Below are 57,671 nucleotides of genomic sequence, written 5' to 3' on the forward strand. Positions count from 1 at the left end.
TGCTCACTAAAAACATCCCCTAAGCGAATTGACGCTTTTCGCCTTCGCCATCAACATTACTAACACAACGACCGCAAATTTCTGGGTGAGCAGGCTCAATGCCTACATCGTCGCTGTAATGCCAACAACGTTCACATTTGGCGGCATCTGTTGCTGCAACACTAATGTACAAACCTTCAATTTCTGTTTCTTGCGTATCTGCAGGCTGGCTATCAACATGCGCTACATTAACAGCTGACGTTAGCAGTACAAAACGCAACTCATCACCCAATGCTGTTAATTTGTTTGCCAGCTCTTCGCCCGCAAATAAATTAACTGTAGCTTGAAGAGCCGCACCAATAACTTCTTCTTTACGTGCCGCTTCTAATAAACGGTTCACTTCGTCACGTACGTTTAAAATTGCTTGCCAGTCATCATTACTAAACTGGGTATTTGTTGGTGCTTGTAAACCTTCATACCATACTGATGTAAATACGTAATCGCTACGTTCTCCAGGTAAAGCTTCCCAAATTTCTTGTGCTGTAAAGCTCATAATTGGTGCCATCCAACGCGTCATTGCTTCAGCAATGTGGTAAAGCGCAGTTTGACAAGAACGTCGTGCATGGCTGTCGCTCTTAGCTGTGTACTGACGGTCTTTAATTACATCTAAGTAGAACGAACCAAGCTCACCCGTACAGAAGTTCATTAGCTTTTGCGTAACTAATAGCATTTGGTAGCTATCGTAAGCGGCTAAAATTTCGTCCTGAAGCTGTGCAGCACGGCCAACAATCCACTTATCAAGCTCAACCATATCGTCAACAGCAACCTGATCTGTTTTAGGATCAAAACCATTTAAGTTAGCTAATAAGTAACGGCTCGTATTACGAATACGGCGGTAGCGATCTGCAGAGCGTTTAAATATTTCATCCGATACAGTCATTTCAGCCGTGTAGTCGGTAGACGCGACCCATAAACGTAAAATGTCAGCACCCAACTTATTCATAACGTTTTGCGGAGAAATAACGTTACCCAATGACTTAGACATTTTTCTGCCGTTTTCATCAACGGTAAAGCCATGCGTAAGCACTTGTTTATAAGGGGCATGACCATTAATTGCAACCGATGTCATCATCGATGACATAAACCAACCACGGTGTTGATCCGACCCTTCCAGATATAAATCTGCTGGACCTACTAATTCTTCACGAGCATCAACAACACACGCATGCGACACGCCTGAGTCAAACCATACATCGAGTGTATCTTGCACTTTCATGTATTGTTTAGCGTCTTCTTCGCCTAATAGTGTTTCTGGCTCTAAGTCATACCATGCCTGTATACCTGATTTTTCTACTAATGCGGCAGCTTGCTCAATAAGCGCTTGGGTATTTGGGTGTAATGCACCGGTGTCTTTGTCAACAAATAAAGCAATGGGTACACCCCAAGTACGTTGGCGAGAAATACACCAATCTGGGCGACCTTCGACCATGTTTGCAATACGGCTTTCACCCCACTCTGGTAACCACTGCGTATTTTTAATTTCAGCAAGTGAATCTTTACGTAAGTTAGCCTGATCCATGCTAACAAACCATTGTGGCGTAGCACGGAAAATAATAGGCGTTTTGTGGCGCCAACAATGTGGGTAACTATGAGTAAGCGCATGGTGATGCACTAAAGCGCCACGCTCTTTTAATACTTCAATTACGCTCGCGTTTGCTTTAAATACGTGCTGGCCTGCAAATAATTCTGTATCAGGCAAGTACACACCGTTAGCGCCAACTGGGTTAGCAACTTCTAGGTTATAGTTTAAGCCTGCCACGAAATCTTCTTGACCATGTCCTGGCGCTGTATGCACCACGCCAGTACCTGAGTCCGTAGTTACATGCTCTGCAACAATTACCGGTACATTAAAGTCATAAAAAGGATGCGCTACTTGCAAGTTTTCAAGTGCAGCACCTTTTACGTAACCTAAAACATGGTAATGATTAAAACCAAAACGATCCATAGCATCTTTTACAAGCTCTGAACCTAAAATTAAACGCTGCTCAGCGCCTTCATCTTCAACTTGTACTAATGCATATTCTAACTCAGCATGCACGGCTACTGCACGGTTTGCTGGAAGCGTCCATGGTGTTGTAGTCCATATTACAGTACCTACACTACCTTTACCTTTATGCCCTTGTGCCATATCAAATGCATTAACTACGGCGTCCTGGTCAGCAAAAATAAAACGCACATCAATGGCTGGCGACTGTTTATCTTGATACTCAACTTCAGCCTCAGCTAATGCAGAGCCACAATCAGTACACCAGTGCACAGGCTTTGCACCTTTGTGTAGGTGACCATTTTTAATAATACGACCAAGTACACGAATTGCATTCGCTTCAAAATCAAAATTCATTGTTAGGTATGGCTTGTCCCAATCGGCAAACACACCTAAACGTTTAAAGTCTACTTTTTGACCTTCAACTTGCTTTTTAGCATAAGCGCGGCATTTTTCGCGAAACTCGCTCGCAGTTACTTTAACGCCAGGCTTACCTACTTTTTTCTCAACCATTAGCTCGATTGGTAAACCGTGACAGTCCCAACCTGGAATATATGGTGAGTCGAAATCTGATAACGTTTTAGACTTTACAATAATGTCTTTTAAAATTTTATTTACTGAGTGACCTAAGTGAATGTCGCCATTCGCATATGGAGGACCGTCATGCAAAATAAAGGTTTTTTTGCCCTTTTTAGCGCTGCGGATTTGACCGTATAGGTCGTCTTCATACCATGCTTTTAGCATTTTTGGTTCACGTTGTGCCAAATTGCCACGCATTGGAAACGGTGTTTCCGGTAAGTTCAAAGTATGTTTATAGTCGCTCATTTATCCTACATTCCGTCTCTATCGGCTACCTGATTTAAACCAAAACACTGTTTAGCGGCGGCAACGTCTGTTGCTATTTGCGCCGTTAATTGTGTTAATGTCTCGAATTTTTTCTCATCGCGGAGTTTTTGTATTAACTCAACGTGCATAAATTGTCCGTAAATGTCTTGTGCAAAGTCAAAAAGATGAACTTCCAGAAGTGCACGTGTCCCATTAAATGTGGGTTTATTGCCTATATTAGCAACCCCAAAAACCTGTTTCCCTGCAATAGTCGCTTGCACAGCAAATACCCCATTCACGGGGCAAACTTGGCGCTTTAGCGCTATATTTGCAGTTCTAAAGCCAAGTTCACGGCCTCGTTTCCAACCGTGTATAACACGCCCAGAAATCGCATAATTATGACCAAGCATCACTTTTGCATCGGCTAAGTTGCCACATGCCAATGCCTCACGTATTAACGTGCTACTTACTCTAGCATTTAACTGATGAAAACTCGCAGTGCTTTGTACATCCATGCCTGCTTGTTTACCCATATTCACAAGTAAATTAAAATTACCTTTACGTTGTTGGCCAAATCTAAAGTCGTCACCCACCGTTAACGCTTTAACACCGAGTTTTTTTATTAGTATTTCGTTTACAAACTGTTCTGCATGCATATTTGCAAACCGCTGGTTAAAGCTAATACAAATTACACGTTCAATGCCTAAATCACTTAATAAACGTAACTTGTCGCGTAAGCGAGTTAACCTTGCTGGGGCATTATTTTTTTGCAAAAAACTCTTGAGGTTGAGGCTCAAACAACAACACCGTACTGGGTAAATTGTGTGCTTTTGCGTCGGCTAACAAGCCTTTTAGTACTTGCGCATGACCTAAGTGAACGCCGTCAAAATTACCAATAGTTAACACACACCCAAAATGGTGTGGGCGAATATTGTGTATACCTCTAATTAACTCCATGCCACCTAAAGCCTTTTTTCAGCAAGTATTATCACGACTTATATCAAGGAAAAGCCACAAGGCTGCCGATTATAATCTTTTTTTTAGTTTGATTCAGTAATTGCTACACTTTTTATCGTATTTAGTCTTACACCCATTAAAAAGAGCATTGCAAAGTAGCTAACTCCTGCTAATACAACAAGGGCAATTAATAATATAACTTGCTGTGCGAAAGCCCATGATGCCCAGAAATAGTAACTACTTACATACCATGTAACACACCCCATGACTATACTTGCAACAATACACTTGATAGTGAAACGCAAACTCATAGAAGAAAACTGATAAACATTTTCTTTTTTCAGCTGCCTATAAAGTAAAAATGCATTACAACTGGCTGACATTGATGTAGCGAGTGCTAACCCTAAGTAACCTATAAAAGGGGCTAACATAATATTAAATACCATATTTAGCACAAGGGTTATAATACCAATGCGTACGGGCGTTTTAGTATCTTGACGTGAATAAAACCCAGGCGCGAGCACTTTAATCAACATAAAACTAACTAACCCTACAGAGTAAGCTACAACACCTAAACTTACCGCTTTTACATGATCAACACTGTCCTCTTTAAAGGCACCATGATCAAATAACACCGTAATTATAAGTGGGCTTATTATCATTAAGCCAACCATTGCTGGTATACCTAAAAATATTACAAAGCGAACTCCCCAATCTAACGTATGCTGAAAATCGCTCAATTTTTTACCGCTGTGCAATTTAGAGAGTGCGGGTAAAATGACAGTGGCTATACCAATCCCAAATAAACCAAGCGGAAACTCTATTAGCCTGTCTGAGTAATAAAGCCATGCTATAGAACCTGTCATCAGTAACGAGGCAATCATAGTATCTAGTAATAAATTAATTTGGCTTATCGATACGCCAAACAATGCAGGCAGCATAAGCTTACGCACTTTTTTGACGTTTTCGTCATGCCAAGCCCAACGCGGGCGAGCCAACATTTTAGCGCGGAATAAAAAAGGTAATTGAAATAACAACTGAACAATGCCACCGACAAATACACCTATAGCGAGGGCATATGCACCAACACTAAACTTATCATGTAAAAAAATTGCACAGGTGATTATTGATATATTGAGTAACACAGGGGTAAATGCCGCAACGGCAAAACGGTTGTAAACATTCATTACCGCACCGCTCAGCGCGACTAAACTTACAAACAACAAATACGGAAAGGTAAATTTTAATAACGAACTGGCCAGCTCAAACTTTTCTGCATTGGGGCCGCCTTGCCACCAATCAATAAACCAGCCGGTACCAAATAAAGCGGCGATAACCGGCGAAGCCACTACACCAAAAATAGTGACTAACAATAAAATAGTGCCCAGCGTACCTGCAGCTTGGGCAACAAAGAGCCTAACTTTATCATCACCTTGTTGCTCTTTTATTTCACTTAAAACGGGTACGAATGCCTGTGCGAAAGCGCCTTCTGCAAATAAGCGACGTAAAAAGTTAGGAATTCGGTTAGCAAATAAAAATACATCAGCCGCAGCACTTGCGCCGAGTAAATTGGCAACAACTGCATCTCTTACGAGCCCTAAAATACGCGAGATCATAGTCATACAACTAACAATCATACCGGAGCGAAATAAACCTTTTGACACCTTAAACCTACTTAAAAATCCCTAAGATACGCGATTATGCCACAGTCTTTTTTATAAATCGCTTTAAAGCACTAGGCTGGGGGTCTGTGCTTTGTTACAATAGCGTCATTAACTGCTAAAGCGGCAAATTAATGTTCGTTATAAGGAGCAGTTTTTCTTGAATAGTTAAATTTAATTGACATTCATGATAGAAACAGGCATATTCCACGGCCTTTAATTTAAGCTTTATTTTAAGATTGTTAGGAGCAAACCTTGGCTAACATCAAGTCTGCAAAAAAACGCGCTATCACTAGCGAAAAGAACCGTCAGCACAACGCAAGCCGTCGCTCAATGATGCGCACTTACTTCAAAAAAGTAGTTGTTGCTATTGAAGCTGGCGATAAAGAAGCTGCACAGCAAGCTTTTTCTGTTGCTACACCTATCCTAGACCGTTACGCAACTAAGGGTCTAATCCACAAAAACAAAGCAGCTCGTCATAAGAGCCGTTTAGCAGCTAAGATCAAAGCGCTATAATTTGTTTTGTTAGAATATAAAAACCGGACTTTTGCCGGTTTTTTTACTTAAAAGTTTTTGGACTACATAATTTCTAAATCTGGATAAAACTTTTTAAGCATGGCTGCTATTTTTTTAGGTGTAAACGGTTTTACGATAAACCCTTTAGCGCCTTTATCTATGGCATCTTTTACATTTTCAACAGCTGAATGCGCAGACACCATAATTACATTAGTTTCTGGACTCATCACGTTGATTTGTGCAATTAATTCTTTTCCGTCTCCATCCGGTAACTCAATATCCAAAAAAATCATACTGTATTTTGCTGCTTGGCATTCACTAATACACTGTGAGGCAGTAGATGCTTCCTTTACATTGTCTATCCCTAGATGCATGAGCGTTTGGCTCAAAAAACTACGCACCGTGCTAACGTCATCCACTATTAAAATTGATAGCTGCGTGTCCATCTTCATTCCTCATAGGCTATAAGCTAACTTTACGTTATTATAATAATTAGCTTAGTATATAAATTTACTATTTGAATTATAAAGACCTATGTAAAAAAGGCCAGATCTGCTTTATGTCAAAAACACCAAAAAAACAATCCTTGCTAGGTAAAACACCGGCAAGAAAAAATACAACACAAAAAAATAAAACTCGGGCAACTTCTCAAAGGCAGGCACAAACTAAACAACACACTATTGATACAGAGTTAAATAGCCAAAACCCTAAACCTAAAAAAGGGCTGTTAATAACGCTCGCTATTATTGCAGTTATCATTATAGCTTTTCCAAAACCAACTTTACTCACCTATAAAAAATTAGGGATGGTTAGCAAAAGTATTTATTGGCCTGGTGTATTTGGATACGGTGCAACGCTTGTTGACTCGCATTTACATCCTAAGTTTGACGATAAGCGTAAATCTCTCTATTTATGTAGTGATTTACAGAATCCTCAGAGCTGCCAAAAGTATCAAGTTATTGCTGACGACGGTCTCATTTCAGCGATTAAAAGCTACTTTTAGCATTAATAAAACTAATCTGAAAAATGTAAAATTACTTGGTTGAAAGGTGCGCAAAAGATCACCATAATGGCGCTCCTTTTTTCAACAACTGAACTATTGAAACGACCATGCTAAATGAGCTAGATTGGCTTTTAAACACGATACTACTTGCACTAGGTTTAGGTGCATTCTTTATTAACCACATAACATTACTGCGCGTAGCCGCCATAAGTGCATGTGGCCTGTTATTTTTATCATTTAGCTTAGATCTTATGTCGTCGAGTGTTATTTCAAATATGAGTTTAGTATTGATCAATACATTTTATCTGTTTAAGGTTTATACATTTGGGCAACTTAATGTAACTCAGAGCTAACAATTTCCCCTAGAATATTTTATAGCCCAGCATTGCTGGGCTTTTTTATTGTATAAATCAAAATGGTTGGGTAATTAGGTGAACTAAGATAATATTGACCTCGTACTACATTATTTTGAGATTTCGGTATGTCCTTATCTGATTTTGATTTGTTTTTATCTTCTATGGAAGATGTGACCCCTATTAGCAGTGATACTATTAAACCGTTATCAAGCAGCCCTCATTCTTCACTTGCGCAACAACAAAAGCGACAAGCGGCCGAAAATACTCTATCAACAGATGAAAAATACTTAAGCACAGAGTCTGTAGAGCTTGTTGAACCATTTGCTATATTAAGCTTTAAAAAAGACGGAGTACAAGGCCCTGTATTTAAAAACTTACGTTTAGCAAAGTATCAAGTTGATGCGACCTTAGACCTTCATGGCCAGCTACTTAAAAATTGCACGCAATACGCTCTTTAATTTTATTAATGACTGTCAGCAGCAAAATGTTCGCGTGGTGCTTATTAGGCATGGTGTAGGAATTAAAAATAAAACTAAACCAGGAATACTAAAAAGTTTTGTAAATAAATGGCTACCTGAATTACCGGCGGTTTTGGCATATCATACTGCACAGAGGCATCATGGAGGGAGTGGTGCGACTTATGTTTTACTCAAAAAAAGTGCCGATAAAAAACACGAAAATAGAGAAATCCACAGCAAGCGCTAAACTTGCTGTGGTGCCATTCTATAAAATAGTTGGCTGATTAAACCAAGCAGATACGCCTAATATTATTATAGAAATTATAATTAAGCTTAATCTAGCACCACCCTGATTTGTTTTCATTTCACCCTCTTTATATTTTTATTGTTGAGAACATATACAACATTAATAAAAATTACATATGTTAACAAGCTGTTTCTTTAAATTTATCAATATCCTTTCGTTCTATCTATTCGATTATTTAAAGTAATACCTTGCTGCAAGCGTTCAACGTTTTCTGCTATTTGTGCTGCAACACTGTTTATATCTGATAATGCAGCACAATGCGGTGTAAGGGTTATTTTATCATGCTGCCAATAAGGGTGTTCTTTACTAAGGGGTTCGTGTTCAAACACGTCAATGACTGCAGCCCGAAGCGAATTCTCTTCTAAGGCTTTAAGTAAATCAGTCTCTATAACATGCTCTCCTCGTGCAACATTTATAATAACAGCATGATTAGGAAGCAAACTAATTGTACTTTTATTGATAATACCTTTTGTTTTATTGGTTAATGGCAACAGGCAGACTAGATAATCAATGTTGCTAAGCATATTTTGAAGCCCTTGTTCGCCATAAAATAAATTAACTGTATTACTGGTTTTATGTGTATGAGCCCAAGCATTTACAGTAAAGTTATTAGCAATAAGTCGTTTCGCACATGCTTTACCTAGCTCCCCAAATCCTAAAATACCTACATTGTTTTGTTGATAAGCCCTTTTGGGCTTCCATTGGTGCTGCATTTGCTTAATAAAGTATTCTTTTAATCGTAATTTTTGCGCTAAAACATGGGTAAGTACATATTCGGCCATGTCTTGTGCCAATTTTTCATCAACTATACGCACTATATCTACGTCATCACCAAGCAAATTTAAATCAATACTGTCTACACCCGCACCAAATGACGATACCGCTTTAAGGTTTGGCAACTTTGCCCACATATCATGCGGTGCTTTCCATGCTAATACAAAATCAATAGCTTCTAGATTATTGCAATCTGGCCACTGCTGTATTTTTGTAGAGGGTAATCGGGCTTGTAATTGCGCTATTAACTTTGTGTTATCTCGACCTGTAATTGCTACTAATACCGACATAGTTACTTCCAAATAAGTTTTTATAAAATCCATACTGACTAATCAACACTTCGCACCCTTTACACTTTAAAAGGTCACACAACTGCAAAATAACTGTCACACCCTTTTTTTACTCTACAGATATGGCAGTCGTGCTAAATTAAAAAGAGGCTTGTATGATCAGTGTTGATAAAGTAATTGCAGCAAACTTACCACAATTAGAAAGCTCACCAAAAGTAAAAAGCCTAGTAAAAAAGGGATTAGGCTATTTACTACATGAACAAGAGTTTGTGGCGTTTGCCGACACCTACCCTCATTTACAAGGGCAAGAATTTGTTGAACAAGTTCTCGATGAGCTTAACTTTGATACACGTTACAAGCCAAAGCAAATAGAGCATATTCCTAGCGAAGGTAAATTAATTATTGTTGCAAACCACCCTATAGGCTCTTTAGATGCGCTTGCATTAATTAAAGTGATCTCAAGCGTAAGAAAAGATTTAAAGGTTGTTGCTAACCGTATGCTTATGTCGGTGACTCCAATGCACGACTTACTTTTACCTGTAAATAACTTATCTGGCACAAGTAAAAAACAAGAGCTTTATAATATTCACCAGCATTTAAAAAATGAGGGGGTATTATTGATATTTCCCGCGGGTGAAGTATCACGGCTGAGCCCTACAGGTATCAAAGATTGTAAATGGAACAGCGGTTTTTTACGCATGGCAAAAAAAGCCAATTGCCCTATATTACCTATTTATATAAAAGCTAAAAACAGCCCATTATTTTATGGAACTTCAATAATTTACAAGCCCTTAGCAAGCTTGTTACTAGTAAAAGAAATGTTTAAACAACGCCAGAAATCGTTAGAGTTTGAAATTGGTGCGTCTATTCCTCCAGCGTCATACCTCATAGAAAATTTAAAAGATAAAGAGATTGTTAATTTAATACGAAAGCAACTGTATCTTCTAACAACTAAAAAAACCTTACCACTTAAAACACAAACTCCTATTGCTGTTCCTGAGTGTAGAAAAGAGCTTAAAAAAGCAATAGATGCGTGTCAGCTTCTGGGGGAAACACAAGATGGTATGCATATTCATTTATATCAATATACGGGTAGCTCACCTATTTTTAGAGAGCTAGGTAGGTTGAGAGAAATAGCTTTTAGAGCTGTAGGTGAAGGCAGTGGAAAACGCCGTGATATTGATAAGTACGATATGGACTATCAACACTTAGTTCTTTGGGACCCAACACAATTAGAGCTGGTAGGCGCGTATAGGCTAGCTTGCGCTAAAGAAATAATTGATAAACATGGCCGTAAAGGGCTGTATACCGACAGTTTATTTACTTATAGCACTGAAATGGGCCCCTACCTAGAGCAAGGAATTGAACTTGGTCGTAGCTTTGTTCAACCAAAATATTGGGGGCGTAAAAGCCTAGATTACCTATGGTACGGCATTGGCGCTTATGTTAAAAACTACCCACAATATCGTTATTTATTTGGCGCTGTTAGCGTGTCTAATACGTTACCTGACCCGGCAAAGGCCATGCTAGTGTATTACTATCAGCATTATTATAAAACCGATGAAGTACTTGCGACTCCAAACAATGAATTCAAACTAAGCGAACATGAACTCGCGCAGTGTGACATGATTTTTTGCAAAGACGATGTTAAAGAAGACTTTGTAGAACTAAAGCATGTACTTGCTAACATGGGTGCGCAAGTTCCCACTTTATTTAAACAATATACAGAGCTATGTAAGCCTGGTGGAGTAAAATTTTTAAGTTTTAGCGTAGATCCCGACTTTAACAATTGCATTGATGGTTTAGTATTGGTTGACTTGCAAAATGTTAAAGATAACAAAGCAAAGCGATACTTAAGCTAATTGAAGCGAGGTTACCCTCGCCACTATCTGGGTTTTATTTGAGAACTAACTCACATAACATTACCGTTCTATATAAATACGTGAAAGTAAGTCATAATAAATTGCTTCAACTTTTATTAAGTCATCAATAGATACGTGCTCATTAACCTGGTGAATTGTATGGTTTCTTAGCCCACATTCAATTACTTGAGTATGGCTGTTAGCAAAAAAACGACCGTCAGATGTGCCACCACTGGTACTTAGAACTGGGTAGTTTCCAGTTTGACTATGTATGGCTTGTTCAACACAAGTAATTAAACTCCACTCGCTCTTAGGTTGGGTATAGTAAGGTTCACATGGACGCTCCCAATTAATAGTTATGTAACGTGAAAATTCATCCAACGAATTGTTCAATATCGATTTTATTTTTTCACTGCTGTACCGATGGCTATAGCGAATATTAAATGTTATCTCGCAGTGACTAGGGACTAAATTATCGACCACATTGTCAATATTTATGCCTGTAACTTGCAGTGTTGTTTTTGAGCCTGCGTCATCTAAGTGCCACGCTTGTTCACTCAGTTTATTGACTATTTTGGCACTAATATGTGCGGCGTTAATGGTATTTTGAGGATAAGCTACATGACCTGCCCTGCCCTTTACCAGAATACGTGCTGAAAGTGCACCTCGTCGACCGTTTTTAATTGTATCGCCAACATGTGTCGAACTAGTTGGCTCGCCTACAATACATCCGTCTAAAACAACCCCATTTGAAGAAAGCTTATTGGCTATTTGCGCAGAGCCAAACTCAGCCTCGCCTTCTTCATCAGAGGTAATGAGCCAATAAAAAGTCCCTGCTTTTGATGATGTGCTATTTATTAATTTTTTTGTTGCAGTCAGCATAGCTGCCACACCTCCTTTCATATCAGCAGCACCTCTTCCGTAAATTACCCCATCAATTATTCTTCCATCAAACGGAGGGGTTAGCCAGTCACCATTATCTGCGGGAACCACATCAATGTGCCCTGAAAAAGCGACACACGGTCCCTCATTGAATTTAATATGCGCAATTAAGTTAGTGACACCACTACTCGTAAACTTTTCACAGCAAAAACCTAGCTCACATAACTGCTCAACCAGCCAATCTATTGCACCGGCTTGATTCGGCGTTACTGATTTAAATTGGATAAGCGTTTGTAATTTATTTATTAATTCGGCGTTTAACCTTTGAGATGTGACTGTTTGTTGTGAAACAACTAAAGACATTTTTTAATACCTTTATTACTAAGTAAGGCATTATTAAATAGTGAGAGTATGACTAAGAGATGTCAGCTTTTATACATTCTGATGATTATTCTTTACATAGATTGTCAATCATTGCTGTTACGAAACAGCGCCAAAATTAATCTAAATCAATAAAATACTTTTCAACGTTCAATCATTTTTGAAACTTTGATCTAGAACAGGTTTTTCATATTTGTTAAGCGTAATAATGGCGTCAATCAAAAAGTAGTTCTTGGAGAACAACATGAAAACCCAAATTAGCATTGCATTATTAACCTCTTTATTAGCACTCTCTCCAGCTGCACACGCTAACTTCAGCGTAAATCTGGGCGCTATTAACGTAAACCCAGATAACAGTGGCTCTGCAATTAACGAAGCCCCCTCATTAGGTCTAAAAGGTGATTCTAATACTCAGCTAGGTATTACGGTAGACTATGCATTTAATGACAATTGGGTATTAGAATTGATTGCTGCTACGCCATTCTCTCATGATGTAAATGGAACAGGCGGTTTGGCTGGTAATAAAATTGCTAACATTAAACACTTACCACCCTCGTTAGTGGCACAGTATCACTTTTTAGATACAAGCTATCAGCTTAGACCATTCATAGGTGTTGGTGTTAATTATACAACCTTTTTTGATGAACAGCCTTCGCAAGCTCTTAAAACAACCCTTGGTACAGACGATGTTAAAGTTGAGCTAGATGACTCTGTAGGGTTTTTAGTACAAGTAGGGGCTAATTATACAATGGATGATCACTGGGGACTTCATGCAATGGTTTCTATAATGGATATTGATACAGATGCAACCGTGTACGCTAACAATGCAAAAGCATTAACATCAACAGTTGAGCTTGACCCTGTAGTGGCAATGTTTGGTGTGAAGTATAGTTTTTAAAGTCTAAGTACAGTGTTATGTGTGTAAAAAAGGCGCTAAGCGCCTTTTTTTTTGTGCAACGAAAACAATAACTCGGCCTCAGCCCTGGGTAACTCACACTCGCGAATAACTTCTTCTAAATCTGCACCTAACTCAACCATTTTCACAGCACGGGAATAAATCTTAGCATCGGGATCATCGTATTTTTGAGCCGATTGCTGCTGCAGTAAATCTTGGTTTTGTTGCTCAACCTCTAGAACTCGCTTGCCGATACTGAGTAAACCGGTTCTTAATTCAGCGGCTTCGCTTCTTAAAATATGAACTTGTTCTGCACATTCTTTAAGCTTTTGATGTACATCAGCAACATCGCTGGTGTGTTTATTTTTAAATGCAATAATAAGCGTTAACGATATAAGACCTACCGCTAACGCGCTTACAGCAATACTAAGTAACAGCATAGTTTATCTGGTAAAGCTTATAAATCGCTTAACTCATCCCATTCGTCATCACTAAGTAGCTTATTTAAATCAACTAAAATAAGAAGCTCATTATCTCGATTACAGACACCTTGGATAAACTTAGCGCTTTCTTCAGTACCCACATTTGGCGCACTGTCAATCTCAGAGCTACGCAGGTATACAACTTCAGAAACGCTATCAGCTAAAATGCCTATAACTTGTTCTTCAGCTTCAATAATTAATATACGTGAGTTATCAGTTGCATCAGCTGCTGACAAACCGAATCGAGCACGTGTATCAATAACGGTTACTACATTACCACGTAAGTTAATAATGCCTATTACATAAGAAGGCGCACCAGGGACTGGTGCAATCTCGGTGTAACGCAGTATTTCTTGAACTTGCATTACATTAACACCGTAGGTTTCCTCTTCTAGTTTAAAAGTAACCCACTGTAATATTTCATCATTATTATCTGCATTTTTATTTTCTGACAGTAATTTCTCTTGGTTCATGCTGTTACCCCATAATGGTCATTACTACTGACGGCTATCTAAGCCCTCTTCTAATAACGTATTTAAATTGTCTACATCTATTAAAGCACACATTTTTTCTTTAATAACCCCGGCAAGCCATGGGCGCTTACTTTGATCTGTACGCCATTTTACATCTTCTTTTGTCAATGTAATGTTATTTATAAGCTTCTCAGCTAATAATCCCCATTGGCTATCTCCTAAAGTTATTAAATACTGATAATCAAGTGATGCCTCTAGTTTTTCATCGAACTTCTCTGGCATAACCCAGCGTGCTGTATCTACAACATTGAGCTTTTCATCACGATTAAGCATAACGCCTTTAAACCACTTTGGTTTACCAAACAGGTGATTCACTTCACCTAATTGATGTATACCGCCAAGAGCTTTAAGCGGGACTGCTAGCGTAAGTCCTGCAACTTCAAAGAACAATGCCTGAAATTCGCCGTCAAAGTAATCTGACTCACTGTTATTTGAAAGATTTAATTGTTTCTGTTTTGCTATTTTAAGGTCTGTACTCGTTGTCTCTTTTGGCGTTTCAATGACGTTAACTTTCGGTGTTGTAGCTTCTGCTTCTTTAACTTCATGCGTATCATCTAACGAAGATGATTCATGCTCAGCCACTACTTTAACTTTAGTAACTGGCTTCTGACTTTCATGAGTGGCTTCTTCGCTTGGCAAGTCACCCGGTATATTTTCTAAAAGTTTTGCTACGGGCTCTAAGTCACTGGCAAGCTCTTCTTCGCAAAGTAAGGCACCTAAGTACTGAGTCATTACTTTTTCATTAGCAAATAATTGCTTACTCATTCATTAACCTTGTTCAATTAAATAATCTAATAATGCTTTATAAGCAAATACACCACGAGAGCGAGGACAAAACTCTATGGGTACTTTTTGTGCTAAGCTTGCATCTCTTAGTTTTGTATCTACGGGAATAACACCTGGCCAAACTTTGTTACCGTAAGTTTTTTGTAACGTTTTGTAGGCTTCGAGTGATGCCTTCGTTCTTTTATCGTACATTGTAGGTATTATAGTATATTCGTAACTTTTCGCCTGTGAGCTCTGCATTAATTCCATTGTACGCATCATTCTATCTAAGCCTTTAAGCGCTAAAAACTCAGTTTGAACAGGGACTAAAATGCGCTCACTCGCAGCCAATGCATTAACCATCAAAACCCCTAAAACAGGGGGACAATCTAAAATAGCATAATCGTAATGTTCACTTATTTTGGCAAGTGTCTTTTTTAAAATTAACCCCATGCCTGTTTTATTGCCCATGCTTCTATCTAATGTAGCAATAGCCATAGTAGCAGGTAATATATCTAAATTTTCGAGGGTGGATGGGCATAATGCTTGAAGTATCTCCTCACTTTGCATACTAGTTCCACGAGCGAAAATATCGTAAACACTGACCTCTAAATCCTCAGAATCAATACCAAAGTAATATGTTAAAGACGCATGAGGATCGGTATCTATTAGTAGTACACGCTTACCCTGCAGTGCTAAAGTACCAGCAAGACTGACCGCAGTCGTTGTTTTACCAACGCCACCTTTTTGGTTGGCTACAGTCCAAATCTTCACATCACATCCTAGTTACTGTTCATTGCGAGTTGTAATACGAATTCCACCATGTGGTAAACGAATAATTTTTATTGTGTCATCGTCTGACGGTAATTCTACTTCTGGCTCAGGCGCTACTGCCTCAACTATCGGCTCTTCTGCTGATTTATTTTTCTCTTCTGGCAACCCATATTTAGATAACGCTATTACTACTTTTCTATTTTCAGCTCGGCCCTCATCTGTGTCGTTAGGTGCAAAGGGTGAATACTGTCCATACCCTTCAATAGCCATTCGGGCCGAATTTATGCCAAGTGCTTCAAGCTCAACAAGTATTGAAGTTGCGCGAGCGACAGAAAGCTCCCAGTTAGAGCGAAATATTTCATTTTTAATTGTTTCATCATCTGTATAACCACGCACCCGTATATAGTTATCCACTGGCGCGACAATATCTTTTACAATTTTAACAACTTGTTTTGCTCTAGAATGAGCAACTGCGCTACCACTTGAAAATAACATACCTGAACTCAGTTCTATTATGAGCCAATCTTGATGCAATTCTAGATTGGCTTCACCATCACGTATTTCATCAATAAGCGCTGACTGAAGTTTCGTTAATAAGCTATCAAGTGGTTTTCCTAAATATTTTTGCTGTATATTACTTGTCTCACTTTGGCCGTCTAACAACTCTGGGCCTTGCTCTTCCTTGTTGATACTTTCGCCATACAGCAATTCATCTTCAGGAGTAACCCTATCAGTAAGTATTCCAGTACCATCTACCCCCGTACCTTGCTGAGAATAAACACGAGCCGACTTGTCGAATACTTGCTCTAGGGAATCGGATAAAATTTGGAAGTTTTCTTCTTTGTTAATCGCAATCGCATACATTACAACAAAGAAGGCAAACATAATGGTCATATAATCCGCATAAGATACTAACCAGCGCTCTGTATGCTGGTTTTTATGGGCCGAGCGACCAAATCGTCGACGCATCATTTTTATGCGTCCACTAGGCTTGGCCGTTCAACACGATAAGCTTCTAACTTTAGCTCAATGTTCATTGGGCTTTGGCCATCGCTGATTGCAATTATCCCTTCTGCAAGCATTTCGTGGTAAAGCATCTTTTCTTCTACACGTTGCTTGAGCTTATGTGCCATTGGCAAAAATAATAAATTAGCTAACCCCACCCCATAAATCGTTGCAATAAAGGCTGTTGCAACTCCAGCACCAAGCAATTGTGGATCGGTAATAAAAGACATAGCCTGAATAAGTCCAAGAACAGCTCCTAAAATACCGATAGTAGGGCTATAACCGCCCATTGCTTCGTATACACGTGCAGCTTCAAGCAAACGCTCACGCTCCAACATTAAATCTATTTCAAGCGTATCACGTAGCCTCTGCTCTGAACCGCCATCAACAAGTAAACTCAGCCCTTTTGCTGCATATACATCTGAGTGAGTTAGGGCCTCATCCTCTAATGCCAAATATCCTTCTTGTCTCGCTTTATGAGACCAACGTTTAACTTGCTCAATTGCATCATCAATATTGTAACTGGGAGTCACAAATACCCAGTGACTCATTCTAAGCATTTTTTTAAAGGTACTAGTAGACGTTTGCAGCATTACAGCGCCTACTGTCCCACCTAGTACTATAATGAGCGCAGGGCCATTAAAAAGGGCGGCAATAACACCACCTTCTAAATGATAGCCAATTGCTATAGCACTTAGTGCAACAATTAAACCAAGTACAGAAAGCTTATCCACAACCAGTTTCGCTTTTTATCCGCGTTGCAATATCGTCAAGCGCTAAACTCTCACTTGAAAGCCCCGCATTAGCAACAGCTTGTGGCATACCATAAACAACACAGCTTTTTTCATCTTGTGCCCAAATAGTGGCGCCAGTTTGTTTTAACATTCTTGCGCCATCTCTACCATCAGCCCCCATGCCGGTTAAAATAATAGCTAAAACATCTCCCTGATAAGCTTTTGCAATACTTGCAAATGTAACGTCAACACTGGGCTTATAAGTGATTCGCTCGCTATTGTCTTCAAAAACGCGCAATGTTTTAGAACCACCTCGACCTTCAACCATCATTTGTTGCCCGCCAGGAGCCAAATAGGCAGTTCCAGGGTCAAGACGATCACCTTGCTGTGCTTCTTTTACTTTTATTTTGCACAATCCATTTAAACGAGCTGCAAATGCCGGTGTAAAAGCAGCAGGCATATGCTGGATAAGTAAAATGGGATGCGGAAAATTAGCGGGTAATTGCGTAAGCACATTTTGTAAAGCAACAGGACCACCAGTAGATGTACCGATAGCCACAAGCTTGTATTGCTTGCCACTTGCACGAGTTGGTACGTTGTTTTGTGTTTTTGTTAATGTCGATGCGGTTGTTGAACGCTGAAAACTTCTATCTGGTTGCCTGATTGAAGACCCAGTATTACTGGTTTTATCAGGCACAGAGCGTGCCGCTGGTTTCTGGTGTGTTATTGGCCTAAAGGCTCTAGGAATGCGCTTATTACCAATTTCTTTGACTTTAGCTTGAAGGAGCTTTATCGCATCTTCATTATTACGTGCAATATCTTCAAACTTTTTAGGTAAAAAATCCATCGCTCCAGCATCAAGCGCATCAAGTGTTGCTGTTGCGCCAGCACGGGTTAAAGAGGAAAACATTAATATTGGCGTGGGGTTACTTGCCATTATCTCTTTAACAGCACTGATACCATCAAGCACAGGCATTTCTACATCCATCGTGATCATATCAGGACGAAGCTGAGCCGTTTTTTCTACAGCCTCTCTGCCATTAATGGCAAAACCTATAACTTGTATGTCGCTGTCTTGTTCAAGGATTTCGCTTACTCTACGACGAAAAAAGCTCGAATCATCAACAACTAAAACTTTTACGGCCATTTAGCTCTCTTATTAAATTTATACGTAGGTACACATCTTGTGTGTACCTACTTTATGATTTAGCCAGCGTAGTGTTTTAACATATTTGGAACATCTAAAATTAGTGCAATTCCACCATCTGATGTAATAGTTGCGCCTGCCATACCTGGAGTACCTTGCAAAAGAGCATCAAGAGGTTTAATTACAACTTCTTCTTGACCTATTAAAGAATCAACTACAAAACCAACCTGCTGAGTACCTATTTGAACAATAACAACATGACCTTGCGCTTTGCGCTGAGTGCGATCTGCTCCTTTAACTAACCAATGCTCAAGATAAAATAGCGGTATCGCTTTCTTACGTACAATAATGGTTAATTGACCATCAACAACATTTGTTTTGGTTAGATCTAAATGGAATATTTCGCTTACACCTGCTAATGGTAATGCAAATGTTTGTTCGCCAACTACAACCATCAAGGTTGGTAATATCGCAAGTGTTAACGGTACTTTTATTTCTAAAATTGTACCAACACCTAGCTCTGACTGAATACTCACTGAGCCATTAAGTTGAGTGATTTTAGTTTTTACAACATCCATTCCCACACCACGGCCTGAGATGTCAGAGATCTCTTCTTTGGTCGAAAATCCTGGTGCAAATATTAAGTTGTAGGCTTCAGTATCCGATAAACGACTTGCTTGATCGTGATCTATTACCCCTTTACCAATCGCTATCTTTTTGAGCTTTTCTGCGTCCATACCCGCACCATCATCTTTGATGGTAAGCAAAATATGGTCTCCCTCTTGAGACGCTGAAAGTGTAACATTACCCGTCCGAGGTTTGCCTGCTGCTTCACGGTCAGCTGGCATTTCTATACCGTGATCCACTGAATTTCTAACTAAGTGAACTAGTGGGTCTGCAAGTGCCTCAACTAAGTTTTTGTCTAAATCGGTTTCTTCACCAACAAGCTGTAAACTAATATCTTTATTTAAGCTTCGTGCTAAGTCACGAACAACGCGAGGGAAGCGGCCAAATACCTTTTTAATTGGCTGCATTCGCGTTTGCATTACTGCGCCTTGGATATCAGCCGTCACAACATCTAAGTTAGAAATGGCTTTGCCCATTGCTTCACTTTCTGAGTTAGTGGCTAAACTTACCAATCTGTTACGAACAAGTACAAGCTCACCCACCATATTCATTATTTGGTCTAGGCGTTTTGTGTCAACTCGGACTGTTGTTTCTGCTTGCGGAGGAGCTGGCTTTTTCACAGCTGCAGGCGCTGGAGCTGCTTTTTCTGCAGGCTTTTGCACTGGTTTTGGCGCAGCGGCTTTTACAGGTTCAGGCTTTTTAACAGGCTCACTTACCTTAGCCACAGGTTTAGCAGCGGGCTTCGGCTCTGAAGCTGCAGGGCTCTCTATTGATTTAGGGGCACCTGATCCATGAAGTTCGTCAAGCAATGCTTCAAACTCATCATCGCTAATTTCATCATCGCTAGAATCACTTGCAGGTGAACGTGTTGAAGGCGTTGCAGAACTTTCTGCAGAATTATTAGTTGCTGTTTGCTCTTTTACAGGCTCACTGGCCGCAACAGCACCAAAGCTTCCAACGCCATGAAGTTCATCAAGTAAGTTGTCAAACTCATCATCTGTAATGTCTCCACTGACATCACTACTACTGGACGCGCTTTCAGCTACTGGGCTTTGACCTTTTCCATGTAATTCGTCTAGTAAGTTTTCAAATTCATCTTCTGTTATTTCGTCAATCTGAGTTTCATCATCGCTTTGTTCAACTGTTCCACCGCTAAATAGCTCGTCAAATGCAAACGGATCTTCTTCATCAGTTCCTGAGGCTTCCTCGGCAACTGGGGCATCAATAACCTCGGCTTGAGGTTCTTCAGTTGAATCAACGGGTGAGTCACCAGCAAGCTCTTCTTCTGTTGGAGGTAAACCTAGTTTATGAAGGGTTTCAAGAAGTTCGGGATCGGCGGGTTCTGGTTTGTCACGATTTTGAATGGTGGCAAACATCTCGTTAATCGTATCGAGAGCTTGTAAAATTACGTCCATCAATTCCGAATTAACCGTTCGTACGCCTTGTCTAAGCAGGTCGAAGACATTCTCTGCGCCATGACATGCGTCAACGAGCTCGGTCATAGCTAAAAACCCAGCACCACCTTTTACAGTGTGAAACCCTCTAAATATGGCATTGAGTAATTCGGTGTCCTCTGGATTGTTTTCCAGCTCAACTAACTGTTCAGATAAAAGCTCTAGGATTTCTCCTGCCTCTACAAGAAAGTCTTGTAAAATATCTTCATCGACTTCAAACATGCAGTTACTCTCCTCTTAGAAGCCCAAACTTGATAAAAGATCATCGACTTCATCTTGATCAGATACAACATCATTACGTGATTCTTTATCAATAATAGGGCCTTCTGGACCTGCTAAAGTTTGTTCGTCTAATGGTTCATTTGTTTTTTGTTGTTCTATTTTTTCGGCTTTGCTTTCGCTTTGATCAGCGAAGGCTGTCAAAAGATGAATTAAGCTTTCTTCAACTTCTCTAACAAGCTCAATAACTCGGCGAATAACTTGGCCGGTTAAATCTTGATAGTCTTGTGCCATAAGTACATTAGTCATCAAACTTTGCAGCTCATCGGTTTTATGATGAGAATTGTTCATAAACTTATCAATGCTGTGGCATAACGATTTAAACTCCCCTAACTCAATCTCTCGATTCATTAGGCGATCCCATGTCGGTTTGATATGAGATATTTCGTCTGCCAACTGTTGAGCAATTGGTAGGCTAGCCTCAACAGCATCCATTGTTTTATTCGCGGCATTTTCTGTCATTTCTATAACATAATTGAGCCGTTTTTTTGCATCTGGAATAGCATCGGTAGTTAAGTCAGATAAGCGAGTGTCTAGCTCAAAGCTTTTTAAAGCTTCATGCAATTGACGGGTTAACTTTCCAACCTCAGCAAATATTTCAGATTGCTCCTTAGAAGCGGTATCTAAAATTAACTGATTGGCTTTGTCTTGCTCACCGTTTTCTAGAAAAACAACGAGCTGACGAGCTTGTTCTAAAGTTATTTGAGGCGCAGCAAGTGCTGACATAAGCCTCTCCCCCTATCATTAGCCTAAACGTTCAAATACTTTTTCTAATTTAGTTTTGAGTGTTCCAGCAGTAAATGGCTTAACGATATAACCATTCACACCTGCCTGAGCTGCCGCTATAATTTGTTCTTTTTTAGCTTCAGCCGTTACCATCAATACTGGAATGTGTTTAAGCTTATCATCCGCACGTATTGCTCTAAGTAGGTCTATACCCTGCATTCCTGGCATATTCCAATCGGTAACAACAAAATCAAATACTTGATTTTGTAGCATTGGCAAAGCGGTTGACCCATCGTCTGCTTCTTGAACATTAGTGAAACCTAAGTCACGCAACAGATTTTTAATAATACGTCTCATTGTTGAAAAATCGTCAACAACCAGAATTTTCATGTTTTTATCCAAAACATCCCCCAGTGAGGTCTTAACCTTGTTTACTTACTACTAATTTATCCAGTCATTGATTTTAGCTTTAAGCTTAATCATCGCCTGACCATGTATTTGACTTACACGCGATTCACTTACATCGAGTATATGCCCTATTTCTTTTAAATTCATTTCATCGTTATAGTACAAAGACAGCACCATTGCATCACGTTCTGGTAAAGATTTTATTGCACCTAATAAAGACTCGTTAAACCGCTCATTTTTAACATTATTAAACGGTTTGTCTAGCGCTAAATCTTGGCCCACTGGACTGATGGCATCTTCATCAACACCAAGGTCTTCAATACCGAGTACTTTACTTGCATTTACATCGTTTAAGATATGATGGTACTCATTTAACGAAATTTCAAGTTTTTCAGCAACTTCTATATCTGTCGGCTCACGGTTTAAGCTTTTTTCTAAAAATGCAATTGTTTCGGCCACCAAACGGCTTTTACGATGCACTGAACGGGGTGCCCAATCGCCACGTCGCATCTCGTCAAGCATTGCCCCACGAATACGAATCCCCGCAAAAGTTTCAAAGCTAGCCCCTTTGGTTGCATCAAAACTTTTAGATGCTTCAATCAGACCTATCATTCCTGATTGTATTAAATCGTCCAGCTGCACGCTGGCTGGTAAACGCGCTATAAGATGACATGCCACTTTTTTGACAAGTGATGCATGTTTTTCAACAATCACATTTAAATTTTGTGCTGATTGATATCCCATAACTTTATTCACCAATGTTGTCATAATTAGCCGTTTACTAGTTTCTCTATGAAAAACTCCAGATGACCTGATGGTTGATTAGGTATTGGCCATTTAACTGCTTTTGTTGCTAACGCTTGAAACGCAAGTGCCGCCGGCGAATTAGGAAAAAGCTCTACAATAACTTTTTGGCGACGCGTTGCTTTGCGCATATTTTCGTCGTAGGGAACCGTTGCGACCAGGTCCATTGATACATCTAAAAAACGATCGGTCACTTTGGAAAGTTTAGCAAATAACTCTTGCCCTTCACGCATACTACGGACCATATTTGCAACAATTTTAAATTTGTATACACCATGCTCGCGACTCAACACTTTAATGAGCGCATAAGCATCTGTAATCGATGTGGGCTCGTCGCATACAACAACCATGACGTCTTGTGCCGCGCGAGAAAAACTCAGCACCATGTCTGAAATACCTGCGGCTGTATCGACAATTAAAATATCAAATTCTGTATTTAATTCACTAAAAGCCCGTATAAGTCCCGCGTGCTCTGAAGGCGACAATTCAACCATACTTTGAGAGCCTGACGTTGCGGGTACAATCTTTATACCTGCGGGGCCTTCAACTAAAATTTCATCAAGTTCACATTCACCAGATAAAACATGTGATAAGTTACGTTCAACACGTAGTCCTAGCATAACGTCACAGTTTGCTAAGCCTAAATCGGCATCAAGAACCAACACTCTGTTACCTTGCTGGCCTAATGCAATTGCAGTATTCAGAGAAACATTTGTTTTTCCTACTCCACCTTTACCGCCAGTGACAGCGATAACTTTTACGCCGTTGTTATTGTTTTGACTCATTTTGCGCAGGCCACTTGCTTGATCTAATACTGTGTTAATCATACATCCCTACTGTGCTTGGCGCCACTGCTTGGTGCCTTGAATGTTGTGCTTTTGCTCTTTTTAAATAGAGTTGCTCAGCCTTTTTAACTAGTTTTTCAGCATTTGCAACTCGAATATCTTCTGGTACTCGTTGACCGTTAGTAAGATACCCTATTGGAAGGCGATTTTGAATCGCTATACTAATAATCTCACCTAAACTTAAAGATTCATCTAATTTGGTGAATATACAACCACTTAACTGCACTTTTTTAAAGTGCCTAACGGTTTCTTGCAACACATGTATTTGCGATGTTGCGCTGAGCACTAAATAACTGCGAATATCAACACGCTGATTACGCATTAGCGTATTAAGTTGCTCTGTTAAGCGCAAGTCGCGTTGGCTCATACCCGCAGTATCAATTAATACTAGTCGTTTATTTCGTAAATGATATAAAACTTCAGCTAATTCATTAGCATCTTTAACTTGCTTTACACCACAACCTATAATTCGGCCATAAGTGGCGAGTTGCTCATAAGCACCAATTCTGTATGTGTCTGTTGTGATTAAAGCAACTTTGTCTGCACCGTATTTTTGTGCGCCAAGCGCAGCTAATTTAGCAACGGTTGTTGTTTTGCCAACACCCGTTGGGCCGACTAAGGCGTATACACCGCCTTGACGTAAAATCTCGTTGTTGGTTGTCTGCATCTGATCTTCAACCATTGTTAAAAGTGCTTTCCAACCTTGCTGGCGAGATACATCGTCAGGTACGAAGCACGCCATTTGCTCAGCAACATCTTTATCTATTCCCATACCGACTAAGCGATCAATCATGCATGCACGAGTAGGATCGCGTCTTGCCATGTCTTGTTGCATAAGCCCTGACACTTGATGTTCTAACAATTGACGAATGGCATTCATTTCGTCACGCATTGACGAAATTTGCTCACTTTCAGTATGCTTAGTTTCTTGGCGAGGTGTCACTGGACTGTCAAGATCATCAAAACCACTTTCTAAATCATCAAATCCAAGGCTGTCTGCTTGTGTTTGCGGACGCGCTGAAGCTTGACGTTCATTAGTGAACATAGGACGAGGACGCTGCTCTTGAACTGGCTCTTGGTAGTTGTCTGTAGTATCAATACCTGATTGAGAAAACATAGAAGCCAATTCTGCAGAACGAGGGCGTGGGGCTTGACGCTCTAATAATGCCTGAAGACTATCGGCTACTTTCGCTTGTGGCTCTGGTTTAGCGCGAAGAGGCTCTGGTTTTACAAAATTATGCACTGGCTGTGTTTTTGTTGAGCTTTGTGCTGGAGCGCTAACTGCCTGCTCTTTTTTAGGGGCTGCTTTGTCATAATCTACTGCTGCTACAATTTCTACACCGTTAGCTAGCTTTTTATTTGACATAATAACCGCATCAACACCTAATTCGTCTTTAACTTCTTTAAGTACTGTGCGCATATCTTTAGCAAAAAAACGTTTAATTTTCATGATTCAACCCCTTTAAAATCTTATTGTTGGCCAACAGAGCTGACTATCTTGATCTGTCTCTCATCTGGTACCTCTTGATAAGACATCACCCTTAAACCTGGGATGGTGTACTTAACAAAACGAGATAACACAGTGCGTAACATTCCCGACGTTAGCAATATTGAAGGTTCACCGGACATTTCTTGATTTTGATGCGCTTCATTTAGTGACACTTGAAGTCGCTCTGCAAGTCCTGGTTCTATACCGGCACCTTCGTCGCCTGCATTTTGTAGTGACTGATGCAACATCTGTTCCAACTCAGGCGCCAAGGTTATGACAGGGATTTCTGAAGACATGCCTACAGCGTCTTGAACGATTAATCGACGTAATGAAATACGTACTGCAGCCGTTAGCACATCAGGGTCTTGACTACGTGGCCCATACTCAACAAGGGTTTGTACAATTGAGCGCATGTCACGAATTGCAACGCCCTCATTAAGTAGATTTTGTAGTACTTTTACTATCACAGTTAACGGTAATACGTCAGGGACTAAACCTTCAACTAAGCGAGGGTGGCTTTTACCTAACATATCTAATAAGTTCTGTACTTCCTCGTGACCTAAAAGCAGTGCTGCGCTGTTAGTAAGCAACTGGCTAATGTGTGTAGCCACAACCGTCGCTGAATCTACCACGGTATAGCCTAGCGATTGCGCTTCGTCTTTTTGATCTGGTTTTATCCATACCGCATCAAGCCCAAAAGCAGGGTCTTTAGTTTCAACCCCTTTAATTGGCCCAAATACTTGACCTGGATTTATTGCCAACTCATCACCATGCTTGAGTTCACCTTCACCGGTAGATACCCCCATAAGCGTAATTCTGTATGCATTAGGGTCAAGCTCTAAGTTATCGCGAATATGTACGGGTGGAACTAAAAAACCCAGCTCTTGAGAAAGCTTTTTACGTACTCCCTTAATACGATTTAGTAGCTCTCCGCCTTGAGACTGGTCAACCAAAGGAATTAATCTATAGCCCACTTCTAAGCCAATTACATCTACTTGCTGAACGTCGTCCCAGCCTAGTTCTTTTTGCTCTTGCTTGTTGGCAACACCCGTACCAGCAGTTCCATTTGCAGCAGCCTCGGCTTCTGCTGCAGCCACTTTTAATTTACTTTGTTGAGTGTAATAAGCTAAATAACCTAATAATGCACCTAGGCTTAAAAATGCTAAATGAGGCATGCCAGGCACTAAGCCCATGGTAATTAATATGCCAGAGGCTATAAATAAAGATTTTTCGTTGCCAAGTTGTTTCTTAAACTGGTCGCCCATATTGAGAGACTCGTTTTGGCGTGTTACTACAATTGCGGTACCAATTGATAGTAGTAATGAGGGGAGCTGAGCCACTAAGCCATCACCAATCGTAAGGAGTGTGTAAACTTCCATAGCTTGGCCAAAGCTTAAGTCATGCTGGATCATGCCAACAAATAGACCACCAACAATGTTGATAATTAAAATGACGATACCCGCAATAGCATCACCTTTTACAAACTTACTTGCACCATCCATTGAGCCATAAAAATCGGCCTCGCGGGTTACTTCTTCTCGGCGATCGCGCGCTTGCTCGGCACTAATAAACCCTGCGTTTAAATCAGCGTCAATTGCCATTTGCTTACCAGGCATTGCATCAAGTGTAAAACGTGCAGATACCTCAGAAATACGCCCTGCACCTTTAGTGATTACTACAAAGTTAATAATAATCAGAATTAAAAATACCACTAAACCAACAGCATAATTGCCGCCAATCACAACTGAGCCAAAGGCTTCTATTACCTTCCCCGCAGCATCTCCTCCATTATGTCCCTCTAACAATACAACACGTGTACTGGCTACGTTAAGTGCTAAACGCATAATTGTGGCGATAAGCAACACGGCCGGAAACATACCAAACTCAACGGGTTTCATGGTGTAAACCGTGACGAGTAGAACCACCAACGCTAACGCAATATTGAATGAAAAAAGGATATCAAGTAAAAATGGCGGTAACGGTAAAATGACCATTCCCAAAGCTGCAAGCACAAGCAAAGGCGTCCCTACGCCTTTTGCATATTCTTTTTTATCTGCATTAAGTTGTTGTAATACCGCTTTAAAACTCATAATTCTACAATTTCAAAAAATTGACACTACGTAGAATTAGCAATAACTATTCCAAGTTAATAAATGAGTAATATTAATACCTGTAGGCATCAGGAATGGGGAGCTTTTTATTAAGCTTAGTCGGGCGTTTTCCGCGACCTTTATTGAAGCGTTTTAGCTGAAAAACATAAGCTAGCACCTGTGCAACGGCAGTAAACAGTTGATCAGGTATTTGTTCTCCTACTTCTGCGGTATGATAAAGCGCTCGAGTAAGCATTGGCGACTCAACAATGGGTACATCATTACCGCTTGCCACTTTTCGAATTTGCATAGCCAGTTCATCCACGCCTTTAGCAAGCACTATAGGTGCTCCGGCTCGCTCAGTGTCGTATTTAAGAGCAACAGAATAATGCGTTGGGTTGGTAACAACTACATCGGCATCGGGCACGTCTTGCATCATTCTTTTTTGAGACATTTGTCTCTGAGTTTGCCTAATACGCGCTTTTATTTGAGGGTCACCTTCAGAGTTTTTGTACTCATCTTTTACTTCTTGCAGTGTCATTTTTAACTGCTTATGGTGAGTATGACTTTGATACGGGGCATCGATTGCTGCAATAATTACCAATGTGCACGACAATGCCAAAAACATCCACGAGAGGATTTCGAGCGCATGGATAATATTATTAGGTGCAGACTCAATACTTAAGTAGAGTATTTCGTCAAAAAAAGTATTAATTAAAAAAAAGGCAAAACTTGCGACCACTAAAAACTTTAAAATAGCTTTAGTAAGCTCTACCGCAGCTTGAGGGCCAAACATGCGTTTAAAGCCTTTAAATGGAGACATTTTACTTGCTTTAGGAGCGGCTGCTTGCCAACTAAAATTAAAGCCACCCAGTAAAGTATTACCTATAATGCCCGCAAATAAAATAATGAATACAAACATAGCCATAGGAAAAATAAGCGCGTCGGCAACACTGGACCAAACCGCAAACATTTTAGTGGTGTCGTAGGTTTCATTTCGATTAAGACTGAGCATTCTGCCCATAATATTGTATAACCCCTTACCAATTTCAGGGCCGTACATTAACAATGAAATAGCTGAAAATATAAGAACAAACATGGTGCCTAATTCTTTTGAACGAGCAACCTGCCCTTTCTTTTTAGACTCTTCTATTTTTTTCCCTGTGGGTTCTTCTGTTTTTTCTTGACCTGAATCTTCAGCCATAACAAACTCCTAAGGTGAACAACCAACTAAGGTACACATTAGTTCGATCATTTTAAGCCACTGAAATTCAAATTGCAGGATGAAGTTGCCCAGTGTTGCCCAAATAATGACAAGCCCTGCTACAAGAGTGAATGGAAAACCAATAGCAAAAATATTTAACTGAGGCGCCGCACGGGTCATAATACCAAATGAAATATTAATAACTAGCATTGCTGTCAATGGTGCAAGTGAGAGCACTAAAGCCGTTGTAAACATCCAACCGCCCCACGTTACAATATCCCAGTAATGATCTACTGACCACCAATTACCATCAATTGGCAGTACCTCAAAGCTATGTACAACCATCTGTATCATCATTAAATGGCCGTTGAATACAAAAAATAATAGTGTTGCTAAAATAAGAAAAAACTGACCAACAGCCGGAACGCTGGCTCCATTTGAGGGGTCAATGACAGAAGCAAAACCTAAACCGGTTTGCATAGCAAGTATCTGACCTGCCAATACGAAGGTATTGAGTAACAAGGTAGAAGCAAAGCCAATCGCTATTCCAATAAGCATTTGCTGTATGACCACTAAAATCATTTCAAACGAAAACAAGTTAGTAAATGTAGCTGGAGGAAGAACAGGCACAACCAACAGAGTCACGACCACTGATAAACCCAGCTTTATACGTGTTGGCACATTTTTAGCGCCTAACCCCGCCATTATCATAATCATGGAACTAATACGTACCAAAGGTAGTAAAAAGTCGCTCAACCATTGAATGACAACTGAAAACGGGTACTCCACTTGCTAACCTGCAATTTCGGGAATGAGCAACACCAACCGGGTAAAAAAGTCCATAAGTTCTTGTGTAAACCAGTGACCACCAACAATTAATGCACTTATAGTAATTACCAAACGCGGTAAAAAACTCAACGTTTGTTCATTGATAGACGTAGCCGCTTGAAACACCGCCACCACTAGGCCAATAATTAAACCTGGAACAACAATAGCCGATACTAATTTAATAACTAAAAACAGTGCATCGCTAAGAATATCAACAAAAATTTCTGGTTCCATGCTGTAATCCTATCTTTTAGTTACATTCAAAAAATACATACTATGTGCCTAAACCAAAGCTTTTGGCGAGGGTTCCCATCACTAAGCTCCAGCCATCAACAAGTACAAACAGCATTATTTTAAAGGGTAAGGAAACAATCATGGGGGAGAGCATCATCATACCCATAGCCATGAGTACAGACGCAACAACTAAGTCGACGATTAAAAAAGGTATAAAAAACATAAATCCTATAATGAACGCGGTTTGCAGTTCGCTTGTTACAAATGCGGGTATAAGAACTATGAGCGGAGTTTCTTCAGGTGACTCTAGCTTGTCGTAGCCTGCTATTTTGGCAAATGTTTCTAAGTCTTTTAAACGAACCTGCGAGAGCATAAATGCTTTCATTGGCTCTTTTGCAAGCTCCAATGCTTGTACCGACGTAACTTGCTCATTTAAATAAGGCTCTATGGCTACGTCATTAACCTTTTGATAAATAGGCGCCATGATAAAAATACTTAAAAATAAAGACATGCCCAACAGTACTTGATTAGAGGGCGTTTGCTGCAAACCAATTGCTTGGCGTAAAATTGCGAGTACAACAATGATACGTGTAAAAGACGTCATCATGATTATGGCTGCCGGTATAAAACTCAGCGCCGTCATAATGGCTAAAACTTGCAATGTCACCGAGTAATCTTGTGTGCCATCTGCGTTTGTTGTGATAGTAAGCGCATCAATACCTTCAGCGCTTACGCTTGGAACAAACACAATGGCAAAAATAATTAGCAGCCACTTAGTCATAGGTTTAGTTCTTTTTATTTTGTTTCGATTTGGGGTTTAACAGTTTACTAAATTGCTTAGCAAGTTCTGGGATTTCTTTTTCACTCAGTGGTGATTCTAATTTATGAAGGTAATTAATACTGTGCGGCGTGACGCCTAATAAATGCTGCGCATTATCAATTTCTACCACCATTAAGCGTTCGCGTGAGCTTAAGGGAAGACTTCGAACCACTTTAAATTCATCACTGTTTGCCAAATTAGGATTAAGTTTTTTTACAAAAATAGCCAGAACAACAATGAGCACTAGCACCACAATAAGCGAAAGCACCATAGAAATTAAATCGCCCGTAGGCGTAACTGACTCTGTTTTTGTAAATACAGATGCTGTTAGCGCAAAAAAGGCACTCATCGTAACTTTTTGATCCGCTCTACTTGGCTGATAACATCCGTTAGGCGAATACCAAACTTATCATTTACCACCACCACTTCACCGTGAGCAATTAAGGTACCATTAACCAATACATCTAATGGCTCACCAGCAACACGATCAAGCTCAACTACAGAGCCTTGGTTAAGTTGTAGCAAATTACGAATATTAATTTTTGAGCGTCCAACTTCCATCGATATGGTCACTGGGATGTCTAAAATTGTATCGAGCTTGCGCTTTTCTTCGCCTGTTATTTCGCTTTTTTCATCACTTAATTCATCAAGTTCGGCAACTTGCGCTTCGCCAGCATCATCACCACCTTCAGCCTCAGCAAGTGCGGCTGCCCATTCGTCCATTGTGTCTTGATCATCGCTCATACGTTTAACCTTTTAATCAATTACCAGTCTAAGTCTACACCGTCTGAAAGGTGTAAATCTTCTTCTAATTCTGCTAACTCTGCATCTGAGTCAATTTTCTTGCCGCCTTTGGTAAATACATGCAGCTCAGATTTAACTGAATCAGGACGTTTAATTTTTTCGCTAATTTGCAACGCAACATTATCACGAGAGCGGCCCATTTTAGCTCTAAACGTGGGTAGCTCTTCTACAAATACAGTTATATGCTCTGGCATTTCAACAGGAATAATATCACCTGCTTTAAGCTCCATTATTTGTTGAAGTGTTAAGTCAACTTCTAAAAGCTGAGTTGACATGTCAACCTCAACATCCATTATTTCATCTCGTAATGCCTTACTCCAACGCAAGTCGGTATCTTCAGTATCTGACTGAACACCCGCATCCAAAAGTTCCCTTATTGGTTCGAGCATTGAATATGGCAAGGCAATATGAAAATCACCGCCGCCACCATCGAGTTCAATATGAAAAGAGCTAATAACCACAACTTCAGTCGGGCTAACAATATTAGCCATTGCTGGGTTTACCTCTGAATCGAGGTACTCAAACGACACGTCCATTACCGGTGCCCATGCCTCTTTATAATCTTCAAAGATTATTTTTAGCAACATTTGCACGATTCGGCGCTCTGTAGGGGTAAATTCACGGCCTTCAATTTTTGCGTGGTAACGACCATCACCGCCAAAAAAGTTATCCACCAAAATGAATACTAACCGTGCTTCCATGGTGATCAGGCCGGTACCCTTTAAAGGTCTGAAACGCACCATATTCAAGCTTGTCGGTACAAATAATGTATGAACATACTCACCAAACTTTATCATTTGAACGCCATTAATAGACACTTCCGCTGTGCGGCGCATCATATTAAATAGGCTAATTCGCATATGGCGAGCAAAACGCTCATTAACAATTTCCAGCGTCGGCATGCGACCACGTACGATACGATCTTGCGAAGAGAAGTCATATTGAAGTGTACTTCCATCACCTTCGTCACCGTCGTGTATATCTTCCTCTTCGACCTCATCAACACCATGTAATAGCGCATCAATTTCGTCTTGGGATAATAAGTCGCTCACGCTAACCCCTTATTGCATTACAAAGCCGGTAAATAATACCCGCTCAATTACTTTGCTGCCTTCAACGTCATTTAAGGCAGTTTGCACTGTCTCTAGCGCAGTAAAACGCAGAGTTTCTTTACCTGCACTGGTACTAAGCTCGTCAGCAGTAGTGGTCGAAAATACACTGAGTAACTTACCTTCAATCAGCGGAATATGCTTTTTAGCTGTTTCTTCATTTACCTCACCACGTACCAAAAGTTGCACTTTAATTTGTACAATTCTATCTCGGCTCGAGCCCGGAACGTTAAAAACAAAAGGTCTTGGCATCGCAACATAAAGCGCACTGCCTATTTCTGCGGATGACCCAGAAGCTTCTGGCGCTTCCTCTGAAAGGGTCGTTTCTTCATCTAATGTTTCAACAGGCTCATCCGAGCCCGACATTAAAAAGAAACCCGCAGCACCACCTACAACGAGCAGTACTGCTGCAATAATAATTATCAGCTTTTTTTTACTTTTTGGCGCTTCTTCTATTTCTAAACTTGTTTCTTCAGCCATCATGATTCCTTATATCGCAAAGGTATTTGCTTGTTTTAGTTATTATAATAGCAGTAGTTAGGCATAGTAATCTATTGATGATGATGTTTGTTGCTCAGAAGTTTGTTCTGGGCTATTTGATGGCTCATCACTTTCACTATTTGCCGCTCCATTTTTGGCCAATTGCTCACCCGCCCCCGATTCATTTTGCTCTGCGTTTTCACCACCTGACTGGCCATATGAAATAGTACTTTCACCAAGCTCCAACCCCTGTTGTGCTAACATTTCGCGTAAGCGAGGCATAGATTGTTCGAGTGCTTCTTTGGCCTGTTGGTTTTGTACCACAAAGTTAATTTGTGCTTGTTCTGCATCGCTACGAACTCGTATTTGCATGCTGCCCATCTCAGGTGGATCCAGACGAATTTCAGCCTCTTTGTTATTAATGCTTAGCATTGAACTAACGCGCTCTTGCAGTAACTTGGCCGCGTCACTTTTAACTATGTTAATCGCCTGCATCATACCAGGATCAATACTTACCTGCTTTGTCTGTGCTGTACTTTGTAACTGCTGATTTTGAATAGCTTGTTGATCCAACAAGCCCATTTCATAATCAAGCGAATCATAATAGCTTTGGGCACTGGTTTGGGTTGTATTTAAAGCATTAGTTATATGGTTAAACACCTGCATAACTTTAGCGGGTGACTGCTCAGCCGTGGTATTTTTTAGTCCCCTCTTTTTGTCAATTGCTCAAGCGCTTTTGTAAGATCTTCATCACCAGTAGGCTGTGCTGCTAATTTAGTTGGATCAGCGCTATTTTCAGAGCCTGATTTCACACTCACTTTTTGTGGTCTGTTTACCGTATTTGGTGTTTGTGAAGCTACAAAAGTAACTGGTTTTGTTATCTCTTCACCTTTTACCGGTAAGGTAACCACTTTGTCTATTTGCGATTCATTTGTTTGCGGCAAGTTTTGTGAGTCATTTACAGCTTTTTGCGATACCGTAAATTTAGTGTCTGATGATTGATTCGCATTTTCCGCAACCAACACTTTTAGCTCACCAATCGCTTGCTTAATAGTCGCTAACTGTTCACCTTTTGGTTGCTCGGCTTTAATAAAGGCATTTAATTGAGTCAGTAATGCCTGCTTTTCAGTCCCTGAAAGCGTATTAAACTGCTCGCTGGGTGACGACTTAACGTCAGTGCTTTGTGTCTGTTTATTATCTGTTATGAATTGGGTAAGCATTTGCTTTAAAACCGTCAATTTTTCAGCTTTGCTTGATGCGTCAAGCATTACTGGTTTAATTTCAGTCTGTAATTTTGTTAGCTGCTCAGGCGTTAGGCTTGCTAATACTTTATCTGTTTTAAATGCATTTACATCTTTAGCAATGAGTGTATTTATCGCGTTTTCAGTTTCAGTTATGTTTGAGTTGGGTGAAGTTGCTGTGAGCGTATTTTCTGTTAGTTCCGCAACTGTATTTTTAGCTATGGTATTTTGAGCTAAAGTATTGGCGTTAACTTTACCGCTATTCTCTACTGTGCTTTGAGTAGTAACTATTTTATCAACATCCGTTTTTAAAATAGTCTGATCAGAATTGACACTCACGTCAGAGAACACTGAACTTTGTGAAGCTGTTATTTTATCCGTAAAAATGCCTTTGTTAGTATCTGCTCCATTATCTTTTGTATCAAAGCCCTGAGTTATACTTTGCGCTTCTGCAGGGTGTTTAACTTTATCCGATTTTATATTTAGTTCTGCTTCAACAGCCTGAGCAAGAGACGTTTTATTTTGTCTTTGTGAATTTGACGAGTCATTAATATCTTCATCATTTACTAAACTTGCCACACCGCTTGTGTTGTTATCAGTAAGTGTTGCATGTGGTCTTATTATTTTACCTACTTCATCTTTAACAGGTAAATCTTTTGCTGGCACAGCAACATAGCCTTTAACCGGCAGTTTCTCTTTTAAATCAGCAATAACAAGCGGTGTTTTATTTGTTGATGTATCTGCAAGGTTTATATCTTTTGCTTTTTCACTTGGCTTTGTAACCTCAGTGTTCATTAGTTGAGATGAATTGATCTGCTCCAGAATATCGCTTCCAGACAAATTTATTTGGGCAATGTCTTCATCATCTGAATCACTGTTTAATTTTTCATTAGTAACTGATGAGGAATCTGCTGAGGCGGCAGATAAAGTATCTGTTTCAGGCTTATTAATCTCTTTTTTTATTGGCTCAAATGTAGTGTGAGCATCTTGCAACTGAGTAAAAAATTCAGTACCTGATTCATCGGCAGAATCAGCTAAGCTACTGTCTTTAAATGCTAAAAAAGACTCTTTATCAGCCGAAATTGAAACAGAAATATCATTCATCGCCATAAGTCACCTAATACGGTTACGGCAACATGTCACCGCACATTGCCCAAAATTAAATACCACCCATTAATAAAGCAATAAACGTGCCTAACTTAAGAAAGCTTGCGACGCTGAAAAAATTGATTAGATGTGAACTCATCCAGCATTTTTTGCTCGCTTTTAGCTACCACAGCTGCTGCTTTTATTTTTTGATTTTCAATCAATTTAGCCACCGCTTTAGCCTTTATTTGCTGTTTTAACCACAACGTTTTTCGCTGTGAAACAACTTGCTTTGCCGTATTTACAGTACTTGCTTGTTGCCGAATAGCCTCTTCAATTTTTGCTATAAACGCATGATACTGCCCAAAACCAGCGCTTGATAAACCTGATTGACCTTTTAAATGTAACTGTTGAGAGTATTCAAGCCTAAAGTCATTTAAGCCTTGAAGTTTTTGCTGGTTTGCTTGCAGGTTTTGATTAGCTTGCAAATAACTCATACGTAAACTTTCTTCTTTGTCGCTTTCAAGTTTTAGCAGCAAGTCAAATTTGTTTTTAGCCATTACCCTTGACCTAATAATTGGGCTAGCCCTTGCAGCCCATCGTCATAACTTATCACATCACGCATACCTTGCTGTAAAAACCCGTTTACTCTTGGCATCATATTTATTGCTTGGTCGAGCATGGGATCAGTGCCCTTTTGATAGGCGCCTAATGTGATCATGTCTTTATTTTGTTGGTACATTGAATACACTTGTTTAAGTACTCGCGCTTGTTGCATATGAGGCTCTGAAACCACTTGGGGCATAACACGTGATATAGATTTTTCGATATCTATTGCTGGATAATGGCCGCTGTCGGCTAACTCACGAGAAAGTACAATATGGCCGTCTAGTATGGCGCGTGCAGCGTCTGCAATTGGGTCTTGCATATCATCGCCTTCACTTAAAACGGTGAAAAAGGCTGTTATAGCACCTTGCCCTTCCCCCCCATTACCTGCTCGTTCAACTAAGGCTGGTAGTTTTGCAAAAACCGATGGTGGGTATCCTTTTGTTGCCGGTGGTTCTCCAACTGCTAAAGCAATTTCACGCTGAGCCATTGCGTAGCGAGTTACTGAATCGAGTAGCAGTAACACATTTAAACCTTGGTCTCTAAAATATTCGGCAATGGTCACTGCACTTTCACAACCTTTTAAACGCATTAATGGCGATGAATCGGCGGGTGCTGCAACAACAACAGAACGTTTACGCCCTTCTTCTCCAAGAATTTCTTCAATAAACTCTTTGACCTCACGACCACGTTCACCAACCAAACCAACTACAATGACATCGGCTTCGCTGCCCCTAGTCATCATTCCTAGCAGTACAGACTTACCTACACCAGAGCCTGCAAATAAGCCCATACGCTGACCTTGCCCTACGGTGATCACTGAATTAATAGCCCGCACCCCAACGTCCATTGGCTGGCTGATCGGACGTCTGGCTAAAGGGTTAATCGTATTTTGAGCAAACTTTAAATAATGTTCAGCGTTTATTTTACCAAGTCCGTCGAGTGGACGGCCTAAGCCATCAACCACACGCCCTAGTAGGCTCATCCCTACAGGTAATCCCAAATTATTTACTTGGGGTATTACTCGAGCACCTGGCAGTACGCCGGAAATATGATCATTAGGCATTAAGTATAAGGTTTGGTCGTTAAAACCAACAATTTCTGCGTCAACAAAACCATTCATGGTTTCAATTTTACATTGACTACCAACAGGCGCCCGCAGACCTTTTGCCTCTAAGGTAAGGCCAACAACACGCGTTAAAATACCCGCCACTGCAGGTGTGTAGGGCTTAATGTTTTGTTGATATTGCGACAAGCGTTCGCTCAAAGAAGCAATTTGCACAGACATAGTACGCCTAAAAAATATTTAGATATTACTATTATGCAAAAAGCTATCCAACGTTTCTTTGACGCGTGTTTTTAAAGTCATATCGAGCGAGGATTGCGCGGTTTTTACCTCACATCCACCTCTTTCAAGCGTGGGTTCGGGAACTAATTGCCAGTTATTGTCTGCTATAGTTTGCTCGCCATAGCTATCTTTTATAACCTCTAGATCGGTTGGGTTTAGATGCACTTTTACTTTTTCTTGTTGCGCATTTAACGAATCAATACTGTGTTTTAATGTATGTAAAATAACATCTGGCGATGTTTGTACTTCTTGGTATATAACTGCTTCAGCCAACATGCTAGCTAATTGAATAAGTTGCAACTCGGCTTGTTCATCCACTTTTTTTAGCGGTGAATTAAGTGCTTCTAAAATACCTTTAAGACTAATTAGTTGCTCTTCAATAATCGGTTTTATATCTTCTTGGCCTTGAGTTTTACCGAGCTCTAGCCCCTCTTTATAACCAGCTTCTTTTCCCTCACTAACGCCTTTTTCAAAGCCGTCAATGTAGCCTTGTTCATGACCTTGTTTAAGGCCTTCTTCATAAGCATCTTGTCTAATGCGTTCAAGCTCAACCATAGTAAGCTTTGGCAGCTCGGGTTCTTCGGGTTCATCAGCGGGCATTTCTTCGGCAAGCTCTTTTTTATAAAGCTCACTAAGGGGCGTACCATAGGCTGTTGAGCGGTTACCAAAGCTTTTTTCGTTAGGTGCTACATCGGGAATAGCCCAATGTTTTAATAATTCATCTGCTTCTTCAGCTCGAAGTGGACGCCCTTTGAGTTTGCTCATGGCTTACAAGAACTCCTCACCACCACCACCGCCTAACTGAATTTCACCCGAATCAGATAAACGACGTGCCGTTGATAGAATTTCTTTTTGGGCAGCTTCAACTTCACTAATACGTACAGGCGCCATTGCTTCTAAATCATCAGCCAGCATATCGGCAGCACGCTTAGACATATTGCCCAGTATTTTGTCTTTCAGACCGTCGTCTGCACCTTTGATTGCTTTCATTAATACATCTTGTTGTACTTCTCGTAGAATGGCTTGAATACCCCGGTCATCCACATCCATTAAGTTTTCAAATACAAACATAAGATCCTGAATTTGCTGAGACATCTCTTCGTCATGTTCACGAATAGAATCCATTAACTGCCCTTCTACGTTTGTATCTAGGTAGTTCATAATGTCTGCCGCGGCTTTTAAGCCACCCATTTTCGCAGCTTGTGCCCCTGCTTGTCCGGCAAATTGTTTTTCCATAATTTCGTTAAGTTCTTGCAGTGCAGCTGGTTGCACTTCTTCAAGGTTAGCGATTCGCATGGTTAAATCAAGACGAACTTTCTCTGGGAACTGCGCAATAATTTCTGCAGACTGCTCAGGCTCTAAGTAAGACAATACAATCGTTTGTATTTGGGGGTGTTCATTACGAATAATATTCGCCACCTGCTTAGAATCCATCCATTTGAGAGAATCAAGGCCTTTAGCCCCAGACCCCATAACAATTTGGTCAATAAGGCTGGCCGCTTTATCTTCACCCAATGCAGCAGTAAGCGCCTTTTTAATAAAGTCTTCTGACTGAAACCCTATAGTACTGAAGCTTTGAATTTGCTCAATAAATAAGTTGTGAACCGCACTTATTTTAGCCTGTGACAGGTCGTCTAACGCAGCCATTGCCATCCCAACTTTTTGAACTTGTTTAGGCTCCAAGTGCTTAAGTATTTGGGCTGCATCTTCCTCTGATAAGCTCAGTAATAAAATAGCGGCTTTATCTACACCGTCTAGCTTATCAACATCAAACGCTGCTGGGAGTTGTTTTTGTTCTTGATCTTGATCAGTCATCTTCTGTTAACCACGCTTTCACTACTTGTGATGATAGTTCTGGTTCATTGGCTACAAGGGCACGAATTGCTTTAAGTAAGTCTTCGTCGCCATGTAAATCTGGTAATTGCAGTGTACCATCGCTTGAGAAACCAATTGAAGCAGAATCAAAGTCTTTGTTTAGCATATCCAACGTGCTATCGCCAATGTCTACGCCTGCACTTAACGCATCTTCGTCATACTCTTCAAGTGTATCGTCTGGGTAAATTAAACGTTTAAGCATCGGTTTAACTACCGCCATTATGAGTACAATAATAACTAATGCACCCAGTACCAAGCGGATTATTTTCATAAACCAATCCTGCTCCCAAAGCGGCACGCTAATGTCAAAATCAGTTGCTTCGCGAACAAACGGAACCGTTACCACTTCAAGTGCATCACCACGCTGCATGTCAAAACCAACGCCACCTTGTAATAAACGACGAATATTTGACAGTTCTTCCACTGAACGCGGTGTCATTGTGGTTTCACCGTTTTCACCTACTTTTGGAATGTAGTCAACGGCCACCGACACGCTTATTCTGCGTATCACACCTGTTTGCTGGCGCTTATGTGAGATAGTTGTATCTAACTCATAGTTACGCGTCGCTTCTTTATGCGTTCTTGATGGTGAAGTTGCACTACCTGCGCCACCTTGTCCTGCTACTTCAGGGATATTAGAGTTTACTGGAGGCTGATTCGTCAGTGCACCAGGTATACCTACCGCTAAACCACCTATATTATTTTCTTCGAATGTTGTTTCGCTTCTTACTGCTGGTAAATCTGGGTTGTAGCGTTTTTGCGTCTCCTCAACAGCACTAAAGTCCATACTTAAATCAACTTGTGCAGTGTAGTTTGCAAGCCCTACAACAGGTATTAAAATACTGTCTATTTTTTCAAGATATTCTTGTTCACGTTTACGCTCTATGTCGTACTCTTTACGTGAACGTGCAGCAAGCGATGTTTGCGAGCCTGAATTTAGTAAGCGACCATTTTGATCCGTTACTGTTACACGAGCCGGCTCTAAACCTTGTACAGCTGATGCAACCATATCAACCACTGAGTCGACCTCTTCGCTATCTAGCGAACGCCCACGCTTAAGAGTAAGTACAACAGTTGCTGAAGGCTTTTTCTCTCTGCGCGCAAATACATTTTCTTTTGGAATGGCAAGCAATACACGTGCACGCGTAATATTATTGAGCTCTTCAATTGTGCGCGCTAACTGTTGTTCTCGGCCATGCTTTAAGCGTTCACGCTCTAAACGCTGACTTACACCAAACCCCATGTCTTGCATAATAATATCTGAACCCGATGTAGGGCCTTGCTCTAGCCCTTCACGAGTCATTAAAAGTTTAATATTTTGATACTCAGTTTCAGGGACGAGCACTACATTTCCATCTACTTGGTATTCAATTTTTTGTGCGTCTAAAAAGTCGAGCGTTTCAATAAGCTCTTCTGTCTGCATTTTACCAAGTGGGCGCATATCTGGCTGACGTGCCCAAATAATAATAAATATAGCAATCGCTAAACAAATGCCTAAAGCAATAACTAAAGTTACTTGGCGCAATAAATCAACGCCATTTAGCGAACTTAAGTAGCCTGATTTCTGTTCTTGTTGATCGTCGCTATCGCTTTGGTCCATTTCACCAGTAGCAAGAGCCAGATCGGTTGATTGATTAGATTGCGCCACAATAATTCTCCACTACCTAGTTAAACAGGCATGTTCATGATTTCTTTGTAAGCTTCGACAAGTTTATTACGAACCTGCACTGTCGCTTCAAATGCAACTGACGACTTTTGAGAAGCAATCATTGCTTCAGCCAAAGACACGCTCCTGTCGCCTGTTTCTACCGCCACTACTTTTTGTTTAGCATCTTGCTGCAAACCGTGCACAGTATTAATTGCATCCGATAGCATATCGCCAAATTGAGCGGTTGATGAGGCTTGTGTTTTTACTGGCAGCCTTTCGATTTGATTATTACGGCCAGCTTCTAAAGCCATTGATTGCATTTCTTGAAATACAGCGCTGTTTTGAATTTTCATAATTTGTCTCTGGCAATGCAGTTAACTCTTAACATGAATAAAGCACAAAGCATGCCAAAAAATTAAATTAATATTTTCAATGAGTTGCAAGGAATTTGACAAGTCAGAGTTTTGACAGCCCTAAATTCAAAGGGTAAATTTAGGGCTAAAAATGATGTTATGCGGGGAGTGAAATACCTAAATCGCGCATCTGCGCTAGTTTGTAACGTAAAGTCCGAGGGCTTATACCTAGCGTTTCAGCAACATCTTTTCGCTTACCTTGGCATCTTGCTAACGTTTCTAAAATAATGCGATGCTCTTTATCTTTTAGCTCATCCTTATAACTTCCCGTATCAACAGCCAATAAGTCTTGTTTTGTTGGCTCGGCTGGAGATGACTGTTCGTCATAATACGCTGAACTCATAGCGCCTTGGTCAATATCTCTATTAGTAGCACTTACTTGCTGCTGACTAGTATTTTGCGCACTTACAGATGCAGGCTCCATTACAAAATCTGTCGCCGCTGTATTTTCAATGAAAATAGCATGCTCGTTTAGAGTATCCCCAGTCCTAAGTATTAACGCACGTTGTATTACGTTATCAAGCTCACGCACATTACCAGGCCATGAATGAGCAAGTAATTTTTTCTCTGCGGCACTATCAAGATAAGCCATAGGCTCTTTACTTTTGTTTAAGTGGCGCTCAATTAAATGCTTAGCCAATACAAGGATATCTCCAGGTCGCTGACAAAGTGGTCGCCACATCAAAGGAAACACATTAAGCCTGTAATATAAATCTTCTCTAAATTGGTTTTCGGTAACCGCTTCTTTCAAATCTCGGTTACTTGTTGCAAGTATCCGTACATCTAACTGGATTGTTTTTCTTCCACCTAAGCGCTCTACTTCGCGCTCTTGCAACACACGAAGTAGTTTAGCTTGCAGCCCTAAATCCATTTCTGTTATTTCGTCGAGCAATATAGTACCGCCTTGCGCTTGCTCAAACTTACCAGGACACGCTTGAATTGCGCCTGTAAACGCACCCTTTTCATAACCAAATAAGGTTGCTTCAAGCATATTTTCAGGAATTGCTGCACAGTTAATCGCAACAAACGGCGCATCGCATCGGTTCGATTTATCATGAATATACCGTGCAAGCACTTCCTTACCTGAACCACTTGGGCCTAGCACCATAACGCTCGCATCAGAGCGTGCAACTTTACTTGCTAACTCTAAAAGTTGAATACTGCTGGGATCGGCAACAATGGGTCCGTCTGTCTCCTTTGCTTTTTCAGGTAAGTATCGACTTACCATATTAAGTAAAACCTCAGGTGCAAACGGCTTTGCCATGTAATCAATAGCGCCCAAGCGCATCGCTTCAACAGCATCGTCAATGGTAGCGTACGCCGTCATCATTAAAACAGGTAATTCAGGGTGGTTAAGCTTAATACTGCGTAGTAAATCAAGCCCACTCATAGTGCCCATTTGTACATCGCTCACCACCAGCGAAAATTGCTCTTTTTTCAGCAATAACATGGCTTGCTCTGCACAATTAGCCGCAATACATTCAATCCCCGACATTTCGAGTGTGTCAATTAAGGCTTCGCGAAGCCCTGCATCATCTTCGACAACTAAAATAGTGTTACTCATAATGATTCCTCTAATTTAGATGCGGTGCGAATAGGTAAAAGCAAACTAAAGCATGCTCCACCGCCTTTATTATTAGTCACGTCAACACGCCCCTGATGAGCGTTTGCAACCGAACTCACAACAGCAAGCCCTAACCCTGTGCCTTGGCTTTTAGTGGTATAAAAGGGTTCAAATATTTTTTCTGCTTGAGTTAAATCAATACCCGGACCGTTATCAGATACACTGATACGAACAAAATCTGGATTTTCCTCGTCAGTCGCAGCACTTAATTTTACCTCAGCGCCAGTACCAATGACTTGGATACTGTTATGGATTAAATTTTGAATTGCGCTGGCTATGGCTGATTTATTGCCTGTTATTTGAATATCTGGCTCTGGGAGGTTAACAGCTAAATGACTGTCATTTAGTGTCACCATAGCATCAGCACCCGCTTTTACCTCACTGAGTAACTGCTGCATAGACACTTGCTCAACAACTTGCTGATCGCCACTTTTGGCAAAAAGTAGCATATCGTTTACTTGAGTTTCTAAATCTTTTAAGCGTGACATTAACTTGCTTTGAAAATTATCGCGAGATGCCTCGGGTAAACGCTTAGAGCCCAAATTAGCAGCATAAAGCATGGCCGCTGAAAGTGGGGTTCGAACCTGGTGTGCAAGCGACGCCACCATTTTACCCAAAGCACTTAGGCGCTGCATATGAGCAACTCGCTTTTGTAAACGGCGTGTTTCACTCAAGTCGGTCATTAAAATTAGCTGGCCCGGCTCGGGCGCTAACGCTGTTATATCAAGCTTAATTAAACGGCCATCTTTCAGTGATACTTCGTGACCATCGTCTTGATGCGGTCTAAAAGAGCGTTGAATAACGCTAAACCACTTTTCACCTTCTAAAGGTTCGCCTAACATATCAATGGCTATTTGGTTGGCCTTTGCAATCATTCCTTTACCATCAAGCACAACCACACCTGCGGGCATGGTATCAACTAAATGTGAAAGCCAACTTGCTTGCTGACGCAGATCGCTTAACTCACCTATGTACTCCTCTTGAAGTAAACATGGGTTATACTGATTTGCAGAAATAAACTGTGGTTTAAGCACGCTCGCAAGGGCCATAATCAACTCTCGAATTTGTATAGATACAGAGCTTAATGCACAATGTGTACCAAAATTTATTTACATTATTTTCATTGACTTACAATAATAATAGCGTGACATAAAAATGACGCGCATAAAAAGGAATATGTATGAGTGAGCAAAAAAAATGCCGATGTGCTTGGTTAGACGCCACCAAGCCCGATTACGTTTTATATCACGATTTAGAATGGGGCGTCCCTGTTTACGATGACCAAACACTGTTTGAATTTATAACGCTAGAGTCGGCTCAGGCAGGCTTAAGTTGGTATACCATTTTAAAAAAACGACAAGGATATAAAAATGCATTTGCTAATTTTAATGTAGATAAAGTCGCGTTGTTTACCCAAGACGATGTTGAGCGTTTAATGCTTGATGAAAATATCGTACGAAACCGTTTAAAAATTAACGCCACAATAAATAATGCCAAGCAATTTATAAACATTCAAAAAGAATTTGGCAGTTTTAGTGCGTATCAATGGCAGTTTGTTGATAACAAACCGATCGTAAGCAATTTAAATTATACCGAAGAGACGCCTGCAATCACCAAAGAATCAACAGCCTTCGCAAAGGATTTAAAAAAGCGCGGCTTTAAATTTTTAGGCCCTACCACGGTATACGCTCATATGCAGGCCTGCGGTATGGTTAACGATCATAGTAATGACTGCTTTAGAAAAGAAGAAATTATTGAGGCTTTTTGTGGTGAGTAAGCAGCTAAACAGGTAGGTGTGTAATTAAAAGCTTTGCTTTTCACGCGAGCAAGCCCGGCGTCTACCGCCATGGTTTAAGTTTGTGTTTATCTTGTAGACGCCAAGCTTGCGTGACGGGCAAAGCCCGTAAAGTGATTGATCATAAATGATTAAAATAACGAAGAGTATTTCACTACTTTCGTACTGCTAATCTCTTGAAAGGTTGTACTTTTTCATTTTTTCGACCAGTGTTGTTCTTCTTACGCCCAGTATTTCAGCTGCCCGAGCCACAACGTAATCATATCGTTCTAAAGCTTGGGTAATTAAGCTGATTTCAAGCTCAGCTAAATACTCTTTAAGCTCAATGCCATCTTCGGGTAATACGCCTGAGCCAGCTTGGTTAAATTCAGGCTCTGGCTCATTGTCATAATCACTAAACCCTGTGCTGAATATATCGTTAAAGGCATCTTTTTCCATAAGTTCTTCAGGATATTCAGGCTCATAAGCATCTACCTCAATGTAACGATATTTATTGGGTAGATCAGGGATGTCCACTACCTTTTCAGGGAACATTATAACCATGCGCTCAACCAAATTCGCAAGCTCACGGATATTACCCGGCCATGCATGCTCTTTTAAACTTTCGATCGCTCGCTCAGTAAATTTAGCTGTCGTGCCCGTTTGCTCGTTTACGCGACGCATTAACTCCTTAAGTAGTAACGGAATGTCATCAGCACGCTCACTTAACGACGGGTTCTCTATAGGGAATACATTTAACCGGTAATATAAATCTTCACGAAAGCTGCCTGCTTCAATCATGGTTTCGAGATTGCGGTGTGTTGCAGCAATAACACGTACATCGGCTTGAATCGCCTTAGTGCCACCTACACGCTCATAGCTTCGTTCTTGTAATACGCGTAAAAGTTTAACCTGCATTTGTAGCGGCATATCACCAATTTCATCTAAAAACAGCGTACCGCCTTGCGCCAACTCAAAACGGCCTTTACGCGCAGAAATAGCCCCTGTAAACGCCCCTTTTTCGTGGCCAAAAAGTTCACTTTCTAATAGTTCTGCAGGTATAGCTCCACAGTTTACAGGCACAAATGGCCCTGTACTTCGTTTAGATAGCAAGTGAACGTTACGTGCAACCACTTCTTTACCAGTACCTGACTCACCTAAAATTAAAACGTTTGCATCTGTTTTTGCTACTTGTTCAATTAAAAAACGGACCTCTTTTACGGCTTGTGTTTCACCTACAAGGCCATCAAAAGATTTATGTGACTGAGTATTTTTGTGCTCCCCCGGCAACATACGATGATATTGCTGGCAATCATGAAGCAATTGTGTGGTCACTTCATGATTAAATGGCTCACAAATAAGTCCAACTACATTAGCAATGCTAAGTAATGGTCTTAACGTTTCACCTATTAATAAAAATGGAAGTGTTGGGTAGCGCTTAATTAAGTTTTCGTGATCGAGAGACTGTAAAGCCCCTAAAATGACCATGCACTCATGCTGCTGATATTTTGCACACTCTTGTTCAAAGTTGTCTTCATCTAAACGATGAGTAACCTCACCGATAAAACCAAGTGATGCGTTTAACCCAATAGAGCGATTGTTATTATTATCTAAAATCAGGATCATAGTTAGCGAGCCGTGCTTCACTCTTTAATGTAATTAACTAAATTGTAAGCCAGTTAAGCACGGATGCAAGTGATAGCGGCAGTTTTTTGACATAAACGCCAAAAAACAGACGCACTCGTTAATTCAATCATACTTAAGAATTAACTATTAAGTATTAATATTTAAAGTAAGCCTAAAATAGACTCTGCAGATTGGTTAGCCTGGCCACGAAGAGCAACTGATGATTGCGCTAAAATATCATTAGACACTTGTTGAGAAATTGCTAGGGCGTAATCGGTATCTTGAATGCGGCTTTGACTGGCTGCAATATTTTCTTGCTGCGTCCCTAACCCTTTAATTGTGCTTGCCAAGGTATTTTGAAATGCACCTAACTCAGCTCGTTGTGCATTAATTTCATCATTTGCTTGCTTACTGATGTCAATAGCCGCTTGAGCACCGGCTTGGCTTGAAATATCAATGGTTGATAACGCAGAGGCAAAACTACCATCTGTAGAGTTTACCGTTTGGTTTGTATTCGCATCAGCACCAACTTGAAACGTGACAGCTTGACCATCAAATAAAGGCTTTCCTGCAAAACTCGCATTTTCGAACGTTTCAGATATTTGGCTTTGCAATTGCACGACTTCTTCTTGCAACGCAGCACGATCATTGTCAGTCAATGCACCGTTACCCGCTTGAATTGATAACTCTTGAATACGCGAAACGGCATCATTCACACCACTCAAGTTAGCTTCGCTTACTTGAGTATATGAAATCCCGTCATACGCATTACTTACAGCTTGGCTAAAACCATTTTGCTGTGAAGTAAGCCTATCAATAATTTGCAAAGCCGCTGCATCATCTGCTGCGGTATTTACTTTTTTACCTGTTGCAAGTTGCTCTGCAAGTTTGTTATTTGTTTGCTGAGTTTGGTTTAAAAAGTTAGCTGATGCTGATTGAATTTTCATAACGGCCTCCGTGGTGCTGACTGATTAAATTATAGCTTAATTTGCGAAATTTTGCCCTTTGTACCATTGTTAGACTAAATTAACTTGGCACTTTGCTTGCTTAGTGGTTAAAGTATTGAGATGTGTATTAAAAAATCACGTTTGCGTGTCATATAACGCCAATAATAAATAATTTGGGTAGCACTATGTTCGATAACAAAACAATTTTAATCACCGGTGGTACCGGTTCATTCGGGAAAAAATACGTCAAGACACTACTTGAGCGTTACAATCCAAAAAAAATCATTATTTTTTCACGCGATGAACTTAAGCAATTTGAAATGCAACAAGAGTTTGACCAACCTTGTATGCGTTATTTTATTGGCGATGTAAGAGATAAAGACAGATTAATACGTGCCATGCGCGGTGTAAACTACGTTATTCATGCAGCTGCTTTGAAGCAGGTTCCGGCCGCTGAATACAACCCAATGGAATGTATCAAAACAAATATTAATGGGGCCGAAAACGTAATTGATGCAGCCCTTGATAACGATGTTGAAAAAGTAATCGCTTTGTCTACTGATAAGGCTGCAAACCCAATTAATTTGTATGGCGCCACAAAACTGGCATCAGACAAACTTTTTGTAGCCGCTAATAATATTGCAGGTGGCAACCGCACTACCTTTTCTGTTGTTCGCTACGGCAATGTGGTGTGCTCTCGCGGCTCTGTTGTGCCAGTTTTCCAAAAGTTTATTGATGAAGGGCGCGATCACATCCCAATCACACACGATGAAATGACTCGCTTTTGGATAAACCTTCAACAAGGCGTCGATTTTGTACTTACTAATTTTGAACGCATGTTAGGCGGTGAAATTTTCGTTCCTAAAATCCCTTCAATTCGTATTACCGATCTTGCAAAAGCAATGGCACCTGACTTACCACTAAAAATAATTGGTATTCGCCCTGGTGAAAAACTTCATGAGGTTATGTGCCCCGCTGATTTATGTTTTGAAACCTACGAGTACAACGACCACTTTGTTATTGCCCCAGGTATTAAATTTAGTAGCCGTAGTAATGACTTTACCGTGAACGCAATTGGCGAGACTGGCAAGAAGGTAGACCAAGGATTTGAATATAACTCTCTTCATAATTCGCATTACATGACGATTGATGAGATTAGAGAATTTAACACCCAGGCATTAAGTTAAAGCTGAATAAAATAAATGATTCCATACGGTAAACAACTAATAAGCCAAGCAGATATTGATAGTGTTGTAGCTGTTTTACAGTCTGACTGGCTGACTCAAGGGCCAAAAGTACCGGCTTTTGAAGCTGCTATTTCAAACTATTGTAATGCTCAATATGGTATTGCTGTTAATAGCGCGACTTCGGCACTACATATTGCATGCTTAGCATTAAATGTAAGCGAAGGTGACACTGTTTGGACCTCGCCAATTTCTTTTGTGGCCTCTGCCAATTGTGCGCTTTACTGTGGTGCTAAAGTAGACTTTGTAGATATAGACTTGGCAACTGGCAATATGTCTGTATCAGCCCTTACTGATAAGCTGATTAGCGCAAAACAAAATAATTGTTTACCTAAAGTCGTTATCCCTGTGCACTTGGCAGGCCAATCTTGTGATATGAAAGCCATTTATGATTTATCAAAGCAGTATGGTTTTAAAATCATTGAAGATGCATCACACGCTATTGGCGCGCAATATAATGGCAATAAAGTAGGTTGCTGTGAATTTTCAGATATAACCGTATTTAGTTTTCATCCAGTAAAAATAATTACCTCTGCTGAAGGCGGTATGGCGGTTACTAATAATCAACAGCTTGCAAAAAAACTACAGCGTTTAAGAAGTCATGGGATCACCAATGACTCTAACGAAATGACCGAGCCAAGCCATGGCCCTTGGTATTACCAGCAAATAGAGCTTGGCTTTAATTACCGAATGACAGAGCTACAAGCTGCACTTGGCCTCAGCCAACTTGATAAACTTGATGAATTTGTTACTACCAGAAACGCATTCGCTATTTCATATTCTAATGCGTTTGAAACTATGCCTCTTTCGCATTTAAAACAACTAACGCAGTGCTATTCAAGCTACCATTTATACGTAGTTAAACTTGCTGACGAACATAGTCACCTTCACAGGCATATTATTGAGCAATTGAGAAGTAAAGGCATTGTTAGTCACCTTCATTATATCCCAATACACACTCAACCTTTTTATAAAGCAATGGGGTTTAAAGACAGCGACTACCCCAATGCGATGAAATATTATAAAACAGCATTCACAATACCTTTGCATCCTCAACTAACAGAGCAAGAACAAAGCTATATTATTAATGAGGTTGGTAAGTTACTGTGAAGCTAGCACTTGGTACTGTTCAATTTGGTGTTGACTACGGAATAAGTAACACACTAGGCAAAACACACCGCAAAGAAATAAAAAAATACTCAACCTCGCTAAAAGCGAAAATATAACGACCATTGATACTGCATCAGCCTATGGTAATGCTGAAGCCGAACTAGGCCAGTGCTCACTAAGTCCATTCGATATAGTTAGTAAAATTCCACCTATACCTAACTTAACCAATGTTGATGATTTTATAACAAAAACTGTTAAACAGTCTCTTTGTGACTTAAATTGTGACGCTTTATATGGATTACTACTTCATCGCTTTGTAGACTTTAAGCAATTCCCTGTTGCGCTTGATTGCTTAAAGCAATTAAAGGCAGATAACAAAGTAAAAAAGGTGGGTGTATCTTTATATTCACCACATCAGCTTAGCGATGATGTATTAACATTTGCAGATCTAATTCAGTTACCACTAAATATTCTTGATCAGCGCTTTGTTCTATCAAATTCATTAAAACAGCTAAAAGCTGCGAATGTAGAGATTCATACTCGTTCAGCCTTTCTGCAGGGGTTATTGCTGATGCATAGTGGCACGCATCCAGATTACTTTAAACCTATTGCACCTTTATTGGAAAAGCTCACCAAGCTGAGTAACCACTTAAATATCTCTAAGTTATCGCTAGCATTAAACTATGTGGTTAGTATTAATGAAGTAGATAAAGTGGTTTTAGGCGTCAACAGCGAACAACAGCTTAACGAAATTTTAAGCAGCCTAACAACAAGCGTATCACACATAGATTTCTCTGAGTTTAGCCTAGTTGATGAGCAATTTATTAATCCAGCACGTTGGCAATTAAACTGATAACGATTGGTAGTGAGTATGTGTGCCTGTATATGTGTTAATTAATTTAACCGTTTCAACGGGCCCAACGTTAAATAAGCAATCGATTATACTAAGATGAGAAATAAATTCCCCCTTAACTTGTGGGTATTTTGGATGGGTAAAGTTTTGATAAAAAACTTCAATATCATTTTTAACTAATGCCCCGCCTGGGGACTCTTTTTCAATGTAAGCTTGCGCGCCCACTGGTGACAAATAATTATTACATTCTAACTCATTACAAATAGATACTAGCCGAGCATCTTTAACACCAGACACGCCTTCAAGCTCTGAAGCAATAAATGTCGAAGTCGTTATATTCATATAGTCCATTAATGCTCTTATAATTTTAATATTCATTTGAGCCAAAAAAGTAATGCTTTCGTCTTTATAAATAGAATCTAAAAGTGGAAATAACGAACTATAAAACGGTGCTTTTGCGTAGCTTTCAGCAATGCTTTTAAGATGCTTTCTTCGCCAAGGATTTGCACTAACAAATTGAGTATTTTCAATTGTTGCTGTCATCCTTCCTTTTGGGGTACTTACCGGACAAGTCAGCATAAGTTCTTGTCTGCCTGATTTAATTTTATTTCTAACGTGCCAATCACTTTTTTCAAGCTTTACATTGTCTAAAAATACAAATTTATCGGCGCTATTAATTAAGCCAAAATAACCTAACCAGGGTAAGTAAGTAGGCTGCATTATGCTCAATAACATGTTGTTTCGCTCTTACTTAATTGCATTGTAAACTCATAAGGGTAACCACCTGGCTTAGTAACGTAATCATGCTTTAGGGAGACAAAAGGTGTCATTGTTGTTTTGCATAATTCGAATAGCTCTAAGGGTGAGACATAAAAAAGAGCTTCATTTTTAAATTCTACGAATGTCGATAACGCATTAAAAACAACCGACTTCTCACACTGCCTAATACTTTTTTGCAGGGTTAGCGTTAAAAAGCCCATATTATCAGTCATTTTATTATTAAACACGCCACTAATAAGCACATGGTCATAGCCTTGTGCTATCTCATCTTTATATATATCAAACACTTCAAACTGAGCTTTTGCATCAGAGCTAAATTTGGCACTGGCAACATCTATAAATTCTGGCACAAAGTCGTAACCTAAATACTCACCGGTAAAGCCGTTTTTTCTTAGATACAAAAGCATATCACCCAAGCCACAGCCTAAATCAATAACTCGACTACTTGATGAAATCATATCCAGAAATATCGCAAACCTTACGTTTTGTGATTCTTTAGATACATGCTGTACTGATTTGTGGCTATCACCATACTCTTTATACAGAGACTGATAATATGACTTTAGAATATTACTTGTCTTGGTAGTCATTTATAAACATTACCATATTGGTTAATTGCTCTTGAGGTGTTTCTGGACGAACAAATAAATTTATAATTTGCTCATCAATTAATGACGCATTTGGATAATGCCCATTGGTTTGTAATTCACCTAACGATTTATAATGCTTAGTAAAAGTTATACCATTCTGTTTTGCTTTAGCTAAAAAGTGAGCTCTATTTTTTATGAGTAAAGGGTAGCGCCAATACGTTACGTCAGCATCAAAACTTGCTTTTACAAAAAGCGAATTAATGATGTGTTTTTGCAGATAATCTACATTTTTTTTTCGAACTTGCATTTGCTTATTTAAATTTAAAAAGCGGTCATTTAATATTTCAAATTGTTTTGAGCCACTAAATTGAGCCATTTTATTATCATTTAAAAACCCCTTAGCACATTCGAATAAACGCTCAGAGTTAGTCAAAACAGCTCCGCCATATTGATTATCAATAGGTTTATCATAACCAAAACTCAAAATAGAAAGGTCGCCAAAGCTGCCTAATGGTTTGCCTTTATATGTACTACCATACGCTAAACACGCATCTTCTATTAATGTAATGTTGTTCTGTTTTGCAAAATTTGCTATTTCATCAATTTTACAATAATGCCCGTAACCATGAACGGCCACTATTACTGATACAGAATCATTAAAAACGGCCTCTATATTATTGACTTCCATAGATAAAGAGCACAATGAAACATCAGCCAGAATAACGTTGTACCCTGCCATTTGAATAGCAAACAAAACAATCGGGCAACAGCTTGCCGGCATTATTACTGAGCTACCCTTTGGAGCCTGTGAGGCATTTAGCGCAGCTATAAGCGCAAAGCTGCCAGAGCTAGTCAATAATGCATGCCGACGGTCAAATTTAGTAGCAATAAAGCTCTGTAATTGAGTTAAACCCATAACCTCAAATCCTTGCGATAACGAGATAAAGGAAAGCTCTCTGGCTGAGTAAGTATTTCTACTTTTTTGACACAGTGCTGTAAATCAGTTTCTAGTTGCTCAAAAGAAAAAAAGCGCCATAGAGAATAACGATGTATTAATGGAATCGTTTTTTCATATTCCAGATCACTTGAACTTTTTATATCATGCTCAAAGTGTTTATCTAGTATATCGCCAATCAAAATTACGCCACCGGGCCTGCATACTCGTATCATTTCTTTAATCACATCAAGTGCATATTGATAGCTTGGGAAATAATGAAAAATACTGTAACTCAGCACTCTTTCAAACTCATTGTCTGCAAACTGAAGATCACTGGCTTGTGATTGATAAAAGACGCCTTGAGGAAGCAATTTTTTTGCTTCATCGATCATTGCTTGAGAATAGTCAACACCTGCATATTGTGAGCATTTTTGTAATTTTGATAGTAGTAATCCGTTGCCACAGCCTACATCTAAAATACTATTCCCCTGCGCTGAGAGCATCAGTTTTTGCTCAACATCATCGCAAAGAGCCTGCCAAAGTGTATCGTCAAAGGGGCGCCCGACCTGTGCTTTAAAATCACTGTTTATACGAGCAATTTCATCCCACTCTGCTTGTTTAGAATTAAACTCACTCATTTGATACCTTTATGATTTCTTGTGCGAATTGCTCGGTTGAATCGAGAAAATATGATTTGAGCATTGTAGCTCTTTGCAATTTAATATCTGAATGTAAAAATCGCTCAATGTTTAATGTTAAGCTTTCAACCGTTGCATCTTCAGCAAGACCTAAGTCAAAGGTTAAATGTGCGCTGGCAAGTTCCAAAGTGTCTTTATGTTGTGCATTCGTTTGCGAGATAGCACAATTAGGTATAAGGCAAAAACCGGCTTCATATTTTGTAAGTCCCCCGCCATTAATAATCAAATCAGTTTGCTTGTAAACAGCAGACATATCATCAACAAATCCTAAAGCTTGGTAAGTATTATTTTTTAAACTAATAGAAGGCATTTTTTGATCTAGTAGAATAATTTCTTTATTTACAAACAACTTATCTAAGGCGTAAACAACATGGGTAGCCACATCAAATCGATCATTACCGCCAATAAAAACCAAAATACTCTCAATACTATTTTTAAAATGAACTTGAGAGCGACTTTGCCTTAATGATAATAACTCTTGAGCAAATGAAAAGTAACGAACTCCTAACCTATGTTTAGCAGTTGCGCGACAAAACGCTTCAGCGTTAAATCTAAAATTCACAATAAGATCTATAAAGTCGTAATTGTATTGATCAAAGTCGTCAATGATACATAACTTCAATCCTATTTTTTTTAATTCAAATAATTGCTCAAAAGTAAACTGATAGCTATCAGCAAGTACCGTCATATGTGGTTCAAAAATAAAGCCACTATCCGCTACAGTGAAACCAAAATTCTTTATACGCTGGGTAGAAAACTGATCAAAATCGCCAAAAAAAATAATATTACTACAAGGCTGCAATGCAAAGGTCGCTCTAGCAACATTCAGACACCTTGATAGATGCCCAAAGCCTGTTTTTACAGTCCCACTACAATAAAAAATAAAATCAGCCAACAGTGCAATACTCTTTTAATTCTTTATGAGCAAGAGCAAGTACGTCAGATAACAACCAACAACGACCGCTAAACCTACCCGACACAATAATATTTTTAAATGAGTTCGTTAATGTTTCATAATTTAGCTGCGTTGTATTACAAAACTCATGCGTAGGTACAGGAAAAGTATTATCTATTTTTTGTACGCACCCACTTTTCATTTTTGTATCAGGCGATATCACCCCCATATTTTTAAGATCAATAATACCCTGCTCTAATGTGTATGTAGGATCTGCTTTATACCTTAAAACCTCTGCCGATACTTGATACTTGTCACTTTGTCTTAAATTATTGTACAGCGTAACCCTGAAAATATCCGAACATGGGTCCCAATTCCAAAGATAATGCGATTCTCGATTTAAAGGCTGCTTATCAAAGGTAAAATGCAAGATATTTGCAGTCCTAAATATAGGTTTATAATTTGCGATCGATAAATTAGCGGCCTTTAGTGCAAATACAGGCGGCGCGCTCCAAAATAATAAATCACATTTAATACGTGAGCCATCGCTAAGGCTAAACGCGGTGACTAAATCATCTTGATATTCAATGTCTAAAACTTGGCTATTACAGCGAATTTCAACTCCCAAAGACTCTGCTTTTGCCTGCAATTGGTCAATCCAAACTTGCGCGCCTTTGGGATTGTTTGGGTAGTAATAATTTGGAAGGTTAGTACCTTGCGCTACAAGTAACGCTTCAAATTCAGCAGCGCTATGATAACCCAGCTTTTTATCAAACTCAGGATGTTGTTTTAACACGCGTGACAAAGATGCATTAAATGCTTTTATTCTTGTAGCACCAAAATAATTTATGCTGGTATTTTTAGCTAAATCAGTAAATGATACATCGCTGCCATAAAGCTTATTTATAACTGGTTTTGCAAGATATTGATAAAACACTACACCTAAAGTTTCGCATAAATATTGCTCAATGTTATCGGCCTCAGACTCCGATGTGAGCGACATAAACTCACCGATGCCTTGTTTGTAAAGTGCTGAATCTAACTTTCTTGCATCAATAGTTTGCGTTTCTAAATCCCACTCACCTGCAAAATAATTACCTGTTTTGAGCTGTGTAAATGTATGCCAATTTTTAGAAAACTGAGGAAGATTGAATAATATCTCGTCTATTTCAGCAACACCCGTGCTAGCTGGAATATGTGTGCCTTGATCGTAATAATTACCAGCATCGTCAGCGACCGAGTTAAGCAAGCCACCTAATGATTCAGACTGCTCAATTAATACAACGCGATCGTAATGTTTGCGCAATAAAATACTTGCCGTTATGCCGCAAATTCCACCACCGACCACTGCACATGTTCTCATAACTAGCCTCTTGACTCGTTTGTTAATGCAAAGCTAACCCTATCACCTAACTCTACATCACTTGTTAAACTTAACCCTAGTACATCGTCAAAATGCTTAGTATGTAAGCCAAAGCCAGGCCTAACAGATTTAATATCGTGTTTTGTAATAACGTGGCCTTTTTTTAAGTCTTTAGCAAAATAAAGTGAGCGCCTCGCTAACATATTCTTTTTAGCTGAATCAGTTATGTCATAGGTCACACCGCCTACTGCCTTTTCTGCGTCTCTTACTGACTTAACGAGTAATGAAAATTCGTCTTTATCTAATGAGAAAAAGGCATCAACCGAGTCGTCAGATTTATCAATAATAAAGTGCTTTTCAATTATTTTGGCACCCAGCGTCACACTCACAATGGGTGAAATAATACCTTGAGTATGATCCGACAAACCAGCAATACAATTAAATCGTTTAGCTATATCTGCAATAGTTGCTAAGTTGCATTCTTCTAATGGGGTTGGATAGGCTGTCGTACACTTTAATATTGCAATGCTGTCACAGCCATTATTACGCAATGTAGAAACCGCTAGTTCAATATCAGCTAACTCAGCAATTCCTGTAGAAAGAATTACAGGTTTGCCTGTTGCCGCAACATATTTCAAAAGAGGAATATCTGTTATTTCCGGCGAAGCTATTTTATATACCGGCGTATTTAATGATTCGAGTAAATCAACGGAAGATTCATCAAATGGAGAAGAGAATATATCAATTTCGCAACGTTTGGCTTCTTCAAACAACGCTTGATGCCATTCCCAAGGTGTAAACGCTTTTTGATAAAGTGAGTGCAAAGACACGTGTTCTTGCCAAGGATTGTCGCTAGGCAAACAAAAATCTGGCTTTGAACAATTTAGTGTAATTGTATCTGCCGTGTACGTTTGTAGCTTTACGGCATCTGCCCCAGCCAACTTAGCTTCAGCGATTAATTTTTTCGCTTTATCAATGTCTCCACCATGATTAGCAGACATTTCAGCTATGATGTAACACGGACTATTTTCATCGATTATTTTATTGTTAATTTTCATAATAAGTCCAAAGCCAATTAATGTTGCTCATTTTGTAATGAAATAGCTAACCCTTCGTTACGAATAACTTGGCTATTAATCTGTTTAATGAGTGGATGAGCATCGAGTATGTTTTTTATACTTTGATAGTTAATGTTAACCGTATCGTTAGTAAAACGTGCTAATTCTTTAATAACCTGCCAATCTTCAGGTGTATCTAATGTAAACCGATAGCAGCTGTCATCTGTCGTGCTTTGCATTTCATAGGTAGAAAATTGATTTAGTTTATTTTCGTAAAAATGTAACGTCACGTGTTCACGTTCAGACTCCCTGAGTTCGGCCGTGTTTAATGATGATAGCGAGCTCTTTGTGAAAACCTCACAATCAACGCCCTCAGCAAAATGCTCACTCAAATAAGCATAATCAACCTGTTTTTCAAAGTATGTCTGCAATAATAAATCACAAACGCCAGCATCAACAAAAGGTGAATCGCCTGTTATTCTTACAATATGCTCAGAGGGATACTTCTTGCTTGCTTGTTGAAAGCGCTCTAAAACATTTTCTTCTGAACCTCTAAACACGTCGATTTTATGGCGTTTAGCTAACTCAACTAATTCATCATTTTCTTTGTTAAAAGAAGTCAGAAGAACAATATTATCAATGTATCTTGATTGCTTTAAACGCATAACAATGTGCAAGATAACGGGGATCCCGTTTATTTCTTTTAACACCTTTCCTGGTAATCTTGACGATCCCATTCTTGCTTGAATAAAGGCAGTAACAGACTTCATTAATTTAACCTTTGAAAGCCACTGTGGCATACCGGACCGTTAATTAGGCTTTCTATATCGACATTGCTGTCTAATGACTCCTGAAGAAAATAAAAAACCTCTCTCATTGCATCAATATATTTATCGCAAAGCTCATCAGTATGGGCTATCGAAAGGTAAATCACATTACTCGCTAAAAACCCTCTTCTAAGCATTTCTTGAGTAAATAGTGTTTTTAACGCCAATGCATGATCACCTGGAAATATAAATATAGGAACACTATCAATACCTATAATTTTTAGGTTAAAACCTGTTTGCCTGACCACTTCTTCAATGCGCGATTTTAGTCTTGCACCAGTTTCATTTAAGCGTTTA

56 protein-coding genes and 3 pseudogenes (2 of these 59 cut by a window edge) are annotated in these 57,671 nt (G+C 39.7%); 10 read left to right on the plus strand and 49 right to left on the minus strand.

Features of this window, described 5'->3' with window-relative positions:
• The 4 genes and pseudogenes from lspA to murJ form a co-directional block, all read right to left on the minus strand.
• A protein-coding gene (lspA, locus tag P20480_RS01980) for a signal peptidase II (protein ID WP_010555931.1) crosses the window boundary here: on the minus strand, window positions 1-7 show its beginning. It extends 494 nt beyond the left edge of the window; 7 of the gene's 501 nt are visible here — the first part of the coding sequence; it begins with the start codon at window positions 5-7; its stop codon lies beyond the left edge, outside the window.
• A 12-nt stretch (window positions 8-19) separates the two neighbouring features.
• On the minus strand, window positions 20-2,848 hold the full coding sequence (gene ileS, locus P20480_RS01975; protein ID WP_033025856.1) for an isoleucine--tRNA ligase: 2,829 nt from the start codon (window positions 2,846-2,848) through the stop codon (window positions 20-22).
• A 5-nt stretch (window positions 2,849-2,853) separates the two neighbouring features.
• A pseudogene (gene ribF / locus P20480_RS01970) lies at window positions 2,854-3,805 on the minus strand (bifunctional riboflavin kinase/FAD synthetase).
• A gap of 83 nt (window positions 3,806-3,888) precedes the next feature.
• Window positions 3,889-5,427 carry a murein biosynthesis integral membrane protein MurJ gene (gene murJ, locus P20480_RS01965; RefSeq protein ID WP_033025869.1) on the minus strand — a complete coding sequence of 513 codons (1,539 nt, stop codon included), beginning with the start codon at window positions 5,425-5,427 and terminating at the stop codon, window positions 3,889-3,891.
• Window positions 5,428-5,721: 294 nt separating this feature from the next.
• Here murJ and rpsT point away from each other — a divergent pair, with 294 nt between their 5' ends.
• On the plus strand, window positions 5,722-5,982 hold the full coding sequence (gene rpsT / locus P20480_RS01960; RefSeq protein ID WP_006792774.1) for a 30S ribosomal protein S20: 261 nt from the start codon (window positions 5,722-5,724) through the stop codon (window positions 5,980-5,982).
• A gap of 62 nt (window positions 5,983-6,044) precedes the next feature.
• Here rpsT and P20480_RS18770 read toward each other — a convergent pair whose 3' ends face one another.
• Window positions 6,045-6,428 carry a response regulator gene (locus P20480_RS18770; protein WP_033025859.1) on the minus strand — a complete coding sequence of 128 codons (384 nt, stop codon included), beginning with the start codon at window positions 6,426-6,428 and terminating at the stop codon, window positions 6,045-6,047.
• A 113-nt stretch (window positions 6,429-6,541) separates the two neighbouring features.
• On the opposite strand from P20480_RS18770, the gene P20480_RS01955 reads away from it, so the two are divergent.
• The 3 genes and pseudogenes from P20480_RS01955 to smrA all read left to right on the plus strand — a co-directional run bounded on the left by P20480_RS01955 (window position 6,542) and on the right by smrA (window position 8,046).
• The gene (locus P20480_RS01955) at window positions 6,542-6,985 is read left to right on the plus strand and encodes a hypothetical protein (protein ID WP_006792772.1); all 444 of its coding nucleotides are present in this window, start codon (window positions 6,542-6,544) and stop codon (window positions 6,983-6,985) included.
• A gap of 107 nt (window positions 6,986-7,092) precedes the next feature.
• Window positions 7,093-7,338 carry a hypothetical protein gene (locus P20480_RS01950; RefSeq protein ID WP_006792771.1) on the plus strand — a complete coding sequence of 82 codons (246 nt, stop codon included), beginning with the start codon at window positions 7,093-7,095 and terminating at the stop codon, window positions 7,336-7,338.
• 128 nt (window positions 7,339-7,466) lie between these two features.
• Window positions 7,467-8,046: pseudogene (gene smrA / locus P20480_RS18775) on the plus strand (DNA endonuclease SmrA).
• Window positions 8,047-8,249: 203 nt separating this feature from the next.
• On the opposite strand, the gene P20480_RS01945 reads toward smrA, so the two are convergent.
• Window positions 8,250-9,170: a 2-hydroxyacid dehydrogenase gene (locus P20480_RS01945; RefSeq protein ID WP_008132577.1), complete on the minus strand. Its 921-nt coding sequence runs from the start codon at window positions 9,168-9,170 to the stop codon at window positions 8,250-8,252.
• 155 nt (window positions 9,171-9,325) lie between these two features.
• Between P20480_RS01945 and olsF the strand changes: the two genes are divergently transcribed.
• Window positions 9,326-11,032: a bifunctional ornithine lipid synthase OlsF gene (gene olsF, locus P20480_RS01940; protein WP_008132578.1), complete on the plus strand. Its 1,707-nt coding sequence runs from the start codon at window positions 9,326-9,328 to the stop codon at window positions 11,030-11,032.
• A 60-nt stretch (window positions 11,033-11,092) separates the two neighbouring features.
• Here olsF and dapE read toward each other — a convergent pair whose 3' ends face one another.
• Window positions 11,093-12,277 (minus strand): succinyl-diaminopimelate desuccinylase, encoded by a 1,185-nt coding sequence (gene dapE, locus P20480_RS01935; RefSeq protein ID WP_008132579.1) that lies wholly within the window; start codon window positions 12,275-12,277, stop codon window positions 11,093-11,095.
• 262 nt (window positions 12,278-12,539) lie between these two features.
• Here dapE and P20480_RS01930 point away from each other — a divergent pair, with 262 nt between their 5' ends.
• Complete coding sequence (locus P20480_RS01930; protein ID WP_008132583.1) at window positions 12,540-13,193, plus strand: OmpW/AlkL family protein; 654 nt, start codon at window positions 12,540-12,542, stop codon at window positions 13,191-13,193.
• 35 nt (window positions 13,194-13,228) lie between these two features.
• On the opposite strand, the gene P20480_RS01925 is transcribed toward P20480_RS01930, so the two are convergent.
• From P20480_RS01925 to P20480_RS01780, 31 genes and pseudogenes are all read right to left on the minus strand, one after another.
• Complete coding sequence (locus tag P20480_RS01925; protein ID WP_008132584.1) at window positions 13,229-13,630, minus strand: DUF2802 domain-containing protein; 402 nt, start codon at window positions 13,628-13,630, stop codon at window positions 13,229-13,231.
• Between the two features lie 17 nt (window positions 13,631-13,647).
• Entirely contained in the window at window positions 13,648-14,145 is a 498-nt protein-coding gene (locus tag P20480_RS01920) for a chemotaxis protein CheW (protein WP_006792763.1), read from the minus strand.
• Between the two features lie 24 nt (window positions 14,146-14,169).
• Window positions 14,170-14,970 carry a chemotaxis protein CheW gene (locus P20480_RS01915; protein ID WP_008132585.1) on the minus strand — a complete coding sequence of 267 codons (801 nt, stop codon included), beginning with the start codon at window positions 14,968-14,970 and terminating at the stop codon, window positions 14,170-14,172.
• Between the two features lie 3 nt (window positions 14,971-14,973).
• Window positions 14,974-15,744 carry a ParA family protein gene (locus P20480_RS01910; RefSeq protein WP_008132586.1) on the minus strand — a complete coding sequence of 257 codons (771 nt, stop codon included), beginning with the start codon at window positions 15,742-15,744 and terminating at the stop codon, window positions 14,974-14,976.
• A gap of 12 nt (window positions 15,745-15,756) precedes the next feature.
• A complete protein-coding gene (locus P20480_RS01905; RefSeq protein WP_008132588.1) occupies window positions 15,757-16,716 on the minus strand; it encodes a flagellar motor protein MotB in 960 nt (319 codons plus the stop codon).
• 2 nt (window positions 16,717-16,718) lie between these two features.
• Window positions 16,719-17,483: a flagellar motor protein gene (locus P20480_RS01900; RefSeq protein ID WP_006792759.1), complete on the minus strand. Its 765-nt coding sequence runs from the start codon at window positions 17,481-17,483 to the stop codon at window positions 16,719-16,721.
• A complete protein-coding gene (locus tag P20480_RS01895; RefSeq protein WP_008132590.1) occupies window positions 17,476-18,630 on the minus strand; it encodes a protein-glutamate methylesterase/protein-glutamine glutaminase in 1,155 nt (384 codons plus the stop codon). Before P20480_RS01895 ends, P20480_RS01900 begins: the two co-directional genes overlap by 8 nt.
• A gap of 59 nt (window positions 18,631-18,689) precedes the next feature.
• Window positions 18,690-20,933 (minus strand): chemotaxis protein CheA, encoded by a 2,244-nt coding sequence (locus P20480_RS01890; protein WP_008132594.1) that lies wholly within the window; start codon window positions 20,931-20,933, stop codon window positions 18,690-18,692.
• 15 nt (window positions 20,934-20,948) lie between these two features.
• Window positions 20,949-21,716 carry a protein phosphatase CheZ gene (locus P20480_RS01885; protein WP_006792756.1) on the minus strand — a complete coding sequence of 256 codons (768 nt, stop codon included), beginning with the start codon at window positions 21,714-21,716 and terminating at the stop codon, window positions 20,949-20,951.
• 18 nt (window positions 21,717-21,734) lie between these two features.
• Window positions 21,735-22,118 (minus strand): chemotaxis response regulator CheY, encoded by a 384-nt coding sequence (cheY, locus tag P20480_RS01880; RefSeq protein WP_008132609.1) that lies wholly within the window; start codon window positions 22,116-22,118, stop codon window positions 21,735-21,737.
• Window positions 22,119-22,157: 39 nt separating this feature from the next.
• Window positions 22,158-22,868 carry an RNA polymerase sigma factor FliA gene (locus P20480_RS01875; protein WP_008132612.1) on the minus strand — a complete coding sequence of 237 codons (711 nt, stop codon included), beginning with the start codon at window positions 22,866-22,868 and terminating at the stop codon, window positions 22,158-22,160.
• A gap of 26 nt (window positions 22,869-22,894) precedes the next feature.
• A complete protein-coding gene (locus P20480_RS01870) occupies window positions 22,895-23,755 on the minus strand; it encodes a MinD/ParA family ATP-binding protein (protein ID WP_006792753.1) in 861 nt (286 codons plus the stop codon).
• A complete protein-coding gene (gene flhF / locus P20480_RS01865; RefSeq protein WP_008132615.1) occupies window positions 23,748-25,223 on the minus strand; it encodes a flagellar biosynthesis GTPase FlhF in 1,476 nt (491 codons plus the stop codon). The genes P20480_RS01870 and flhF overlap by 8 nt, the downstream gene beginning before the upstream one ends.
• A gap of 20 nt (window positions 25,224-25,243) precedes the next feature.
• On the minus strand, window positions 25,244-27,352 hold the full coding sequence (gene flhA / locus P20480_RS01860; RefSeq protein WP_006792751.1) for a flagellar biosynthesis protein FlhA: 2,109 nt from the start codon (window positions 27,350-27,352) through the stop codon (window positions 25,244-25,246).
• A gap of 73 nt (window positions 27,353-27,425) precedes the next feature.
• Entirely contained in the window at window positions 27,426-28,556 is a 1,131-nt protein-coding gene (flhB, locus tag P20480_RS01855; protein ID WP_008132618.1) for a flagellar biosynthesis protein FlhB, read from the minus strand.
• A 9-nt stretch (window positions 28,557-28,565) separates the two neighbouring features.
• Window positions 28,566-29,345, minus strand: coding sequence for a flagellar biosynthetic protein FliR (fliR, locus tag P20480_RS01850; RefSeq protein WP_006792749.1), 780 nt, complete (start codon window positions 29,343-29,345; stop codon window positions 28,566-28,568).
• A gap of 3 nt (window positions 29,346-29,348) precedes the next feature.
• Window positions 29,349-29,618, minus strand: coding sequence for a flagellar biosynthesis protein FliQ (fliQ, locus tag P20480_RS01845; RefSeq protein ID WP_008132620.1), 270 nt, complete (start codon window positions 29,616-29,618; stop codon window positions 29,349-29,351).
• A gap of 40 nt (window positions 29,619-29,658) precedes the next feature.
• Complete coding sequence (gene fliP / locus P20480_RS01840) at window positions 29,659-30,399, minus strand: flagellar type III secretion system pore protein FliP (RefSeq protein ID WP_006792747.1); 741 nt, start codon at window positions 30,397-30,399, stop codon at window positions 29,659-29,661.
• 4 nt (window positions 30,400-30,403) lie between these two features.
• Window positions 30,404-30,787 carry a flagellar biosynthetic protein FliO gene (gene fliO / locus P20480_RS01835; RefSeq protein WP_008132624.1) on the minus strand — a complete coding sequence of 128 codons (384 nt, stop codon included), beginning with the start codon at window positions 30,785-30,787 and terminating at the stop codon, window positions 30,404-30,406.
• Window positions 30,784-31,182 (minus strand): flagellar motor switch protein FliN, encoded by a 399-nt coding sequence (gene fliN, locus P20480_RS01830; protein ID WP_006792745.1) that lies wholly within the window; start codon window positions 31,180-31,182, stop codon window positions 30,784-30,786. The genes fliO and fliN overlap by 4 nt, the downstream gene beginning before the upstream one ends.
• Window positions 31,183-31,202: 20 nt before the next feature.
• Window positions 31,203-32,294: a flagellar motor switch protein FliM gene (gene fliM, locus P20480_RS01825; RefSeq protein WP_008132625.1), complete on the minus strand. Its 1,092-nt coding sequence runs from the start codon at window positions 32,292-32,294 to the stop codon at window positions 31,203-31,205.
• Between the two features lie 9 nt (window positions 32,295-32,303).
• Window positions 32,304-32,831 carry a flagellar basal body-associated protein FliL gene (gene fliL / locus P20480_RS01820; RefSeq protein ID WP_008132626.1) on the minus strand — a complete coding sequence of 176 codons (528 nt, stop codon included), beginning with the start codon at window positions 32,829-32,831 and terminating at the stop codon, window positions 32,304-32,306.
• A gap of 57 nt (window positions 32,832-32,888) precedes the next feature.
• A pseudogene (locus P20480_RS18785) lies at window positions 32,889-35,176 on the minus strand (flagellar hook-length control protein FliK).
• A 95-nt stretch (window positions 35,177-35,271) separates the two neighbouring features.
• The gene (fliJ, locus tag P20480_RS01815; RefSeq protein ID WP_008132630.1) at window positions 35,272-35,718 is read right to left on the minus strand and encodes a flagellar export protein FliJ; all 447 of its coding nucleotides are present in this window, start codon (window positions 35,716-35,718) and stop codon (window positions 35,272-35,274) included.
• The gene (gene fliI / locus P20480_RS01810; protein WP_006792739.1) at window positions 35,718-37,052 is read right to left on the minus strand and encodes a flagellar protein export ATPase FliI; all 1,335 of its coding nucleotides are present in this window, start codon (window positions 37,050-37,052) and stop codon (window positions 35,718-35,720) included. The genes fliJ and fliI overlap by 1 nt, the downstream gene beginning before the upstream one ends.
• Before the next feature lie 18 nt (window positions 37,053-37,070).
• The gene (fliH, locus tag P20480_RS01805) at window positions 37,071-37,877 is read right to left on the minus strand and encodes a flagellar assembly protein FliH (protein WP_008132631.1); all 807 of its coding nucleotides are present in this window, start codon (window positions 37,875-37,877) and stop codon (window positions 37,071-37,073) included.
• A gap of 3 nt (window positions 37,878-37,880) precedes the next feature.
• Window positions 37,881-38,927 (minus strand): flagellar motor switch protein FliG, encoded by a 1,047-nt coding sequence (gene fliG, locus P20480_RS01800; protein WP_006792737.1) that lies wholly within the window; start codon window positions 38,925-38,927, stop codon window positions 37,881-37,883.
• Window positions 38,920-40,635, minus strand: a complete 1,716-nt coding sequence (fliF, locus tag P20480_RS01795) for a flagellar basal-body MS-ring/collar protein FliF (protein WP_008132632.1) — start codon at window positions 40,633-40,635, stop codon at window positions 38,920-38,922. The genes fliG and fliF overlap by 8 nt, the downstream gene beginning before the upstream one ends.
• A 20-nt stretch (window positions 40,636-40,655) precedes the next feature.
• Window positions 40,656-40,988, minus strand: coding sequence for a flagellar hook-basal body complex protein FliE (gene fliE / locus P20480_RS01790; protein ID WP_008132633.1), 333 nt, complete (start codon window positions 40,986-40,988; stop codon window positions 40,656-40,658).
• Between the two features lie 157 nt (window positions 40,989-41,145).
• On the minus strand, window positions 41,146-42,612 hold the full coding sequence (locus P20480_RS01785; protein WP_008132634.1) for a sigma-54-dependent transcriptional regulator: 1,467 nt from the start codon (window positions 42,610-42,612) through the stop codon (window positions 41,146-41,148).
• Window positions 42,609-43,721, minus strand: a complete 1,113-nt coding sequence (locus tag P20480_RS01780) for a sensor histidine kinase (RefSeq protein WP_008132635.1) — start codon at window positions 43,719-43,721, stop codon at window positions 42,609-42,611. Before P20480_RS01780 ends, P20480_RS01785 begins: the two co-directional genes overlap by 4 nt.
• Before the next feature lie 131 nt (window positions 43,722-43,852).
• Between P20480_RS01780 and P20480_RS01775 the strand changes: the two genes are divergently transcribed.
• Window positions 43,853-44,449: a DNA-3-methyladenine glycosylase I gene (locus P20480_RS01775; protein ID WP_008132636.1), complete on the plus strand. Its 597-nt coding sequence runs from the start codon at window positions 43,853-43,855 to the stop codon at window positions 44,447-44,449.
• Window positions 44,450-44,635: 186 nt separating this feature from the next.
• Here the strand turns inward: P20480_RS01775 and P20480_RS01770 are convergent, their stop codons facing one another.
• Together P20480_RS01770 and P20480_RS01765 are read right to left on the minus strand one after the other, a co-directional pair.
• The gene (locus tag P20480_RS01770; protein ID WP_008132644.1) at window positions 44,636-46,072 is read right to left on the minus strand and encodes a sigma-54 dependent transcriptional regulator; all 1,437 of its coding nucleotides are present in this window, start codon (window positions 46,070-46,072) and stop codon (window positions 44,636-44,638) included.
• Between the two features lie 161 nt (window positions 46,073-46,233).
• The gene (locus tag P20480_RS01765; protein WP_008132646.1) at window positions 46,234-47,019 is read right to left on the minus strand and encodes a flagellin N-terminal helical domain-containing protein; all 786 of its coding nucleotides are present in this window, start codon (window positions 47,017-47,019) and stop codon (window positions 46,234-46,236) included.
• A 185-nt stretch (window positions 47,020-47,204) separates the two neighbouring features.
• Here P20480_RS01765 and pseB point away from each other — a divergent pair, with 185 nt between their 5' ends.
• The 3 genes from pseB to P20480_RS18790 all read left to right on the plus strand — a co-directional run bounded on the left by pseB (window position 47,205) and on the right by P20480_RS18790 (window position 50,226).
• Entirely contained in the window at window positions 47,205-48,206 is a 1,002-nt protein-coding gene (gene pseB / locus P20480_RS01760; RefSeq protein WP_006792729.1) for a UDP-N-acetylglucosamine 4,6-dehydratase (inverting), read from the plus strand.
• Window positions 48,207-48,221: 15 nt separating this feature from the next.
• Window positions 48,222-49,373: a UDP-4-amino-4,6-dideoxy-N-acetyl-beta-L-altrosamine transaminase gene (pseC, locus tag P20480_RS01755; protein ID WP_008132648.1), complete on the plus strand. Its 1,152-nt coding sequence runs from the start codon at window positions 48,222-48,224 to the stop codon at window positions 49,371-49,373.
• Between the two features lie 112 nt (window positions 49,374-49,485).
• The gene (locus tag P20480_RS18790; protein ID WP_238530328.1) at window positions 49,486-50,226 is read left to right on the plus strand and encodes an aldo/keto reductase; all 741 of its coding nucleotides are present in this window, start codon (window positions 49,486-49,488) and stop codon (window positions 50,224-50,226) included.
• Here the strand turns inward: P20480_RS18790 and P20480_RS01750 are convergent.
• The 9 genes in view from P20480_RS01750 to P20480_RS01710 are tightly spaced (at most 17 nt apart) and all read right to left on the minus strand, a layout consistent with a single transcriptional unit that may run on beyond the window.
• Window positions 50,218-50,961, minus strand: a complete 744-nt coding sequence (locus P20480_RS01750; protein ID WP_008132652.1) for a WbqC family protein — start codon at window positions 50,959-50,961, stop codon at window positions 50,218-50,220. The two genes, P20480_RS18790 and P20480_RS01750, sit on opposite strands and share 9 nt — an antisense overlap.
• Window positions 50,952-51,596 carry a class I SAM-dependent methyltransferase gene (locus P20480_RS01745; RefSeq protein ID WP_010555901.1) on the minus strand — a complete coding sequence of 215 codons (645 nt, stop codon included), beginning with the start codon at window positions 51,594-51,596 and terminating at the stop codon, window positions 50,952-50,954. The genes P20480_RS01750 and P20480_RS01745 overlap by 10 nt, the downstream gene beginning before the upstream one ends.
• Window positions 51,577-52,512: a DegT/DnrJ/EryC1/StrS family aminotransferase gene (locus P20480_RS01740; protein WP_008132654.1), complete on the minus strand. Its 936-nt coding sequence runs from the start codon at window positions 52,510-52,512 to the stop codon at window positions 51,577-51,579. Before P20480_RS01740 ends, P20480_RS01745 begins: the two co-directional genes overlap by 20 nt.
• Window positions 52,503-53,171, minus strand: coding sequence for a class I SAM-dependent methyltransferase (locus P20480_RS01735; protein WP_008132655.1), 669 nt, complete (start codon window positions 53,169-53,171; stop codon window positions 52,503-52,505). The genes P20480_RS01740 and P20480_RS01735 overlap by 10 nt, the downstream gene beginning before the upstream one ends.
• On the minus strand, window positions 53,164-54,126 hold the full coding sequence (locus tag P20480_RS01730; protein ID WP_193371874.1) for a glycosyl transferase: 963 nt from the start codon (window positions 54,124-54,126) through the stop codon (window positions 53,164-53,166). The genes P20480_RS01735 and P20480_RS01730 overlap by 8 nt, the downstream gene beginning before the upstream one ends.
• Window positions 54,119-55,489 (minus strand): FAD-dependent oxidoreductase, encoded by a 1,371-nt coding sequence (locus P20480_RS01725; RefSeq protein ID WP_008132656.1) that lies wholly within the window; start codon window positions 55,487-55,489, stop codon window positions 54,119-54,121. The genes P20480_RS01730 and P20480_RS01725 overlap by 8 nt, the downstream gene beginning before the upstream one ends.
• 2 nt (window positions 55,490-55,491) lie before the next feature.
• Entirely contained in the window at window positions 55,492-56,547 is a 1,056-nt protein-coding gene (gene pseI, locus P20480_RS01720) for a pseudaminic acid synthase (protein WP_008132657.1), read from the minus strand.
• A gap of 17 nt (window positions 56,548-56,564) precedes the next feature.
• On the minus strand, window positions 56,565-57,317 hold the full coding sequence (locus P20480_RS01715) for a cytidylyltransferase domain-containing protein (RefSeq protein ID WP_008132658.1): 753 nt from the start codon (window positions 57,315-57,317) through the stop codon (window positions 56,565-56,567).
• Window positions 57,317-57,671, minus strand: partial view of an aminotransferase class III-fold pyridoxal phosphate-dependent enzyme gene (locus P20480_RS01710; protein ID WP_008132659.1) — the end only. It continues 971 nt past the right edge of the window; the window shows 355 of its 1,326 coding nt (coding positions 972-1,326); its start codon lies beyond the right edge, outside the window; it ends in the stop codon at window positions 57,317-57,319. The genes P20480_RS01715 and P20480_RS01710 overlap by 1 nt, the downstream gene beginning before the upstream one ends.

It is taken from the genome of Pseudoalteromonas sp. BSi20480, assembly GCF_000241365.1.
Classification (GTDB): domain Bacteria; phylum Pseudomonadota; class Gammaproteobacteria; order Enterobacterales; family Alteromonadaceae; genus Pseudoalteromonas; species Pseudoalteromonas marina.

Coding starts and splice junctions, on each gene's coding strand:
- P20480_RS01870 (WP_006792753.1), bottom strand. CDS start 23,755: ATGATTAACACAGTATTAGATCAAGCAAGTGGCCTGCGCAAAATGAGT.
- P20480_RS01775 (WP_008132636.1), top strand. CDS start 43,853: ATGAGTGAGCAAAAAAAATGCCGATGTGCTTGGTTAGACGCCACCAAG.
- P20480_RS01920 (WP_006792763.1), bottom strand. CDS start 14,145: ATGAACCAAGAGAAATTACTGTCAGAAAATAAAAATGCAGATAATAAT.
- fliI (WP_006792739.1), bottom strand. CDS start 37,052: ATGTCTGTGCAAATTGCTTCTTTGAGCGAACGCTTGTCGCAATATCAA.
- fliE (WP_008132633.1), bottom strand. CDS start 40,988: ATGAAAATTCAAAACAGCGCTGTATTTCAAGAAATGCAATCAATGGCT.
- P20480_RS01770 (WP_008132644.1), bottom strand. CDS start 46,072: ATGATCCTGATTTTAGATAATAATAACAATCGCTCTATTGGGTTAAAC.
- P20480_RS01930 (WP_008132583.1), top strand. CDS start 12,540: ATGAAAACCCAAATTAGCATTGCATTATTAACCTCTTTATTAGCACTC.
- P20480_RS01895 (WP_008132590.1), bottom strand. CDS start 18,630: ATGGCCGTAAAAGTTTTAGTTGTTGATGATTCGAGCTTTTTTCGTCGT.
- P20480_RS01780 (WP_008132635.1), bottom strand. CDS start 43,721: ATGGCCCTTGCGAGCGTGCTTAAACCACAGTTTATTTCTGCAAATCAG.
- flhA (WP_006792751.1), bottom strand. CDS start 27,352: ATGAGTTTTAAAGCGGTATTACAACAACTTAATGCAGATAAAAAAGAA.
- fliP (WP_006792747.1), bottom strand. CDS start 30,399: ATGACTAAGTGGCTGCTAATTATTTTTGCCATTGTGTTTGTTCCAAGC.
- P20480_RS01715 (WP_008132658.1), bottom strand. CDS start 57,317: ATGAAGTCTGTTACTGCCTTTATTCAAGCAAGAATGGGATCGTCAAGA.
- P20480_RS01925 (WP_008132584.1), bottom strand. CDS start 13,630: ATGCTGTTACTTAGTATTGCTGTAAGCGCGTTAGCGGTAGGTCTTATA.
- pseI (WP_008132657.1), bottom strand. CDS start 56,547: ATGAAAATTAACAATAAAATAATCGATGAAAATAGTCCGTGTTACATC.
- P20480_RS01725 (WP_008132656.1), bottom strand. CDS start 55,489: ATGAGAACATGTGCAGTGGTCGGTGGTGGAATTTGCGGCATAACGGCA.
- flhF (WP_008132615.1), bottom strand. CDS start 25,223: ATGAAAATTAAACGTTTTTTTGCTAAAGATATGCGCACAGTACTTAAA.
- P20480_RS01785 (WP_008132634.1), bottom strand. CDS start 42,612: ATGAGTAACACTATTTTAGTTGTCGAAGATGATGCAGGGCTTCGCGAA.
- P20480_RS01745 (WP_010555901.1), bottom strand. CDS start 51,596: ATGACTACCAAGACAAGTAATATTCTAAAGTCATATTATCAGTCTCTG.
- fliQ (WP_008132620.1), bottom strand. CDS start 29,618: ATGGAACCAGAAATTTTTGTTGATATTCTTAGCGATGCACTGTTTTTA.
- P20480_RS01890 (WP_008132594.1), bottom strand. CDS start 20,933: ATGTTTGAAGTCGATGAAGATATTTTACAAGACTTTCTTGTAGAGGCA.
- P20480_RS01885 (WP_006792756.1), bottom strand. CDS start 21,716: ATGTCAGCACTTGCTGCGCCTCAAATAACTTTAGAACAAGCTCGTCAG.
- P20480_RS01750 (WP_008132652.1), bottom strand. CDS start 50,961: ATGTTATTGAGCATAATGCAGCCTACTTACTTACCCTGGTTAGGTTAT.
- P20480_RS01875 (WP_008132612.1), bottom strand. CDS start 22,868: ATGGGATATCAATCAGCACAAAATTTAAATGTGATTGTTGAAAAACAT.
- P20480_RS01740 (WP_008132654.1), bottom strand. CDS start 52,512: ATGGGTTTAACTCAATTACAGAGCTTTATTGCTACTAAATTTGACCGT.
- murJ (WP_033025869.1), bottom strand. CDS start 5,427: ATGACTATGATCTCGCGTATTTTAGGGCTCGTAAGAGATGCAGTTGTT.
- ileS (WP_033025856.1), bottom strand. CDS start 2,848: ATGAGCGACTATAAACATACTTTGAACTTACCGGAAACACCGTTTCCA.
- olsF (WP_008132578.1), top strand. CDS start 9,326: ATGATCAGTGTTGATAAAGTAATTGCAGCAAACTTACCACAATTAGAA.
- P20480_RS01955 (WP_006792772.1), top strand. CDS start 6,542: ATGTCAAAAACACCAAAAAAACAATCCTTGCTAGGTAAAACACCGGCA.
- P20480_RS01765 (WP_008132646.1), bottom strand. CDS start 47,019: ATGAAAATTCAATCAGCATCAGCTAACTTTTTAAACCAAACTCAGCAA.
- fliH (WP_008132631.1), bottom strand. CDS start 37,877: ATGAGCAAACTCAAAGGGCGTCCACTTCGAGCTGAAGAAGCAGATGAA.
- P20480_RS01735 (WP_008132655.1), bottom strand. CDS start 53,171: ATGAGTGAGTTTAATTCTAAACAAGCAGAGTGGGATGAAATTGCTCGT.
- fliL (WP_008132626.1), bottom strand. CDS start 32,831: ATGGCTGAAGAAACAAGTTTAGAAATAGAAGAAGCGCCAAAAAGTAAA.
- P20480_RS18770 (WP_033025859.1), bottom strand. CDS start 6,428: ATGGACACGCAGCTATCAATTTTAATAGTGGATGACGTTAGCACGGTG.
- fliG (WP_006792737.1), bottom strand. CDS start 38,927: ATGACTGATCAAGATCAAGAACAAAAACAACTCCCAGCAGCGTTTGAT.
- fliN (WP_006792745.1), bottom strand. CDS start 31,182: ATGAGCGATGATCAAGACACAATGGACGAATGGGCAGCCGCACTTGCT.
- P20480_RS01950 (WP_006792771.1), top strand. CDS start 7,093: ATGCTAAATGAGCTAGATTGGCTTTTAAACACGATACTACTTGCACTA.
- P20480_RS01915 (WP_008132585.1), bottom strand. CDS start 14,970: ATGAGTAAGCAATTATTTGCTAATGAAAAAGTAATGACTCAGTACTTA.
- fliJ (WP_008132630.1), bottom strand. CDS start 35,718: ATGGCTAAAAACAAATTTGACTTGCTGCTAAAACTTGAAAGCGACAAA.
- P20480_RS01945 (WP_008132577.1), bottom strand. CDS start 9,170: ATGTCGGTATTAGTAGCAATTACAGGTCGAGATAACACAAAGTTAATA.
- pseC (WP_008132648.1), top strand. CDS start 48,222: ATGATTCCATACGGTAAACAACTAATAAGCCAAGCAGATATTGATAGT.
- P20480_RS01905 (WP_008132588.1), bottom strand. CDS start 16,716: ATGATGCGTCGACGATTTGGTCGCTCGGCCCATAAAAACCAGCATACA.
- dapE (WP_008132579.1), bottom strand. CDS start 12,277: ATGTCTTTAGTTGTTTCACAACAAACAGTCACATCTCAAAGGTTAAAC.
- pseB (WP_006792729.1), top strand. CDS start 47,205: ATGTTCGATAACAAAACAATTTTAATCACCGGTGGTACCGGTTCATTC.
- flhB (WP_008132618.1), bottom strand. CDS start 28,556: ATGGCTGAAGATTCAGGTCAAGAAAAAACAGAAGAACCCACAGGGAAA.
- fliO (WP_008132624.1), bottom strand. CDS start 30,787: ATGAGTGCCTTTTTTGCGCTAACAGCATCTGTATTTACAAAAACAGAG.